Origin of the sequence: Fenollaria massiliensis, assembly GCF_023347705.1 — a bacterium.
GTDB classification, from domain to species: domain Bacteria; phylum Bacillota; class Clostridia; order Tissierellales; family Peptoniphilaceae; genus Fenollaria; species Fenollaria massiliensis.
Genome location: NZ_CP096649.1, coordinates 1,384,116 through 1,441,786 on the forward strand (window position 1 = coordinate 1,384,116; position 57,671 = coordinate 1,441,786).

A 57,671-nucleotide genomic window follows, 5' to 3' on the forward strand; every position below is an offset into this window, starting at 1 on the left:
ACAAGAGCTGCAGCTGCGTATTGAACTATCATGTAGCCAGAGTTTACTCCGCCTTCCTTAACTAAGAAAGCTGGTAGACCTTCTGATAATGCTGGATTTACTAGTCTTTCTAGTCTTCTTTCAGATACGTTAGCTAGCTCACTGATACCAATGCCTAAAAAGTCAAATGGTAGAGCCATTGGTTCGCCGTGGAAATTACCAGCACTGATAACTGCTTCATCATCTGGGAAGATGATTGGGTTGTCAGTAACAGAGTTGATTTCGATATCAACTTTGCTCTTAACATAATTTAGTGTATCCTTTGGTGCGCAGTGAATTTGCGGAACACATCTTAGTGAGTATGCGTCTTGTACCCTTAATTCACCTTGGCGAGTAATATTTTTTGATCCTTCAAGAATCGCTCTAACATTATATGAAGTGTCATACATGCCTTGGTGACGTCTAACATCAGCGATTCTTTCATCGAATGCATCGATGATGCCGCCCATGGCTTCCATTGTAAGAGATGTAGCAACGTCAGCTAATTTTGAAAGCTTAATAGCATCATATAAAGTTAATGTGCCAACAGCAGTTAAAACTTGAGTACCATTGATAAGGGCTAGACCTTCCTTGCTAGTTAATTCGATACATTCTATGCCAGCCTTGTCCATAGCTTCCTTACCAGTCATTTTCTTGCCTTCATAGAAAGCTTCGCCTAAGCCAAGCATAGGTAGAACCATGTGAGCAAGAGGAGCTAAGTCACCTGATGCACCTAGCGAACCCTTTTCAGGAATACATGGTGTAACGCCCTTGTTAAGCATAGCAACTAGTGTTTCTATAGTTTCAAGTCTTGCGCCTGAATAACCCTTTGATAATGAATTAGCTCTCAATAGGATGATGGCTCTAACGATGTCTTCGTCAAAAAGCTCGCCAACGCCACATGAGTGAGACATAATTAAATTCTTTTGTAAATTTTTAGTCATATCCTTTGAGATATGTACTTCAGAGAATTTTCCAAAACCAGTTGTGATTCCGTAAATAACCCTTTCTTCTTCAACAAACTTGTCAACAAGTTTTCTTGACGCAATGATTTTTTCCTTTGCATCCTTTGAAATTTCAACCTCTGCGTGGCATCTTGCTACCTTTGCCACATCTTCAATTGTTAGATCTTTGCCATTGATTACGATCTTTTCCATAATGTCCTCCTTTTACTAAGTTAGTACTCTGATAAAGTAAAAAGGAACGCACATGGCGTTCCTTAAATCTATTTTTTATTAAAATTGTGAGTAAATAAATAATTATGTATGAATATCATACCTTTCACCTCATCCATAGATATTATACCATAGATAAAATTTATAGTCAAGGATTAAAATTTCAAATCCGAAATATTGGGTATGAATAATTAGGTGATATTATGGAATATGTAAATTTATACACAAGACAGCATGAGAATAGTCTATATGAGTTAAAAAATAAAGGCATTATACAAAATAAAAGGCTCTATGTAAGCTTACATATGAGAGACATTTCAGACTTTTTCTTAGAAAAATATGATTATTTCGTTAAAATGGCATCAAAAAGAGTTCCTAAGCCAGATGATATCAGCTACCCAATTTGGTGCAGCGTCTCAAAGGGAAACTGCTTAAAACCAATCGAGAAAGAAGTCGTTTATGCAATCACAGTACCAAAGGATGAAGTTATTTACTTCGATGGAGCAAAGTGGGATCTAGTTTTAAACAATCAGTACGTGCCACTTGATGAAGATGATGCGAAACGCTTCGAAAAAGAACTCAATGCGCGCGGCATCGACCACAGCTTTAATATATTTGATAGAAAATATGATGAGATGTATGACGATATAAGAGATACAATTGTCGCTAGCTGGGAGCGAATCTTTGAAATTACAGATAGAAGCGAATTTGTTGTTCAGGCAAATCTTTGGCAGATTAAGGAAGAATGGATTAAGCATATAATTTATCCAGGCGATGACTTTTTTGAAATAGTTGGGGATATGGAAGAGACTTGGAAAAATTAATTTCGCGTCTATTTTGCGACTAAGGCTCGTTTCACTCACTCGTTCCTTGCGCGTACGCACTTGTACAGCTCAGTCGCTCGCTCGCTGTACTTCGCCTTATTCATCAAAATATTTCGCAAAATTCAATTTGCTAATATATTTAATTATATAGCACTAAAAAAGGGAGCTTTCGCTCCCAATTTTTTGATTATTTATTTATTTAAAAAAGCTTGTTAATAAACCATCTAATTCAGGATTATATATGATTACAAACATTTCATATTCATTTGAAAATTTTGCCATAAATGACTTATCTACTTTTTTTGCTTCATATTTATAATTTTCTATATCAAGCGCGCCTTTAAGTGCTTTAGCATTTTTAGCTCTAAGCTCAATAAGCTCCTTAACATTCTTTTCATTAGAGTCATAACCTAGCTCATATAGAGCAGCTGCTGCTTTCTTGTAATCTTTTTTCATTGCTTCATCATAAAATTCTTTAAACTTTGTCTTTATTAGTTCAGAATTGTTAAGTAAATCTTTTTTAGCATCTTTTCTAAATGGTATAATGTAAGCATTAATTATTTTAGCGTTAAATTTTTCATTTTTAAAAGAACCGTCTACATCCGCCGTAACAATTGCTTCTTGTAAAAGAGTTGATCCAGATGGATATTCAAATTCAACTACAGTGTATCTACCATCTTTTCTTTCATCTATATAAATAGAAGCTGTATACTCACGGCTTAATGGTCTACCGCCAGCTTCAAATATATTTTTTAGGTAACTATAATAATTTGCAATTGATCTTGACTCTTCTGGCACTTCATCGACATTATGAGTTTCAAGATATTCTAACCATGCATCGTAAAGACTTATAAGTTTATTTAAATATGCTGTTTCAGCGTCTGTAAAATCAAGACTCTTATTTTCATCCTTCTTTTCATCTTTTTTATCATCAGTTTTTTCTTCTTTTTTATCATCTTTCTTTTCTTCAGTCTTTTCTTCTTTTTCTTCAACATCACTCTTTAGCATGATAACTTTATTTTTTGCATCATAGTTAACGCCAAGTCCTACTAGTGTGCCAAGGTCTCTTAATTGCATGTAGTTGTTTTCGTTAATTAGAGCTGTCTTTACTTCTTTTTCTTCGCCATTAACAAGTATTTTGATTACGCGAATAATGGCTTTTGCTTTTTCGTCCTTAATTTCTGCTAGATCGCCTTCAACTTTTTCGTATCCTTTTGCTAGTTCTACTGTGATTAGCTTTGTTGGCTTATCGAAACCAACGTTGAATTGGCATTTTTTAGTATTTAAAATTGCTGCTACGTCTCTAAGTTTTAAATAGTTGTAGCCTTCTACGTCGTATGCACCAACCATCACTTCTTCTCCGTCAAGTGTCACTTTTTTAGTGTTTTTAACTGCATCTACTGTTTTTGATTCAGCAAATGCTGTTGGGATTAGTGTTACAAACATTAAGATTGCTAATAACAATGAAATTTTCTTCTTCATAATATTATTCCTCCTTAATTTGATTGAGTAATTTCATTATACTACTAAAGAAATATAAAAGCAAGACAAAAAAGGGAGCTTTCGCTCCCAATTTTTTGATTAAATTATTTATTTACGTGTTGCTGCTAAAATACCAGTAGAGTTTGTTCCTATATATGCTACTTCAAAAACAGTGTTGTCGCTATATTGGAAAAATACATGTGGGTCGCCATTTTCGTCTGTCTTAAATACTGTTGTATAATCTTTTCTAAATATTTCTACTCCATTAGCATATTCTTTCATTCTTTCTTCAAATAACTTAACGCTTTCAACAGTCGCATTTATCTTAAGTTCTTTTATTTCTTTGACAGCCTTTTCATAATCTTTATTAACTATAGCATCGTAGAACTTAACTATTTGTTCACAAACAGCATTTTTATCATTCATATACTTTTCAGGTAATTTGTCTGCAATAGTTAATATTACAGTGTTGTAGAAATTTGTTCTCCAGAATTCATTTTCTTGTCCAATGTTTTGTCCTTCATATACTACAGTTGCTCCACTTTCGTAGACTAAAGTGGCTATAGCATATCTAATTCCATCTCTAATCTCAACCCTATTACTTTGGTCTGTTATTGAGCCTTGAAAAAGCTTTCTTCCTCCAAGAACACTTAATCCTAGGTTGTCAAGGTATTTTTGTTTTATTTGTTCAATATTAGGGCTATCAGCAGTTGCAAAGCCAAATATAAGAAGAACCATATTGTTTAAATAAGTTTTTTGATTCTTAAACCATTCTTTTTCAGCTTCAGTCCACTTTGACTTAGGAACTTTGTTTTTATTAGCATTTACACTATTTTCGTCTTCTTTTGTATTTATAAGGATAGTTTTGTTCTTAGCGTCATAGCCTACCTCGAAGCCAACAAGCTTAGATAGATCTCTTAATTGAACATAGTTAAAACCATCAATCAAAGCAGTTTTAAGGTCTTTAAGCTCTCCATTAACTTTAACTTGTATCACTCCAACACTAGCCTTAGCTTTTTCTTTTTTAATTTCTTGAAGATCATCATCTTCTTTTTCATACTCCTCACCAAGAGCTAAAACAATTGTTTTAAGTTCCTTCGTAGCAAATCCAATATCAAATTGATTTGGTGTTTCATTCAATAGAGCGGCAACGTCACGTAATTTGATGTAAGTATAATCCTCAACTAAGTAAGTGCCTACCTTTACTTCTTCTCCATCTAGGGCTATTCTTTGATTGTTCTTTTTCGCGTCAACAATTTTTCTCTCAGCGAATGATGTTGGGATAAGTGTTACAAGCATTAAAATAGCAAGTAACAAAGAAATTTTCTTCTTCATAATGCTTTCCTCCTTAATAGATTGATCAACTTTATTATACTACTAAAGAAATCTAAAATCAATATACTCATGAAATTGTTTTATATTAATTATATTTATAAAAATAATAAGAGCAGAATCCTAATGACTCTGCTCTTAAGCAATTTATTCTATTTATCAACTACTAGACTAGCTAAGCCTGGATATTGTTTATTCAAATATATCATAAATTTTGCGCCATTCTTGTAAGTAAATGTATAAGCGTAATCGTCTTCGTCTTTTTCGTTTTTAAAAGTATAATCTGTAGAGAATATTTCTACTCCCAATTTTTCTGCATTTTCACATCTAAGTGCAAACATTTTCTTAACATTTTCTTCTGTAGCTTTAAAATTAAGTGCTTTTAATGCATCGCTAGCATTTTTAAAATTCTTTGCAGCTAATGCGTCGTGGAATTTTTTAATATTTTCTATTATATAATCTTGATCCTTATCAAGTATAGAAGACTTATCACCATCTACTGTTATCATAGGTAATATTAACACATTCTTTAAGAATTTAATGTCACCATCAACTGGTTCAACGCTAAGTCTTTCTATTAAGCTTGAGCCGTTTGGATAAATAAATTCTACAGCGTAATATGGTATTCCGTCAACTTCTTCTATTCTTTTCTTACTTGTATGCTCTTCTATATATAAATCGCTACCAAGTAATCTAGCAAAATTCTTAAGAGATATCATAGTGTCGGCTCCTGGTATTACTTGTGTAAATAAATTGTCCTTTACAATGTAGCTGTCTTTTGTATATTTAGAAAACATATTGTGAAGTTTTTCCATAGCATCTAATTTTGCTGTTTCTAATGCATCAAAATTATCAGTTTTAATAACTTTTACATTATCTTCAGTTTTTACTTCTTCTTTCTTTTCTTCTTTCTTTTCGTCAGTTTTTTCATCTTTTTTATCTTCATTTTTTTCGTCTTTCTTTTCTTCTTCTTTCACTTCTTTAAAGATTAAGCATTTGTCATCAATATCTACAGTTATGCTTCCATCAGTTCCAATTTGGTACTCATATCCAGTTCCAAAGTTCGATTCATTGTCCTTCTTAGGCATTTCTTTTGCATCAACGCTTGTTGATATCTTGCCATCCATAGTTCCACATTTCATGTTCTTATTAATTTCGCCTGTATCTTTATAAAGCTTAGACTTAATCATTACATAACGAGGAGCTTCTTCTTTTGCTTGAGCATCACTATTTAGCATAATAACTTTATTCTTTGCATCGTATTTAACGTCTAGTCCTACTAATGAACCAAGGTCTCTTAATTGCATGTAGTTATACTCGTTAATAAGAGCTGTCTTTATTTCTTTTTCTTCGCCATTAACAAGGATCTTCTTAACTGATACGATTGCTTTTGCTTTTTCTTCTTTAATTTCAGCTAGGTCGCCTTCTTGTTTTTCATAGGCCTTTGCTAGTTCAACTGTGATTAACTTTCTTGGCTCATCGTATCCAATGTTGAATTGGCATTTTTTAGCATTTAAAATTGCTGCTACGTCTCTAAGTTTTAAGTAGTTGTAGCCTTCTACGTCGTATGCGCCTACCTTTACTTCTTCTCCGTCAAGTGTCACTTTTTTAGTGTTTTTAACTGCATCTACTGTTTTTGACTCAGCAAATGCTGTTGGGATTAATGTTACAAGCATTAATATTGCAAGTAACAATGAAATTTTCTTCTTCATAATATAATTCCTCCTTAATAGATTTATTAACTTTATTATACTACTAAAGAGATATAAAAGCAATGGAAATCGCCTTATTCCTTATAAATATTTTTAATACTAAGCTTACAATTATTTAAAAAATTTAATAATTAACTTACTCACATTTTTATCCACATTAAAAATCGCTATTTTACACTTATTAACAAGCTTATCCACTTTATCCACAAGCATTTTTCGCAAAAATAGTACTTGACAAAGCTATTTTCTTGTGATTTTATATTTATCCACAGACTTATCCACAGTTTTGTACACAGTGGCCCAGCCATTCGCATAAAAAAAAGCCTTGTTCGTGCATAAACAAAGCTTTCTAATGTAAAATCTGTATTAAATTCTCTTAAGCGTCGTCCCCATCAACAAGGTCACTTGAGACGTCTGGCAGACTCCACCTGTACTTCATTGATAAAAGCCTGATGACTACTGTCGCTGAGGCTCCCATCAAAAAGGCAAAATTTGCTCCAAATGGTCTCAAAACTATAAATACGACTGCACCCAAAAGTGAGGCAACTGCGTAAATGGTGTTTTTTGTGAATATAATCGGTATTGTGTCTGAAAGCAAATCTCTCATAACACCTCCGCCGCAGCCTGTGATAACCCCTACGAAGATCAGTAAAAACGGATTGTTCATGTAGCCGCGCGCGATGCCGACTGTTACTGCGCTTGCTGTGAATATGCCAAGTCCGATGGCGTCGAGTACTGAGGCGATTTGTGTGTATTTAATCATAAATTCTCTGTCAACACCTTTTAGGCTAAGTATCTTTATCTTTTTTGACAAAAATACGATTAAAATCAAGGCTGTCACTATCGAAACGCTTGTATATGTCGTGTCTCTAAATGCCATGGGAGGCGTAATTCCAAGTGTTATGTCCCTTATGATACCTCCGCCAACCGCTGTGATTATGGCGAGGACCACTATGCCAAAGATGTCCATGCCTTTTCTGATGGCAACTAAGGTGCCTGATGATGCAAATGCAACGGTGCCGACGATTTCTGCTATATAATAAAATTTTTCGTAATCCATTGTATCTCCTCTCTAGGATAATTATACTACAAAATTCGTTTTTTATCTATGGAAATATTATAAATGTTTTAAACTTATAAATATGATATAATATAAATATAGATATGAATTTATTTTTAAAGATACTATTGAGGTGTAAAATGGATAACGAAATTAAATTATTTGAGGGAAGACAAATACGTTCAGCATGGGATAATGAAAAAGAAGAGTGGTACTTTTCTATTATTGACATAGTTGGAGTTTTAACTGATAGTAAAGATCCTGGCGCTTATTGGCGTAAGCTAAAACAAAGACTGCAAGAAGAAGGAAATGAAGTCGTGACAATTTGTCACACTTTGAAAATGCAAGCTGCTGACGGTAAGATGAGAAAAACAGACGTAGCTGATATGCATGGCATTTTCCGTATAATACAATCTGTTCCATCGCCAAAGGCAGAGCCATTCAAAATGTGGTTAGCTGAAGTAGGCAAAGAAAGAATTGACGAAATCATTGATCCTGAATTAACAATTGATAGAGCTTTAGATACATATTTAAAAAAAGGCTACTCAAGAGAGTGGATTAACCAAAGACTTCAAGCAATACAAGTAAGAAAGGAACTTACTGACACTTGGCAAGATCACGGCGTCAAGGCTGGCAAAGAATATGCAATACTAACAAATGAAATTTCTAAGGCTTGGTCAGGAATGACGACTAGAGAATATAAAAATTTAAAAGGCCTAAAAAAGGAAAATCTTAGAGACAATATGTCTACTCTTGAAATAGTTCTTAATATGCTTGCTGAAGCAACAACTACTGAACTTACGAAAACAAAAAATCCACAAGGTTTAGAAGAAAACAAAAAAATGGCAAAAGATGGCGGATCAATAGCTGGAAACACAAGAAAAGAAATTGAGAAAGAAACTGGTCAGCCAGTTATTACATCTAAAAATGCTATAGATTTTGCAAAATTAATCGATGATGTTTCAAATGAGATTTCGAACATTGATGATAATGAAAATAGAAAATAAATATATAGTCGTGACAAATTGTCAACTTTTATAAAAACATTTTACTAATACTATACTAATAAGGAAGAAAATAAATGAGGACTTATAAAAATAAAGAAGAATTAAAATCAGAAATCAATAAAAGCTTTGAAAAATACATCGCTGAATTTGACGATATACCAGAAAATTTAAAAGACAAACGCATAGATGAAGTAGATAGGACGCCTGATGAGAACCTTGCCTATCAGGTCGGATGGACATCTCTCTTATTAAAATGGGAGCATGATGAAAGAAACGGTCTTGAAGTAAAAACTCCATCAGATAAATTCAAATGGAATGAGCTCGGCAAACTATATCAATACTTTACTGATACATATGCTAAGCTATCTCTTAGTGAATTGAAATATAAGTTAAAAAAGAATGTGGATGCTATTTGTGAAATGATTGACTCGTTAAGTGATGATGAATTATTTAAGCCTCATATGAGGAAGTGGGCTGATGAAGCAACAAAAACAGCTACATGGGAAGTTTACAAGTTTATTCACGTAAATACGGTCGCTCCATTTGGCACATTTAGAACGAAAATTCGCAAGTGGAAAAAGCTTGCTCTATAAGAAATATAAAAAACATACCCAAGCAAAAAGCCTAGTTACAAAAATAACTAGGCTTTTTATATATTATGATCTCTTTTTAAACCATGTAATTATCTCGTCAAGTCTTCTTTGTCTGTGCTTTGGCTTGCCAGAGCGGCTTAGCTCGTGATTTTCACCGTGGAATATAACTATCTTAGAGTCGACTCCAAAGTACTTAAGCGCTGTAAACATTTGTATGCCTTGCTCTAGAGGGCATCTGTAGTCCTCATCCGAGTGGATAAATAATGTTGGCGTCCTTACATCGCTAGCGTATTTTAGTGGAGAGCGCTCCCATAAAGCCTCAGGCGAATTAAACGGATCCGCTAAATTTTGATCATCCGCAAAATAGTAGCCTATGTCCGATACACCGAAAAAGCTTAGCCAGTTCGATATTGAGCGTTGAGACGCAGCTGATTTGAACCTGTTCGTATGACCGATAATCCAGTTAGTCATGAAACCGCCGTAGCTTCCGCCAGTCACATGAACATTATCCCTGTCGATGTCCTCGTATTTTTCCAAAACCACGTCAGTAAATTTCATCAAATCATCGTAATCGATAGTGCCAAACTTGCCTCTGATGTTCATAAACTCGTTGCCCCTGCCATCAGAGCCTCTTGGATTAGTGAAAAATACAAAATATCCTTGCTTTGCAAAATATAGATACTCGTGGTATAAAACCTCGCCAGTAACAGTCTTTGGACCGCCGTGAATCTCAAGTATCGCAGGATACTTCTTTCCCTTTTTGTATCCGTCCGGCTTAATCACAAAGCCTTCAAAATCGATATCGTCATTCTTAAAATTAATTTTATCATAAGGCTTAGCCTTCCAAGTCTTTTGAAGAGCTTCGTTTATGGCTGTGACTTTATTAAATTTTCCGCCATCAAATTTATATACTTCTTGTAAATTGTAGTCAAGCATGCCTATGGCGTAGATATCTCCATTATCATAAACATCAAACTCATCAACAGAACCGACAACTTTACTTAGTCTTTCTAATTTACCCTTCTTGTCAATGGCGAATAAATCGGCGCTATTTTGAAGAGTCGATATAAAATATAATTTATCATTTAAAACTCTAAACGAATATCCACCGCCATAACGAAGGTCAGAGCCAACAGATGAGCCGATGGACATATCGAAGTCCTCGTTTATGCACTTAATATTTTCTTTACTCTTGTCAATAAGGTAAACCCTTTGATTTTGGTTGATGCCGTGATCCTCTTGATCAGTCGCAAATACAAAAACATCGTCCCCAGCATAGCTAGGTCCATAATAGCTAAGGTCCATGTCATAATCAAGTTTTACAGACTTATCACTCTCAAAACTATAAACATAAATTTGGCTCTTTATAGGCGCCTTGTCAGTGTAAGACTCAGAAGTGTAGATAATTTCAGACTTGTCAGGCGCTATGTCATAGCTCGAAACATTCGTAAAATCATCAGTAATCATCTTAAGAGTGCCACTCTTCATATTGTATATGGCAAGCGACGAACGAATTTTGTTTATATAACCAGCACCATTAAGATAAAAAGGAATCTCATCATATATAGTATAGTCATCCTCTTCCTTCATTTCAGCCGATTTTTTCTCGTAAGTCTCTTGATCCATATCCTTAAAGTGCCTGATCTTCTCAGAATTACCGATACTTAAAACAAGTCTGTCCTCATCCATGATGCGAATACTATTGATAGGGTACATAAGCCTAAAAAGCTCTTCCCTTTCACCGCCCGTAAAACTTAGACGGTAAACGATAGACGCATACTTCCTTTTTTCATCAGCCATAGAGAAAATGATCCCGCCATTGTCCACAGCATAAGTAGAAGAGACGTCATTAATAGACAGTCTCTTCAAAGAATCATTCTCATCAAGCATATAAAACGAGTTTTTGTACTCATTCTTCCCCATATCAACATCAGTCACAGTAAATACCTTGTGACGACCGTCCGGTGAGATCTTAAGCGCAGATACAGGTTTGTTCAATTTAAAATCATCTATATTAATCTTCATTTTATTCCACTTCAATTAGGCCGTAATTGCCATCCTTTCTCTTGTATACAACATTTATCGCTTCATTCTTAGCATTTTGGAACACAAAGAAATTGTGTCTTAGTAGTTCCATTTGAAGGATAGCCTCGTCAGAAGACATAGGTACTACCTTGAATTTCTTGTTCTTCACAAGCTTAGCCTCATCAGCTTCTTCCATCGGTTTAATATTTTCAAACCTAATCGAATCATTCTTTTGATATCTGTTTTGAAGCTTAGTTTTGTACTTTCTAACCTGTCTTTCCAAAACATCAACCGCCCTGTCAATAGATGTGTACATATCGTCACTTTCTTCCTCAGCTCTAAGGATAGTTTTGTCTAGGAAGATGGTTACTTCAACAGCCTTAGTATTTCTAACAGCCGAGAAAACAACCTTTGCGTCCACATCCTTGCCAATAAACTTGTCAAGTTTTTGGAATTTCTTTTCAGCCACATCCTTTAAACTTTGAGTTAGTTCAATGTTTTTTCCTACAAATTCGATTCTCATAAGCTTACCTCCTTAATAGATTTTCTATCATATATATACCCTAGATATAGAAAAATTAAAACAACTTTATGAATTTATTAAGAGAAAGTAAAAAATAATTTATAAATGGATTTATGGATTAGTTTTGATTTGATTATAGCAATAGAAAAGGACCGCTTAAGCAGTCCTTGATAGTAAAATGTTTTTACCACTTTCAAAACATTAAAAATATTTGAGTTTTGAAAGTGACAATAGCTTTAAATTGTAATATTAATTTTCTTCTAATACTTTTTCTAAATCTCTTCTTTGATATATGATTCGAAGGATCTTTACAATAACTTTATCTTCATCTGGCAAATAAAAAACTATATAATTTTTTACATTCATACAACGCAGTCCAATCTTTTTCCATCTCTCGTAATCACATAAACGATATCGTATAGGGAATGTGTCAAGAGTATTTATCTCATTAATTATAGTATCAATAATTTTCTTTGCTGTATTAAACTCTTGCAATTCATAAGAAATATAACTTGCTATAGTTCTTAAATCTTCCTTTGCATTTTCTGAGTACAATATTTTATATTTCATTATTCAAACTCTTTACTTAATTCTTTTTCTACTTCATCTGCAGTATATGTCCTACCGTTATCAAAATCATCCATCGCCTTTAGCATTTCTTTATCAAAGTCTTCTTCACTTAGATCTTCATATACAAGTGGCTTTTTGCTTGGCATCTTCACTTCAAATGGCAATCCATTATGCATAACTACTTGTCTTAAAAATATTGATACCGCATTCGACATAGAAAGCCCCAACTCGTTAAGAACAGCTTCAGCGCCATCTTTTACATTAGGTTCAACTCTTATATATACATTTGATGTTTTCGACATAATATCACTTCCTTTGTATATATTATATCACTTTGTATAGCATTTAGCAATACTTAATTAAAATGAATTAAGCAAAAGAAAGGCACATGAGCCTTAGCTCACATGCCTTGTCATTATGTCAATTAATTAATTATAATTGATTCTTATTTTTCTTGCGATGTTAACGCAAAACTATTTAACTAATGTCCAGTCTTCTTCAACAAATCCTGGTCTTCTTCTCTTGAAGTCATGAGTGTTAGTAGCTTCTACCATGTCATTGAAGCCCCAGAAACTTGGAGTTAAATCAATGAATCTCTTGATAGATTCTTTGTTCTTTGCGTTCATAGCTGACATTGCATCATAATTTCTTTCAAATATCTTGTTAAGAATTACAACCGCTTCACATCTAGTAATGAATGCGTTTGGTCTGAATGTTCCGTCAGGGTAACCAGTGATTCTACCAGCTTGGTATTCACTGCCTATAGCTCTTTCAGCCCAGTGACCCTTAACATCTGCAAATGGTGCAACGCCATAAGGCTTGTTGTCTATTGTAGATATCATTTGAGTAAATTCTGCTCTAGTGATAGGTGCGTTTGGTCTGAATCTTCCGTCAGGGTAGCCCTTCATGATGCCTCTTGCAACTGCAGCGTTGATAGCCTTGTTGTACCAAGAGCTTGGAGTGTCAGTAAATGCTGGCTTCATTGAAGATGCATTTGCTTCTATGCCTAATAGTCTTGTTACTAAAGCAGCTGCTTCAGCTCTTGTGATGCTACCGTTAGGTCTTACCGAGCCGTCAGTGTAACCAAACATATATGCCTTGTGCTCGTTAACTGCTCTAGTGTCAATTGGTTCTACTTCTTCGTCATCTTTTGCCTTTTGTTTAGTCCAAATTGCATATAAAGTAGTTGGGTAGTAAATTCTGTCTCCAGGTCTTACTTCTTCAAGACGTCTGCTGTCATAGCTCCAACCCTTGAATATATAACCTCTTCTACGAGGAGTGTATAGGTAACGTTCGATTAATTCTCCTTCAATTACGTCATAGTGAGTAATTTCACCACTTCTGTAGTTTTCGTCTAGAGTAAGAGTTATATAGTTGTAAGTTGGTGTAGGAGGAGTAGTTTTATCCTTAACAGTTATCTTTATTTCAGATTCAACATCTTTACCATCAACTGGTACAGTTACCTTTACGGTAAAGTCTTTAGGTCCATCGTAACCATCAGGTACTGTAATATCAACTTTACCATTGTTCTTAGGAGTAACAGTTACTCCACCTGGTAAATCATTAGTATTAGTTACAGTTGGAGTACCAACCTTATCTTCAGGAACTGGTTTACCATCATTATCAGTAACAATTGGAGTTACAGTTTCTGTTTTACCCTTTTCGACTTCTGTATTAGGATATTTAACTTTAGTCTTATCTTCTCCAACAGTCACTTTTACATCAACAGGTTCATTAGATCCATCTGGATAAGTTACTTTAACTGGAATAGTTATAACATCTCCAACTTTTGCATCTTGTGGAATAACAACTGTGATAGCTCCTGTATTAGGATCAACAGTTACATTTGTTTGAGTCTTATCATTCTTAGTAAATGTAGTTCCCTTTGTTGGAGTAGTTGGTGCTGGTACAGTACCTTGTTCACCTTTTTTAGTAAATGTTGGTGGATCTATTTGAACTGTTTCACCAGGTTTTCCAGATTTATCTTCATAATGTGGATCGTAATTGTCTTTATCTGCAATAGTAGGTGTATTGTCTTCATACTTTGCTGTGAATTTTACATCAGCTGTTACGGCTGTTTTGTAGTCAGATAAATCTTTCTTGTATTCAGCTGTATCTACTGTCCAAGCTGTATGTTCTTTTCCTTTTGTTGTTACTGTTACTGTTGGAATTGTTAATTTTGGATCTGCTTTTTCAGCTTCTTGTATTGTCTTTCCATCTAATACAAATACGCTGTAAGTTTGTTTTCCACCAATGTTTCCATCGTTTGCTGTAGCATCAAATGTTACTTTATGGTATCCAGCTGGTGTATCTCCAGGATTTGATGGATCTTCTGGAATTATAACAACTTTTTTGTCTTCATACTTTGCTGTGAATTTTACATCAGCTGTTACGGCTGTTTTGTAGTCAGATAAATCTTTCTTGTATTCAGCTGTATCTACTGTCCAAGCTGTATGTTCTTTTCCTTTTGTTGTTACTGTTACTGTTGGAATTGTTAATTTTGGATCTGCTTTTTCAGCTTCTTGTATTGTCTTTCCATCTAATACAAATACGCTGTAAGTTTGTTTTCCACCAATGTTTCCATCGTTTGCTGTAGCATCAAATGTTACTTTATGGTATCCAGCTGGTGTATCTCCAGGATTTGATGGATCTTCTGGAATTATAACAACTTTTTTGTCTTCATACTTTGCTGTGAATTTTACATCAGCTGTTACGGCTGTTTTGTAGTCAGATAAATCTTTCTTGTATTCAGCTGTATCTACTGTCCAAGCTGTATGTTCTTTTCCTTTTGTTGTTACTGTTACTGTTGGAATTGTTAATTTTGGATCTGCTTTTTCAGCTTCTTGTATTGTCTTTCCATCTAATACAAATACGCTGTAAGTTTGTTTTCCACCAATGTTTCCATCGTTTGCTGTAGCATCAAATGTTACTTTATGGTATCCAGCTGGTGTATCTCCAGGATTTGATGGATCTTCTGGAATTATAACAACTTTTTTGTCTTCATACTTTGCTGTGAATTTTACATCAGCTGTTACGGCTGTTTTGTAGTCAGATAAATCTTTCTTGTATTCAGCTGTATCTACTGTCCAAGCTGTATGTTCTTTTCCTTTTGTTGTTACTGTTACTGTTGGAATTGTTAATTTTGGATCTGCTTTTTCAGCTTCTTGTATTGTCTTTCCATCTAATACAAATACGCTGTAAGTTTGTTTTCCACCAATGTTTCCATCGTTTGCTGTAGCATCAAATGTTACTTTATGGTATCCAGCTGGTGTATCTCCAGGATTTGATGGATCTTCTGGAATTATAACAACTTTTTTGTCTTCATACTTTGCTGTGAATTTTACATCAGCTGTTACGGCTGTTTTGTAGTCAGATAAATCTTTCTTGTATTCAGCTGTATCTACTGTCCAAGCTGTATGTTCTTTTCCTTTTGTTGTTACTGTTACTGTTGGAATTGTTAATTTTGGATCTGCTTTTTCAGCTTCTTGTATTGTCTTTCCATCTAATACAAATACGCTGTAAGTTTGTTTTCCACCAATGTTTCCATCGTTTGCTGTAGCATCAAATGTTACTTTATGGTATCCAGCTGGTGTATCTCCAGGATTTGATGGATCTTCTGGAATTATAACAACTTTTTTGTCTTCATACTTTGCTGTGAATTTTACATCAGCTGTTACGGCTGTTTTGTAGTCAGATAAATCTTTCTTGTATTCAGCTGTATCTACTGTCCAAGCTGTATGTTCTTTTCCTTTTGTTGTTACTGTTACTGTTGGAATTGTTAATTTTGGATCTGCTTTTTCAGCTTCTTGTATTGTCTTTCCATCTAATACAAATACGCTGTAAGTTTGTTTTCCACCAATGTTTCCATCGTTTGCTGTAGCATCAAATGTTACTTTATGGTATCCAGCTGGTGTATCTCCAGGATTTGATGGATCTTCTGGAATTATAACAACTTTTTTGTCTTCATACTTTGCTGTGAATTTTACATCAGCTGTTACGGCTGTTTTGTAGTCAGATAAATCTTTCTTGTATTCAGCTGTATCTACTGTCCAAGCTGTATGTTCTTTTCCTTTTGTTGTTACTGTTACTGTTGGAATTGTTAATTTTGGATCTGCTTTTTCAGCTTCTTGTATTGTCTTTCCATCTAATACAAATACGCTGTAAGTTTGTTTTCCACCAATGTTTCCATCGTTTGCTGTAGCATCAAATGTTACTTTATGGTATCCAGCTGGTGTATCTCCAGGATTTGATGGATCTTCTGGAATTATAACAACTTTTTTGTCTTCATACTTTGCTGTGAATTTTACATCAGCTGTTACGGCTGTTTTGTAGTCAGATAAATCTTTCTTGTATTCAGCTGTATCTACTGTCCAAGCTGTATGTTCTTTTCCTTTTGTTGTTACTGTTACTGTTGGAATTGTTAATTTTGGATCTGCTTTTTCAGCTTCTTGTATTGTCTTTCCATCTAATACAAATACGCTGTAAGTTTGTTTTCCACCAATGTTTCCATCGTTTGCTGTAGCATCAAATGTTACTTTATGGTATCCAGCTGGTGTATCTCCAGGATTTGATGGATCTTCTGGAATTATAACAACTTTTTTGTCTTCATACTTTGCTGTGAATTTTACATCAGCTGTTACGGCTGTTTTGTAGTCAGATAAATCTTTCTTGTATTCAGCTGTATCTACTGTCCAAGCTGTATGTTCTTTTCCTTTTGTTGTTACTGTTACTGTTGGAATTGTTAATTTTGGATCTGCTTTTTCAGCTTCTTGTATTGTCTTTCCATCTAATACAAATACGCTGTAAGTTTGTTTTCCACCAATGTTTCCATCGTTTGCTGTAGCATCAAATGTTACTTTATGGTATCCAGCTGGTGTATCTCCAGGATTTGATGGATCTTCTGGAATTATAACAACTTTTTTGTCTTCATACTTTGCTGTGAATTTTACATCAGCTGTTACGGCTGTTTTGTAGTCAGATAAATCTTTCTTGTATTCAGCTGTATCTACTGTCCAAGCTGTATGTTCTTTTCCTTTTGTTGTTACTGTTACTGTTGGAATTGTTAATTTTGGATCTGCTTTTTCAGCTTCTTGTATTGTCTTTCCATCTAATACAAATACGCTGTAAGTTTGTTTTCCACCAATGTTTCCATCGTTTGCTGTAGCATCAAATGTTACTTTATGGTATCCAGCTGGTGTATCTCCAGGATTTGATGGATCTTCTGGAATTATAACAACTTTTTTGTCTTCATACTTTGCTGTGAATTTTACATCAGCTGTTACGGCTGTTTTGTAGTCAGATAAATCTTTCTTGTATTCAGCTGTATCTACTGTCCAAGCTGTATGTTCTTTTCCTTTTGTTGTTACTGTTACTGTTGGAATTGTTAATTTTGGATCTGCTTTTTCAGCTTCTTGTATTGTCTTTCCATCTAATACAAATACGCTGTAAGTTTGTTTTCCACCAATGTTTCCATCGTTTGCTGTAGCATCAAATGTTACTTTATGGTATCCAGCTGGTGTATCTCCAGGATTTGATGGATCTTCTGGAATTATAACAACTTTTTTGTCTTCATACTTTGCTGTGAATTTTACATCAGCTGTTACGGCTGTTTTGTAGTCAGATAAATCTTTCTTGTATTCAGCTGTATCTACTGTCCAAGCTGTATGTTCTTTTCCTTTTGTTGTTACTGTTACTGTTGGAATTGTTAATTTTGGATCTGCTTTTTCAGCTTCTTGTATTGTCTTTCCATCTAATACAAATACGCTGTAAGTTTGTTTTCCACCAATGTTTCCATCGTTTGCTGTAGCATCAAATGTTACTTTATGGTATCCAGCTGGTGTATCTCCAGGATTTGATGGATCTTCTGGAATTATAACAACTTTTTTGTCTTCATACTTTGCTGTGAATTTTACATCAGCTGTTACGGCTGTTTTGTAGTCAGATAAATCTTTCTTGTATTCAGCTGTATCTACTGTCCAAGCTGTATGTTCTTTTCCTTTTGTTGTTACTGTTACTGTTGGAATTGTTAATTTTGGATCTGCTTTTTCAGCTTCTTGTATTGTCTTTCCATCTAATACAAATACGCTGTAAGTTTGTTTTCCACCAATGTTTCCATCGTTTGCTGTAGCATCAAATGTTACTTTATGGTATCCAGCTGGTGTATCTCCAGGATTTGATGGATCTTCTGGAATTATAACAACTTTTTTGTCTTCATACTTTGCTGTGAATTTTACATCAGCTGTTACGGCTGTTTTGTAGTCAGATAAATCTTTCTTGTATTCAGCTGTATCTACTGTCCAAGCTGTATGTTCTTTTCCTTTTGTTGTTACTGTTACTGTTGGAATTGTTAATTTTGGATCTGCTTTTTCAGCTTCTTGTATTGTCTTTCCATCTAATACAAATACGCTGTAAGTTTGTTTTCCACCAATGTTTCCATCGTTTGCTGTAGCATCAAATGTTACTTTATGGTATCCAGCTGGTGTATCTCCAGGATTTGATGGATCTTCTGGAATTATAACAACTTTTTTGTCTTCATACTTTGCTGTGAATTTTACATCAGCTGTTACGGCTGTTTTGTAGTCAGATAAATCTTTCTTGTATTCAGCTGTATCTACTGTCCAAGCTGTATGTTCTTTTCCTTTTGTTGTTACTGTTACTGTTGGAATTGTTAATTTTGGATCTGCTTTTTCAGCTTCTTGTATTGTCTTTCCATCTAATACAAATACGCTGTAAGTTTGTTTTCCACCAATGTTTCCATCGTTTGCTGTAGCATCAAATGTTACTTTATGGTATCCAGCTGGTGTATCTCCAGGATTTGATGGATCTTCTGGAATTATAACAACTTTTTTGTCTTCATACTTTGCTGTGAATTTTACATCAGCTGTTACGGCTGTTTTGTAGTCAGATAAATCTTTCTTGTATTCAGCTGTATCTACTGTCCAAGCTGTATGTTCTTTTCCTTTTGTTGTTACTGTTACTGTTGGAATTGTTAATTTTGGATCTGCTTTTTCAGCTTCTTGTATTGTCTTTCCATCTAATACAAATACGCTGTAAGTTTGTTTTCCACCAATGTTTCCATCGTTTGCTGTAGCATCAAATGTTACTTTATGGTATCCAGCTGGTGTATCTCCAGGATTTGATGGATCTTCTGGAATTATAACAACTTTTTTGTCTTCATACTTTGCTGTGAATTTTACATCAGCTGTTACGGCTGTTTTGTAGTCAGATAAATCTTTCTTGTATTCAGCTGTATCTACTGTCCAAGCTGTATGTTCTTTTCCTTTTGTTGTTACTGTTACTGTTGGAATTGTTAATTTTGGATCTGCTTTTTCAGCTTCTTGTATTGTCTTTCCATCTAATACAAATACGCTGTAAGTTTGTTTTCCACCAATGTTTCCATCGTTTGCTGTAGCATCAAATGTTACTTTATGGTATCCAGCTGGTGTATCTCCAGGATTTGATGGATCTTCTGGAATTATAACAACTTTTTTGTCTTCATACTTTGCTGTGAATTTTACATCAGCTGTTACGGCTGTTTTGTAGTCAGATAAATCTTTCTTGTATTCAGCTGTATCTACTGTCCAAGCTGTATGTTCTTTTCCTTTTGTTGTTACTGTTACTGTTGGAATTGTTAATTTTGGATCTGCTTTTTCAGCTTCTTGTATTGTCTTTCCATCTAATACAAATACGCTGTAAGTTTGTTTTCCACCAATGTTTCCATCGTTTGCTGTAGCATCAAATGTTACTTTATGGTATCCAGCTGGTGTATCTCCAGGATTTGATGGATCTTCTGGAATTATAACAACTTTTTTGTCTTCATACTTTGCTGTGAATTTTACATCAGCTGTTACGGCTGTTTTGTAGTCAGATAAATCTTTCTTGTATTCAGCTGTATCTACTGTCCAAGCTGTATGTTCTTTTCCTTTTGTTGTTACTGTTACTGTTGGAATTGTTAATTTTGGATCTGCTTTTTCAGCTTCTTGTATTGTCTTTCCATCTAATACAAATACGCTGTAAGTTTGTTTTCCACCAATGTTTCCATCGTTTGCTGTAGCATCAAATGTTACTTTATGGTATCCAGCTGGTGTATCTCCAGGATTTGATGGATCTTCTGGAATTATAACAACTTTTTTGTCTTCATACTTTGCTGTGAATTTTACATCAGCTGTTACGGCTGTTTTGTAGTCAGATAAATCTTTCTTGTATTCAGCTGTATCTACTGTCCAAGCTGTATGTTCTTTTCCTTTTGTTGTTACTGTTACTGTTGGAATTGTTAATTTTGGATCTGCTTTTTCAGCTTCTTGTATTGTCTTTCCATCTAATACAAATACGCTGTAAGTTTGTTTTCCACCAATGTTTCCATCGTTTGCTGTAGCATCAAATGTTACTTTATGGTATCCAGCTGGTGTATCTCCAGGATTTGATGGATCTTCTGGAATTATAACAACTTTTTTGTCTTCATACTTTGCTGTGAATTTTACATCAGCTGTTACGGCTGTTTTGTAGTCAGATAAATCTTTCTTGTATTCAGCTGTATCTACTGTCCAAGCTGTATGTTCTTTTCCTTTTGTTGTTACTGTTACTGTTGGAATTGTTAATTTTGGATCTGCTTTTTCAGCTTCTTGTATTGTCTTTCCATCTAATACAAATACGCTGTAAGTTTGTTTTCCACCAATGTTTCCATCGTTTGCTGTAGCATCAAATGTTACTTTATGGTATCCAGCTGGTGTATCTCCAGGATTTGATGGATCTTCTGGAATTATAACAACTTTTTTGTCTTCATACTTTGCTGTGAATTTTACATCAGCTGTTACGGCTGTTTTGTAGTCAGATAAATCTTTCTTGTATTCAGCTGTATCTACTGTCCAAGCTGTATGTTCTTTTCCTTTTGTTGTTACTGTTACTGTTGGAATTGTTAATTTTGGATCTGCTTTTTCAGCTTCTTGTATTGTCTTTCCATCTAATACAAATACGCTGTAAGTTTGTTTTCCACCAATGTTTCCATCGTTTGCTGTAGCATCAAATGTTACTTTATGGTATCCAGCTGGTGTATCTCCAGGATTTGATGGATCTTCTGGAATTATAACAACTTTTTTGTCTTCATACTTTGCTGTGAATTTTACATCAGCTGTTACGGCTGTTTTGTAGTCAGATAAATCTTTCTTGTATTCAGCTGTATCTACTGTCCAAGCTGTATGTTCTTTTCCTTTTGTTGTTACTGTTACTGTTGGAATTGTTAATTTTGGATCTGCTTTTTCAGCTTCTTGTATTGTCTTTCCATCTAATACAAATACGCTGTAAGTTTGTTTTCCACCAATGTTTCCATCGTTTGCTGTAGCATCAAATGTTACTTTATGGTATCCAGCTGGTGTATCTCCAGGATTTGATGGATCTTCTGGAATTATAACAACTTTTTTGTCTTCATACTTTGCTGTGAATTTTACATCAGCTGTTACGGCTGTTTTGTAGTCAGATAAATCTTTCTTGTATTCAGCTGTATCTACTGTCCAAGCTGTATGTTCTTTTCCTTTTGTTGTTACTGTTACTGTTGGAATTGTTAATTTTGGATCTGCTTTTTCAGCTTCTTGTATTGTCTTTCCATCTAATACAAATACGCTGTAAGTTTGTTTTCCACCAATGTTTCCATCGTTTGCTGTAGCATCAAATGTTACTTTATGGTATCCAGCTGGTGTATCTCCAGGATTTGATGGGTCTTGCGGAATTATTACGATTGGTCTGACAACCAACGGTACAAGGTCTTTGTGGCCTTTTGCAACTAAAACTTCTTTACCTGTGTCATTTTTTTTGTAAATGTCATAAGTTACTTCTACGTTTGGTCCTGGATCGCCATCTAGAACATCTTCTGTTGCTTTTGCTTCTTTTGTTGGTATTCCTGTAATCTTAAAACCATTTGTTGCATCGCCTTCAACTTTGAGACCTTCTATTTCTTTACCAGAAATAAAGTTTACGCTCTTCATCTTGTAGATGTAATCTTTGCCCTTCGGGTCTTTTGCAGGTTCCGGTTTTACATCTTGGCTATAGGCTACGCCTACTTCTCCGGCTTTAAGAGGAGAGTCGGTTACTGCAATGTAACGGTCTCTTGTTCCTTCGATATTTCCTGACTTATCTGGCAAAATTATTTTGAAGGCAGCTTTGTATAAGCCGGCTGTCTTTGCCTTGCCTTTGATAGTACCAGTAGTAGCCTCCATTGTTAAGGCTTCAGGTAATCCAGTTGCAGAGTAAGTTGCATCCTTCATTTCTTTGTCGCTAGCTTTTGGATTGACTATAGATACATCGTCATAACGAGAAATGAATAAATGGCTGACTTCTACTGTAAATGAGTCTGCTGCAATTGGTTGATCCTCTAATTTTCCGCCCGGTTTTACTCTGTAAAGTTTTGCCGTATATTCTGTGGTTTCATTAATAGTAAGCTTGCTTGTGTCAAGTGGTGCTGAGTCAATAGTACCTGTAGAGCTTGGTTTTTGTGGGGTTCCTCTTCCTACTTCTTTTCCATTGGGGTCGTACCATACGATGACGAAGCTGTCCGATGAAACTTTATAAGGAAGTCCTGTTGTCTTTGTTTGTGCAATATCTCCAGGCAATGCTGTATTGGCCTCAGAGTCGTAGTTTGTGATTTCGAAGTTTACTCCCGGTGAACCGAAGCCAAAGTCTGCTCTAATATTATTGTTAGTATCTACTGCAGTTGTTACACCAAAGGCAGCTTGTGCCCATCCACTGTGAATACCCCAGTTACCTGTAAGACCGCTTGTGCCTGTGAACCAGTTATTGTTAAAAGGAGTCATCAAGCGTAGATCTTCTGTATCATCTGCAGAAATAAACATCCAGTCAATATTAATGTGCTTTGTATCTTGACCTATACCGACAGCAAAGGAGCCGTCATTAGGGCTAGCTGCTACAGTACCTATGCGGTCTTTCTTCGCTTGTGGCCAAAGTGCAGGTGGTGTGTAATTATAAACGCCTTTATTTCTTGCAGGTCCCCAAGTTCCGTTAAATTGGATTATATAATTGCCTTCGGCATTGGTTCCTGTAGCAGGTGTTATTACAGTTTCAGCAATCCACTTATCCGGCTCTTGCTTTACTTGTTCTTGTATCCACTTTTGAAGTTGTGTTTCTAAAGCATAGGACCATTTGCTGCCACGAATATCGTCAGGACTGGAAAGGTTCATCCTTGCAACTGTGGCATCACTATAGATTTGCTTCAAAGCATAGTCTGATAGATAAGATGCTTTAATCTTAACACCTTTTGCCGGAGATGATGGTGTGGCTACAATACCCCATTGGACACCGCCGGAAGGCGATTCATAGTCCCATGTCACCTTGCCCCATACAGTTCCTCCACTTCCAATACCCGTTCTTACTGCAGGTGTTTCTGTAGGTTTTGCCTTGTGCATAAAGGCCTTTGGCTTTTCCATGAAGAGGATCTTCATGTCGCTGATGGTATTAGGCACAACATCTGTAGTTGCCCCACCTTGTGATACCCATTGATTATCGGAAGGGAAGACCACATTTTCTCCTGTTATATATTGAAGTTGGTAATCTTTTTTAAAGCTATCCGGAAGATTTTCATCATCAATCCAGAATCTGTACTTTTCATTACCACCTGATACGGTCGTATCGGCATCAAATTTAATAATCTTGCCATCGGCTGCTACATAAGGCTTACATCCTATATTAAGTCTACCTTGGGCATCTGAAACTGCCGTATAAACCGGTGATGCATAACCACCTTTTTCAAACCATTGGAAGTAGGCTCTTACACCTGCTATGGGTTTAAATTGTTGGTCTAATGCATTTCCTTGTAACTTCATGTTAAGGTCGCCCCCAACTTGAATACCTACATAGGCATGGATGGCATTTTTGTCTTTATTGCCTACGCTTGATTCAATGGAGTCTTCCACATTTTTCTTGATTTGTGGGTCTTGTGCGAAAACATTCACTGGCATCATAGTCACTATCATTAAAAATGCCATGACTAGTGCGAGTGTTTTTCGCAAATAATTTTTCTTTTGCATTTTATTCTCCTTTCGTATTTCTTGCTTTGCGCAAGTTCTTTTGCTTTTGATCTCTGTGCTGCTCGCTTTACTTTGTTAAAGTCATTAAAAAAGACGGGTCGTGCCACCGACTCGTCTATAATCGAAATAATTGCTTGTGTTTTAAGTAAATGATTAAAAACCTAGCAAGTTCCTCTCTAAATGTAGCTAGCAATTTAGTGAAATACTTTTGCTAAGTATGTCTTTAACGAAGTTTTTCTGGTGGCACAGAAGATCATATTTACTTTGGTTTAATTGTAGCACATATTTGTCAGAAAAGCAATCTTTTTTTATAATTTAACGAAAATGTAACAATTATCTAGAGCGGTGTACCCCCCCCCCGTCACGTTTTTTACGTTTTCTGTCTAATTGCAAAAAATGCTAGGCAATTCCCTAACACTTAAATAATTTTTTATTCTCTTCCTTATTATATAGGGGTGGATTTATTAGGTGGTTTTAAAATTTTTTAATAAAATTTTATCTAATTTAATATATTAATACTGATTTTAAATTTTTTATCGAATACTTATTTTTCGATTATTTTGCAGAATAAATTTATAAGAAGTAATCTACTCACCCAATTTTGCGATTATTTTGCAGATAAAATCAATGAATTTTCTTTACGGAGAACTTTTATGAGCGAAATAGTACAGATGAGTACATTGGAGCGATTAAAAGTTTGTAGTGAAGAAAAGGCGTGATTTTTGCGTAAAAGAATGCAAAATTACTACTAAAGCAAAATAAATATACTTATCCATACTATACGTGCCAGATTGCTCCCTCATTTCTACCCAAATTTATGCGCTCTTGAAGACATAGCGTTAAATATTCCAGTCCAAATCTAACTGCTTCTTCCATTGTATATCCTTTTGCTAGGTATGTGGCGATGGCGGTAGATACTGTTGCACCTAAGCCGAAGGCTTGTCTATCGACTCTCTTCCTATCTATAATTTTTTCTAGGCCATCTATCACGAGTACGTCTTTTAGTTCGCCTTCTAGTGCGCCTCCTGTAATCAGAACGCTTGTGTCGTATTTATCATGAAGTTTTTGTGCTGCGGCCATCATTTCCATAACTGTAGTGACTTTAAGTCCTGATAAAACTTCTGCTTCTTTCATGTTTGGCGTAAGTAGTGTGACTTTATCGAAGATGTTTTCTTTTATATAGTCAAGTGTTTCGGCGTCGGTGTAGATATGGCCAAATTTTGAGGCGATGACTGGATCTAGCACGATGGGCACTTCATTAAAGTACTTGTCGAGCGCGTCTTTAACCGCCTTTGCCTGATTGATGTTTGAGATGAGGCCGACTTTGACGCAGCCGATGCGAAAGTCCTCGCTCGCCGCCTTTATCTGATCGTAGACCATGGACGAAGAAAGCGCAAGTCTTGAGATTGACCTTTGTGTATTTTGGCTGGTCACGCATGTCGTCGCGACTGTGCAGTAGGTATTTAGTTTTAGTGCTGTCTTGACGTCTGCCTCTACGCCTCTTAGGGCGCTTGAGTCTAAGGCTGAGATTGACAGTATTACAGGCTTTTCTTTTAGCATGACTAGTCTCCTTTATTAAGATGATTTTATTACATTAGGCTCTTTTTGTCAAGCTATCCTTTATGTTTCACGATGTAGTAGTACTTTTCAAGTATCTCGTAGTCATTTGCCCTGTATGAAAGGTTTGCCAAATCTAGCTCTATTTCTACTGTATCTCCCGCATTATAATATTTATTCACCTTGTTTATGGCCTTAATGTCTTTGTACTTATCAAGATTTTTATACTTTATGTGAAGTGTGTAAACGTCCATCAGCTCTTGATTTTGTGTCTTTTTTATTTTAAACTCATCTACATCGTCCCAGCTTATGCTGATGGGTTTATATTTGGAGAATTTATCTACAAAGACGTTCTCTTTTAAAACCAAAGCCTCCTCTCTAAATATAAGGAGGATGACGTTTTTGAGTGCGTTTAAAACCATAAACACAAAGAAAAAGAAGAAAAGGACTATAACCCATTGAAATATGCCGCCTTTTTCGACTAGGCTTCCTAGGATTGCAAAGCCGATGGTAAAGGCTGGAAATATTGCAAATACAAAGAGCAGCAGCCTTTTAAAGTAATGCAGAGCAGAAAAATTTATACTAAGTTCTTCCATAATATCACCCAAGATATAATATCACCTGATTGTTAAGAAAACGTAAAAAGCTCTCTGAGATATTGTCTCAAAGAGCTGATATAATTATTTATTTTCTATGAATTTAATAATTTTATATATTGTTAGTGCAAGTTCTTCTCTTGTGTATGTGCCTTTTGCGTTGTAAGTATCTGTGCTAGCTCCACTAACAAGGCCTATCTCGTCAAGGTATTTAACTTGATTAAGTGCCCATGAAGCAATTTGGTCTTGGTCTTTGTAATTAAAGTTTTTAATTTTTGGCATATTGATATTGTGTTCTTTTATGAAATTATAGATAACTGAGGCAAATTCTTGGCGTGTAATGTTTTGTGCTGCCTTAACTGTTTTGTCTGTGTAGCCTTTGTAAATTCCGTGTGTTAGTGCCCATGTCATAGCGTCTGCGTACCACTCGTCTCCTTTTATGTCTAGGTAGTCGATGAAGCCTACTGATTTATCTTTGGAAATTGTCATAAGGACTTGAGCTAGCATGGCGCGATTGATGGCTAATTTGCCTTTAAACTCTGTATCTGAAACGCCGCTTAGTATGCCTCTTGCGATAAGTTCTCTAATGGCTTCGCCTTTTTCGCCTTGTGGCAGGTCTTTGTGCTGAACTAGTCTAAGTGCTTGTGCTGGTACTAATATGCCGTAGTCCATTTTTTCTTGTTTTTCCTCTTGTTTTTCTTCAGATTCTATATTTTTATCTTTTTTAGGATTTTTATCTGTTTTATGTTTTTTGTCATATTTATCATTTCTATCGTGTTTATCATTTTTATTATTTTTATCATTTCTGTCGTATCTATCGTATCTGTCAAATTTGTTGTTTTCTTTGTCTTTTATTTGTGGAATTTGTTCTTTTTCTTTATTATTGTCTTTATTATTATTTTCTTCTGCTTTTTTATCTTCTTTTACTATGAGTTTTTGATTATCTAGTGTAAGCTCTGTATCATCTGTAAATTTTAATTTGATTTTACCAAGTTTTTCGCCTGCTGTCTTTGTATCTCTGTTTGACTCGTCTGTAACTTTAGCATTATTAATATATTTTTGGTAGTCTTCTTTTCCTGTTACTGAGTCTTTAATTTTAACGCCGTTTTCCCAATTTACTTTGTCGTTCTTATTAACTGTGATGTCTTTTGCTTCGATTTTATCTTTTATCTCGTTTACTATTGCGTTTCTAAATGGTATTCTTAGCCAAAGGAAGGCTTCTTTGTCTTTGCAGGCTTTTTTACTAAGTCTTATGCCGCCTTCATGATTATTCATACTTTCAAGCTTTGTATCGTCATTAAGTGACATCGAACCTTTTAGGCCTTCATATATCATATCTTTGATTGCATCTTTTGTCTGTGTTTCATTTAAATTACCTATTTCTTTTTTTAAATCGTTTCCTTCTTTTTCATCAAGTTTAAATTTTAGCTTGTCAATTTTTCCTTCTCTATATAAGTCAGTAATTGCTCCTGCAAGGCTATCCATATCTATTTCTGAAAACTTTTTATCTTTTTTCACTATTGTAAATAGCAATTCATAATGTGCAACATATTTATCAGGATTTTGATTACTTCTTACGTCTACGTCTTTTAATTTATTAAGTCTAAGTACATAATCATCATTTTTCGTATTAACGCTTTCAATTTTATTTTTAAGCGCTTCTTCAAGCTCTTTTATCACATCGTCTTGTGTTTGGCAGCCAGCCACTTGTGGATCTTGTACATCTTGTGCATCTTGCTTTACTTCTTCTTTTTCCGCTTCTTCTGAAGCTACTACTGTTTCAGCATTTTTCGCATCTGTCATGTCTGCCTTAACGCTTTCTGCCTTGATTGACTCGAATTGTGATAGTGCAAAGGCAATGATGAATGCTATCGAAATAATTCTTTTTAATTTGTTCATTTTAAAACTCCTCTCTTAAGCCTAAATATTTGGCTTGTGTATAAATTATGCATAAGCTTAGTAAATTCAGGCTTTATCTGCCATATATTACTTGCGATTGCGAAATAATTATAACATTTACGAAAAGCGAAAATATTTACAAAACATTTACAAATTTAACGAATTAAAATTTTATATTGCTGGCTTCATAAAAACATGAGTAAAATGGCATAAAAAAGCTCTTCAAGGCTTTACCTCAAAGAGCTTATGATATTAATTTTCTTTATTAAGCATATCGTTTTTGATTTTCCAAAGTTTTTTGCTAAGGTCAACGTAGTACTCGTGTGGATTTTCAAGTCTTTTGACTTCGTCCCAAAGCTTATCGACTTCTTCTAAGGAATATTTTTGCACTTCATCGATTGTCTTCTTATTATATACTAATTTACCTTTATCGAAAATTTTCTTTAGAAGTGGCTTTGCTGTGTAATTTGAAAGTGTTTTCTTCTTCCATGTGTATAATGGATGGAAGATCTCGATATCTTTTGTGAAATCGATCTCTTCATCGTGTGTTGTAACTAGGTCTGCAAGTGCCTTTCCTGTTTCATTGTCGTATAATCTATATAGCTTTTTAAATCCAGGTGTAGTGATCTTTTCAACGTCGCCACTAATTTTGATCTTGTATATTTCTTTACCGTCTTTGAATGTGGATACGAGTTTATATACGCCGCCAAAAACTGGTTCGCTTCTTGATGTGATCAGTCTTTCGCCAACACCAAAGCCATCGATTTGTGCGCCTTGACCAAGAAGGTCTTTAATCACGTACTCATCGAGTGAGTTTGAGACCATGATCTTAACATTTGGGTAGCCTGCTTCATCAAGCATAATTCTTGCTTTTTTCGATAGATAAGCAAGGTCGCCTGAGTCTATCCTGATTCCAACGCCTTCATGACCACCCTCCCTAAGCTCATCAAAAACTTTGATCGCGTTTGGAATGCCTTCTTCGAGTGTATTGTAGGTGTCAACGAGTAAAACGCAGGAGTCTGGATAAACTTTTGCGTAGGCTCTAAAGGCTTCTAGCTCTGTATCAAACATTTGTACCCACGAGTGAGCCATGGTGCCTGTGGCTGGAACGCCAAAGAACTTGTCTGTGATAGTGTTTGCAGTAGCTTTAGCGCCGCCGATGTAGGCTGCTCTTGCACCAAGTATCGCCGCTTCGCTCGCTTGAGCACGTCTTGAGCCAAATTCTGAAACGGCTCTGCCCTTAGCGACTCTAACGATTCTGCTTGCCTTTGTCGCTATCAAGGATTGGTAGTTTATAGTAAGAAGTATCATCGTCTCCATGATTTGCGCTTCTTTTACAGGTCCCTTGACTATGATGATGGGTTCTTGTGGAAATACCGGTGTACCCTCTTCAACCGCCCATACATCGCATGTAAATTTAAAATTTCTTAAAAAGTCCAAAAATTCTTCTGAAAATATTTTTTTGCTTTTAAAATATTCTATATCATCATCTGTAAATTTAAGATTTTCTATATATTCAATGACTTGTTCAAGTCCTGCGCAGATGGCGAAGCCGCCGTTGTCAGGGACTTTTCTAAAGAACATATCAAAGACTGCCTCTGTATTTTCTACGCCATTAGCAATATAACCATTTGCCATAGTGAACTCGTAGTAGTCCGCTAGCATCGATAGGTTTATGCTTTTATTATCATTTTTCATTTAATCCTCCCAAAGCTCCTTTAGTCTGCCTTTTAATTTGTATCTCACATGCTTTAACTCGCCTGTGTTGCGTGAAGATGTAATGAGCATCAGCTTTCTAAGCTTTTCCGAAAAGCTATCCAAGTAATCTTTACTAGCTTCATAAGAGCCGTGATAAACGTATTTTAATAGCTCTCCGCCAAGCGCAACGACGTCAGCGCCTATAACGTAGGCTTTGAAAGCGTCCATCGCAGTCCTTATACCGCCTGAGGCGATTAAAGTAAATTTATACTTTTTCTTGAGCTCTCTTGCATATAGTATAGAGAGTGCTGTTGGCGTACCAAAGTCAAATATATCTGAGAAATCTTCGGCAGCGTTCGCCATGGACTCGATCCTAGCAAAATTTGTGCCGCCCGCACCTGATATGTCGATGTACTTGACACCGAGCTTGGCAAGATCCTCGATATTTCTTTGACTCATACCAAAACCGCATTCTTTAACTATGATTGGTAGCTTAAAATAATTAAGTGCCGCCTCGATATTTTTCATATAGCTAGTAAAATCCCTGTCACCGTTACAATTGATAAGCTCTTGAAAGGCATTTAGATGTATGGCGATGGCGTTGGCATTAATTAGCTCAACTGCCTTCTTCATCACGTCTAAATCCGCTGTAGCGCCGACATTGGCTATAAGGTAGCCGTCTTTGTTTACTTCGCGTGCAATGGTGAATGTTTCAGGAAACTTATTGTCCACAACAGCCACTTTCTCGCTTCCAAGCATCATAGGTATATTGTAGTCTTTTGCGAGCCTAGCAAGAATCTCATTGATTCGAAGCGCCTTTTCTGTGCCGCCAGTCATCGCATTTATGTAAAAAGGACGAGAAAAGTTTCTGTTGAAGAATTTCTTTTCCAGTCTAACCTCGTCTATGGAAAGCTCAGGAAGAGAGTTGTTGTCTATGAAAACATCTGAAAGAAGCGTGTCAGTACTGCCATCTTCCGCTCTTAAAAAGTTTGTCAGATGGAGTTCTTTGACTTTCTCCTTGTAATCAATCTTTTTCATGGTTCCTCCTAGATCTCTATATAGTCTTGAATATTTAATTTTTTCTTTATATCAAGCGTCCTTAGACTCTTGATATAAGTTTCTTGGCCCTTTGTCGTGTAGATATTAAAATCCCCTTTTTCAAGTCCACTCGTATCAAAGCTCTCAGCCAAGAGCTTCGCAGGCCTTATAAATTCTACTTCGGGCATTAAATCTTTAAAAATGCTGTCTATGAACTCATAGTGAGTGCAGCCCAAAATTAAGTTTTTGTAGCCGCCTTCATCAATAAGCCTCTTGTAATCAAGAAGTTCTTCTTCAATGATGTCCCTGTTATCATCAAAGTTCTCGATAAGAGCTGCAAGCGATGCGCTCGCCATCTCTAAAAGCTCATCGGTCCCTATCGCTTTGAGCCTTTTCTCGTACTCTTTTGAGGCAATGGTGAATTTTGTCGCAAGTATAGCCGCTTTACTTAGACGGAGCCTTTTTACTTCGTCTATGGCTGGAGTAACTATATTATATAGCTTAATTTTATGAGTGTAGCCAGTATTTAAGATGGCACTACTCATGGTATTACAAGCGACAAGACAGTCAGTTACGCCTTTTTTATATAAGAAGTCCAAAATATTTCCCATACAGGAAAGAATTTCTTCACGGCTCATATTGCCATAAGGCACTCTGATATTGTCCCCAAAATAATTTATTCCAATTTCATTATCAAGTTTAAGAAGCTCACGAACAACCGATAAGCCCCCTATACCTGAGTCAATAACTGCTAATTTTTTCATATTACATGTCGACACGATTGTCGATCGCCTTTCTGATAGTTTCTGCATCGTAGTAGCTTAGGTCAGCGCCCATAGGCACACCAGTACCTATCCTAGTCACTTTAACGCTCTTGTCTGGGATGTTCTCTTTGATGTAATTTGCTGTCACAGCGCCCGCAACGTCTGGGTCAGTCGCTATGATTACTTCTTTCACGCTGCCGTCAATCCTTTGGAATAGCTCAGTCATGTTAATCTCGTCTGGTCCTATGCCCTCAAGCATGTTGATGGTGCCGCCTAAAACGTGATAAAGGCCGTTGTAGCCGCCTTCTTTGTCAAGGCGCATAACATTTTCCTCTTTTTCTACTACTAAGATGGTAGAGTGATCTCTTTCATCGTCAGAGCAGATGCCGCAAACGTCTGCTTCGCTATAGTTACAGCAGATTTTGCATCTGTGAATATTTTCAAGAGTCTCCTCGATATCCTTCGCTAGACTCATAGCCTTGTCCTTATTATTCAAAAGATAATAAGCGAACTTTATCGATGACTTCGAGCCAAATTGCGGAAAAGATTCTAAATTTTTAACTAGCTTATCTAGTCTATCCATTATAGTCCTGGAATACCTAAGCCGCCAGTTAATTTGCCCATCTCAGTGTTCATAAGGTCTTCAGCCTTTGCGATAGCCTCATTCACTGCGACCATGATTAGGTCTTCAAGCATTTCAACGTCGTCTTTGTCAACTACTTCTGGATCTATAGTGATGGCTGTGATCTCTTTTTTGCCAGTGATATCAACCTTTACCATGCCCTTATCTACTGATAATGTAGTAGCCTCAATCTCTTCTTGCTTTTTTTGCATATTTTCTTGTGCTTTTTTAAGCTGCTTCATCATGTTATTCATGTTGCCGCCCATTTGTGGGAATCCTCTTTTCATAATTACCTCCTACTTAATTATAAGCTTGCCGCCCAAAAATTCTTTAAGGTCCTCTCTAAGTTTGAGAGTTTTTTTCTCTTGGTCGGAGCTTTCAATTTTAATATCGATTATATCGTTAAAATATTTGTTTATAGTTTTTAATATAGCTTCCTTGTTCATGTTGACAAGAGCTACACTTGTGTCAAGAGCTATGTCACGAGACTTTTTAAGTACTAGTACACCGGAAACTGTTTTTGAATATTCAAAATCTGTGAAAATGCTTTTAAGTACTTTCATCTCATCATCATTCAAAAATTTTTCATAAAGTGCTTTGTTTTTTTCAAAATCTTCTTCTGGTGCTTCATCTTCATCTAGGTCAATAGTTTTTTCTTCATTTTCATCTGGGATTATGTTTTTAGTAGCTTCAGTCTCATGAGTTTCCTCTTCGTCTTGTGTCTCTTCGTCAAAATATGTTTCAATTTCTGATTTCTCCGTCTCAGTGAATTGTGTTTTTTCTCTGTGCTCTGTATGATTTTCTGATTCTGTCTTGTGTTTTGTTTTTATTTCTTTTTTGGATTCTTCTTCTGTTTCTGTGAAATAAAATCCTTCATCTTCATAGTCCACCATGACCATCTCAAGGCTTGCTAAGTCATCAAAGGCATCGTCTTGTGTATCTTGAACTGTTTTTGACGAAGTGGCTTCTCCATCACCATTAACTTGATTATTATTAACAGGATGTGCTAAATCACTAACTGTGACACTCCTATCGAAGTTCATCTTCATAACGTCGCTATCAAGGCTCATGACCTTAAGACCCGCCATCTCAACAAAAATTCTCTTTTCTTTGACAAATTTCATCCTCTCAAGATAATCCATGTAGATGTCGATCGCGTTTATGATGTCCATAAGCTTTATGTCAAAGCTGAAATTATATTTGTGGGTTTTATTAACTTTGTCGTATAAAATCTCTCTAAGTGCCTTAATTATGCCATCTATAATCATCGCTTCGTCCTTGCCATCAAGGAAGAGCTTATCTAAACTCAAGTAATATTTTTCGAGATTGCGTGTGAATATCGCCTCTACTATGCCAGTTGAGTAGGATTCATCAAGTAGTCCCAAGGCTTTCAAGACGCTATCTTTAGTAAGTGTGTCTGAGTAGCTGATGGTGCTCTCAAGCATGGATAAGGCGTCTCTCATCGAGCCAGCGCCTGCTCTAGCAACGATTTGAACTGCATCGTCCTCATATTTTTTGCCAATGATGTCAAGAACGCGAGATAAATTTTTTGCGATGAGATCCTCGTCTATCCTTTTAAAATCAAAGCGCTGAACACGTGAGATGATTGTTTTAGGTATCCTCTCTGGCTCTGTCGTCGCAAGTATGAATATCAGATGCTTTGGCGGCTCCTCAAGTATTTTAAGAAGTGCATTGAAGGCGCCCTTCGATAGCATGTGAACCTCGTCTATGATGTAGACCTTGTATTTTAGCTTAGTTGGTAGATATATCGCCTTATCGCGAAGCTCACGAATATTGTCGACGGAGTTATTTGATGCAGCGTCTAGCTCTATGATGTCGACTGCCTTGCCACCAAGCGCCTCAAGACAGTTCTCGCACTCATTACAAGGCTCGGCATCATGTGGATTAAGGCAATTTATTGCTCTCGCAAAAACTTTCGCAAGAGAAGTTTTGCCTGTTCCGCGCGTGCCAGTAAATAGGTAGGCGTGAGATAGTCTACTTAGTAGTATTTGATTTTTAAGTATGGTTGTGATGTGATCTTGACCGATGATTTCGTTAAAAGTCTTGGGTCTAAATCTTCTGTATAAAGCTTCGCTCATCCCTTGCCTCCTTTAAACTATAATTATAAATATTATATCACAAAAATAAAAAAAAATAAAGACGTGAATGGTCTTTAAAAGCTATTAAAGCATAAAGGTAATTATAAAAGGGCTCTCATCTGAAAGCCCTTAATAATTATTTAATATATTTTTTCAATGCTCTTTCATATTTTTCGTAGAAACCATGAGCGCCAACGCCAATAAATGTTTCGAGAATATTGCCCTCGCTATCAAAGATAAAAACTGTTGGAAAGGCTTTGATCTTAAAATTAAAATACTTCTCAGCCGCTTGACTAGGACATAGATTGGCATATTTGGCATAAGCTTGGTTTAATAAGTCCTTTGCCGTAGTTATATTTTCTTCTCTAGTCTTCTTGTCATAATCACTTGATGTGCTAGTAAGAGGCTCAATGTTATGAATAACACCAAGGAAGCCAGCTTTGCCATTATAATCGTTTGCAAGCTTTGTTAAGTCAGGAAGTTCTTTTTTGCATTGTGCGTACTCAGTCGACCAAACGTTGACTAAAGTGTATTCGTGCTCGGCTAATATGTCAGCTATATTATATTTTTTGCCGTCAAAGTCTTCTAGCTCAAAATCAAGTAAGCAAGGCATTTTAACTTTATCTGATGTAATTGCTACAATTTTTGTAGGCGCGTCATAGCCAACGCTAAAACCAAGTAATTTAGCTAAATCTCTTAGTTCGATGTAATTTGTATCGATAATAAAAGCAGATTTAAGTTTTCTCTCTTTACCATTAAAAAGTATATCCATATCTTTCATAGTTGCCCAAAGCTTTTTTTGTGATGAATAGATCTTGGTATTTGATAAATCTTCGTACGGTTTATTAGTTTCAATCATAACAAGATTTTTTTCTTTGTCATAGTCAACTTGGAATTGTGCCTTAGTTCCTTTAAGTGCAGCGGCTGCATCACGTAGCTTTAAATAATTTTTCCCTTTTATGATATAAGCTCTAATATCACGCGCTTCGCCGTTAACCGTAAACTTTTGAGAACTTTCCATAGACCTTTCTTCGCTCACAGCCATTGACATAGGCATAAATGTCACTAGCATAAGAACTACTAATAATAACGAAATTTTCTTCTTCATTTTCTCCTCCTTAATTTATCATGCTAATAAAGTATATTGCTTATAAAGATATTATATCACTTAGGATAAATTTTGGCAAGAAAAATGGCTCTCATACGAAAGCCATTAATAATCATTTAAATTGTATTCATAATTATATGGTCCATATTTTTGCTCAAAACTAAGTTTAAATATAGCACCATCCCACTTCACTTCATATATGCCAGCGTCCATGATATAGCCTTGATCGCCTGTGTAGAAATAGTCCTTAATCTTGCGAAGGAAGAATACGTTCTCTCTTTTATACATATTAAGTGTCGTGCTAAATAAAAAGTTATATTCGCTTACTACGGCTATGTTTTTGCCATCATCCGAAATAAATTCGTAGTAAGTATCAGCGCCAAGGCCAATCATAAGTCCTGCAAATGCTGTGAATAACACAATTACCGCAATTATTAATGAGATGATTACTCTGGGAATAATTTTTTTACGTGCATCTAAAATAAGTGATAGAGTATAAATTATCCAAATTGCAGCTAGCAAGAATAGCCCGAAGCAAAGCCCTCGAAGTGTTATGTGTATAAACACTAAGTTTACTGAAAAAATTAGTCCAGTGAGCTTAGTTACGAGATAGATTAGTCCAGTAACTACTAAGTATATCAGGCTCAGAATTAATTTCCTTTTTATATCTTTAGTCTTAAATTTTTCCTTGAAAATATTTTGTATGCTGTCCATCTTAGTCTAGAACTTCTACTTCATAAGCTGAATCGATGGTAATTAGTGCACTTGATGTTAGCTCTGTATTGTGCGCAGTACCATCAAAGTAGACTGTGACTTTTTTGCCTTCAATTTCTTTTGCATCAATTGGCTCTCTGTCCTTTTGAACGACTACATTATCAAGCTTTACTAAGAATGGATTTGGATACTCGGTATTTTTGCCGAAAACATATTTAAACTCTTTAGGCACCTCTATATCTTTTATTCTAAGCATAGTAGCAGCCTTTGCACTTTCGTCATATACTACTTCCTCTACAGTTCCTGTGAAATTTGCGACATATTTCTTAGTCTCGTCCCAAATGTCACCAGTGGAGAACAAAAGATATTTTCCTTCATAATAAACAGTTAAAAAGCCATCACCAGCGTATTGGTACTCGCACTTGTCAAAGTTTGACTCGCCGTCGTTCTTTGGAAACTCACTTGTAGGAACGACTTTTTCAATCTTTCCGTCCATGGTTCCGCAAGTGACTAGATTATTTAGACAGCCAGTATCCTTGTATAATTTGCCGTCCACCATAACAGCAGGGATTAGAGCTCCTTCGTCAGTATGATCTGGCTCGTCGATTTCATTTGTTTGATTTGTTTCATTTGCATCACTTTTTTCATTTGGTGCATCATTTTGCTTTTGACAAGCAAATGCACTCATCACTATTAGCAAAGACATTAGTATAAGTAAAAACTTTTTCATAGTATCACTTCCTTATCTATAGTATATCACAATAAAGCGCATTGTAAATGGATTTTGATTAATTGTTACTATTTTGTAAGAAATAAAATATATTAACTCGAAGAATTTCGGTGGGTTTCCACCTTTTTTCTTCGTCTATCTATACCCATAAAAAAAGTATGCACCAAAAGGTACATACTTTAGTAATTATTTTTCTAAGATCAAAACGCCTGAGCAAAAACTTATTTTTTTGAAAATTGCATTTGGGAAATCTTTCTTGATGCTCTCGTAAACAATGTAATGCTCGTCATCATCCCAATAATCCTTCGACTTTTCTCTGCAAGATTCCAATGATTTTTTATCTAAAAAGCTTACGTCGCCAATGAAAATTTTGCCGTCATCGTTTAATAAACTGATTAGTCTCATTAAAAAATCTTTTTTCTCGGCATCAACTATATGATGAATTGAATATGTTGCGAGTATCGCGTCATATTTTTCATTCAAAATATTCTTGTCTAAGGCTTTTGCGAAATCGCCTTCATATAATTTTGCCTTTGGCATTTTTTGAAGTGCTATATCGAGCATATTCTTTGAAAAATCTTGACCGTGTATTTCAAGACCATCATCATAAAGTTTTTTTGAAAGTATCGCCGTACCAAAACCTATGTCAAGAACTTTTTTTGCCTTCATTTTTCTAACGGCATCATAGATGTATGCAAGAACACCTTTATATCCAGCGAAGGGATATTCGTCCTCACTCTCGGAGATTTCAACTGTTTTGTCGTAATCCTCGGCCCATAAATCAAATCCAAATTTGTCTAGCATAAGTCCTCCTTATATTTCTTTTTTATAATTATAGCATAGTTTTAATCATAAGTCGAAGAATTTCGGTGGGTTTCCACCTTTTTTCTTCGTGTGCATGTCAATTTCGGTCTATTAAATGCGTATATATGTTTTAAATGGCATAAGTATGTCTCTTATGTGTAAAATAAATAATTTATAAGTTTTCTACGAAGTGGCCCATCCATTCTAAAGGCATAAAAAAAGTATGCACCAAAGGGTACATACTTTAATAAATATCTTAGTCTTCTAATGCTGCATCGATCTTTGCTTTGTCGTAGCCAAGTATCTTTTCATCACCAATAATTACAACTGGAACGCCTGTGAAGCCCATCTTCATCATTTCCATCCTAGCTTCTTTGTCCTCTGCAATATTCTTTTCTGTGTATTTTAATCCTTTGCTGTCTAGGTAATCCTTTACCATGTGGCAGAATGAACAAGTTGTACTTGTATAAACTGTAATATCTTTCATTATTATCCCTCCTAAATTTTTGTCATTAGATATATACCCACGGCTAATAATTTCTAAACAAAAAGAGCAGAAATTAATCTGCTCTTTCATATATTTCTATTATTTAGAAATTATTGTTCCAGTTTTTCCTTCGATACCTTCGCCTGCTTTTTCAAGTGATGTGATTAAGCTAACTCTACCTGGTTTTGACTCTGCAAACATGATTGCTGCTTCAACTTTTGGAAGCATGGATCCTTTTGCGAAGTGACCTTCTTCTGAGTACTTTTTCATCTCATCTACTGTTACTTTGTCAAGCTCTTCTTGATTTTCTTTACCGAAGTTTATGGCAACTTTTTCAACTGCTGTTAATATGATTAATTGATCTGCATCAACTATCTCAGCAAGTTTTTCTGAAGCGAAGTCTTTGTCGATAACAGCTGCTACTCCTTCGTAGCCTTCGCCGTTTGTAACAACTGGGATTCCGCCGCCGCCAACTGTGATTACAACGTCTCCAGCTTCAATTAAGTGACTGATAACATCCTTTTCTATAACATCGATTGGCTTTGGTGAAGCTATAACTTTTCTGTAGCCTCTACCTGCGTCTTCAACGTATGTGTCGCCTGTTGCGGCCATAAGCTTTTCTGCTTCTTCTTTTGTATAGAATAGGCCGATTGGCTTAGTTGGATTTTGGAATGCTTTGTCATCTTTATCTACTAAAACTTGTGTAATAACTGTTGCTACGTTCTTTTTGATGCCTCTTTTCTTTAGTTCTGCCTTGATGGCATTTTGTAAGTGGTATCCGATGTAGCCTTGGCTCATCGCGCCGCATTCAGCAAATGGCATATCGCCTTTGAATGCGTTATTGATAAGTCCTACTTGAGGACCGTTGCCATGAGCTATGGTAACTTTATTACCTTGTTCGATTAAGTCGACGATTGGTTTTGCTGTCTTCTTAACTAATTCTTTTTGTTCTGCACAAGTTTTTCCTAGAGCGTTGCCTCCTAATGCAACTACTACCTTCATTCTATAGTTTTCCTATAGTAGCAACCATAACTGCTTTTATAGTGTGCATTCTGTTTTCAGCTTCGTCAAATACTCTTGAGTACTTGCTTCTGAATACTTCGTCAGTAACTTCCATTTCTTTTAAGCCGTATTTTTCACCAATTTCAGCACCGATCTTAGTGTTAAGGTCGTGGAAGCTTGGTAAGCAGTGTAAGAAGATAACGTGTTCATTGCCTGTAGCTTTGATCATCTTCATATCTACTTGATATGGTTTTAGAAGTTTAATTCTTTCTTCGAATTTGTCTTCTTCGCCCATTGATACCCAAACGTCTGTATAGATAACGTCTGCGCCTTTAACTGCTTTCTTAACGTCTTCTTCGAATTCGATAGTTGCGCCTGTTACTTTGGAAACTTCTTCCATTTCCTTAACAAGTTCTTTTGATGGCCATAATTCCTTTGGAGCAAGTGCTACAAAGTGCATACCCATCTTAGCTGCGCCTATCATTAGGGAGTTACCCATGTTATTTCTAGCGTCGCCTACGTAAACGAATTTAACTTCGTTAAATGGCTTTGGAACATATTCTTTAACTGTCATGAAGTCAGCTAAGATTTGTGTTGGATGGTAAAGGTCTGTTAAACCGTTCCAAACTGGTACTCCTGCGTGTTTAGCAAGTGTATCAACTGTTTCTTGTTTAAATCCTCTAAATTCGATACCATCGTAGAATCTACCTAATACTTTTGCAGTATCTTCGATTGATTCTTTTTTACCCATTTGTGAGTCTTGTGAGCCTAAGAATGTAACTTGGCCACCTTCGTCCATACAAGCAACTTCGAATGAACATCTTGTTCTTGTACTTGTTTTTTCAAATAAAAGTACGATGTTCTTTCTATCTAGTAAATCACCTTTAATACCTGCTCTCTTCTTAGCTTTTAAGTCGCTAGCTAGGTTTAATAGGTAGTGGATTTCATCTGGTGTAAAATCTTTTAGTGTGATGAAATTTCTGCCGTGTAAATTAACTGCCATTCTTTAATAACCTCCGTATTTTAGAATTTTTTAATTATTTAACATCTTCTCTGTAAAGTGGCATAGACATACATCTTGGGCCGCCTCTACCTCTTGAAAGTTCATATGATGGCATTCTGTGTAATTTGATTCCTTCTTTTTCAAGTAAATCGTTAGTTACTACGTTTCTGTCATATACTACAACTTCGCCTGGGGCGATAGCTAATGTGTTTGATCCGTCGTTCCATTGTTCTCTTTGAGCGTCAATTCCTAGTCCGCCGCCGCATCTGATTAGATCAACTGCATCTAAGCCTAGGTAGTGAGCTAAAATCTTATCTAGTGAGTCCTTTTCTTCAGTTATAACGATCTTGTCGCCGTCTTTAACCATTGAGTAAACTACTAGAGGTCCTTCAACTTCTGGATGGATAGTGAATTTATCCTTATCGATCATTGTAAATACTGTGTCAAGGTGCATGAATGCGTGTGATTGAGGGATGTTAATTGCAAGAACTGTCTTAAATTCGCCAGCGTTCAAAACGTTTTCAGCTAATTTTTGAAGTGCTGCTGCTTCAGTTCTTTGAGAGATACCTACTGCTAATACATCTTTAGTAAGAATAAGTTGGTCTCCACCTTCTGTATGGAAAGTATCTGTTCTGTCATACCATCTAGGTACGTCTACTCCCTTAAACATTTCGTGATGGTCATAGATATATTTACCAAATAATGTTTCTCTTCTTCTAACATTTGACCACATCTTATTGATTGCAACACCGTGACCGATGTTTGCGAATGGGTCTCTTGTGAAGTAAGCGTTTGGCATTGGTACTGTTAAGAAATATCTGTCAGCATCTGAGAAATCAGCAAGTGTTTCTTTGCTTCTCTTAGTAAGCTCAGTCATTCTTGTACCAGCTATCATCTTCATAACCATGTCTTTATCAGTCTTTTGTTGTAACAAGATATCCTTCATGATGTATCTTTCATTAGGTGTGTGTAGGTCAGCTTCGTCTAAGAATTCCTCGATTAAGCTTTCCTTTAGATTTTTGTCCTTAATTACGTCAGCAACTAAGTCTTCTAGATAGTAAACTTCGCAGCCACTTTCTTTTAAAAGGTTTGCAAAGAAATCATGTTCTCTTAGTGCTTGATCTAAATAAGGTACTTCGTCGAAAAGTAGTTCTTGCATTGTATCTGGTGATACGTTGTTAATTTCTTCACCAGGTCTGTGAAGGATTACTTTTCTAAGTTTACCAATTTCTGAATAAACTCTAACTCCTTTTTCCATAAAATCACTCCTTTTGTAATATTAGTTTACATATCTATTCTAACACAACTGTATTAATTTTACAAGAGATATTTACATAATTTATCTTTTAATTGTACTAAACCGATATAGGAGTTATATTATGATGAGTAATATCAATACACATATAATATGGAAGGATTTTTTAATAAATCTTTTGTTACTATTTTGTATATATTATTTGGTCCATTTCACTTGTAAATGATTTTTTTATATTGTATAATCTTTTTGTAAAACGAAATATTCATTTAAATTATGGAGGGAAAGAAATGAAGAATTTAAAAAAATTATTATTACTACTAATGATGACAAGTTTATTCTTATTTAGTTGTAACAAGTCATCTGGAGGAGATCACGTTGTTGATCAAAGTGAGATCAAATCAACTGAACAAGACATGGATAAAGGTACTATCGCCATCAAGACTAGTGGCGTTAAATATACTCTAAACCCAGAAGTTTGGGGAAAACCATTCGAAAATATTCACGTTTATAACGAGCTTCTTGAAAAAAGAGATCACGCTGGCGACATATACGGCGGAGTTAAATCAAGCTTTGCTAGTACTGAACAAGCTAACGCTTATGCAAAATTACTTATGGACCAATCTTTAAGCGAAGACAAGAAAAAGGAAGAGCTTGACAAGGTTATCAATGAATTTTCTAAGATTTGGGCTGTAAATGTTATAGCTGATGACAAAATGCCAAAGGATGATGAAGGCTTAAAGGCTTTAACTGGTTTTGACAATAACGAAAAATTAGCAAGTGTTGATGGATACAACTTTGTATGGTCATACATGAACAAGGCTGAAGGACTTACTGGCGAAGATCAAGACATTTATGATAAATTATACGAAGATCTTGAAAATGTTAAAAAATCTATAAAAGTAGCTAAACCACTTAGCATTGACGGTAGCCAAGAAGGTACTAGCTCAAAATTTGATTTTGATTCAGAAGATATTTATGGTAAAAAATTTGTTGCAAAAGACTTTTTAGCTGAACATGAGTATACTATAGTAAATGTTTGGGGAACTTTCTGCGGACCATGCAAGAAAGAAATGCCAGACCTTGCTAAGGTTTATGAAGAATACAAGGACAAAATTGGTTTCTTAGGAATCGTTTCTGATATAAGTCCAGCAAGTGATAATATGAATGACGCTTTAAAACAAAACCGTGAAGATATAATCGCTCTTGCAAAGAGAATCGTTGAAAGCAAAGGATGTGCTTATCCAAATCTTGTTCCAACACAAAAGATGAACGATAAATTCCTAGCAGCTGTAACAGGCTATCCAACTACATTTGTTCTTGACAAAGAAGGTAACATCGTTGGCTCACCTATCATCGGTGCTCAAAGCTACGAAGGATTTAAAGAACTTTGTGAACAATACGTTCCGAAAGAAATGAAATAAAATGAAGAAAAAGAAAGTAACACAATATGTATTTCTAGCCATGGCTATAGCTTTCTTATTCATAGGATACAAAAGACTTGATTATTTGACAGTACTTAAAAAAGCTGCCAATATCTGTTTTGAATGCATAGGACTGGGTTAAAATTATGAAGATAGTTAAAAAATCAAAAAGATGGATCTCGCAAGTATTATTTTTCTTTGCGTCAAACCCCATCTTACCAAATTATTTAAAAGGCAAAATATATCAAGGCAATTTAAAACAATTTTGTGTGCCAACACTTAACTGCTACTCTTGCCCAGCTGCACTTGGAGCCTGCCCTATAGGCTCCTTGCAAGCATGTATCGGCTCACCTGCACACGCTATAGCTTTTTATGTACTAGGATTTTTATTCTTGTTCGGCATACTTTTAGGTAGATTCATCTGCGGCTTCCTTTGCCCATTTGGACTAATTCAAGACCTTTTATACAAGATCAAGACAAAGAAGCTTGTGATAAAACCAAGTATTGCTAAATACTTAAGCTACATAAAATATGTGGTGCTAGCAGTTTTTGTAATAGGCATGCCACTACTACTTAAAGATGATTTTGGTTCAAGTAATCCATACTTTTGTAAACTTATCTGCCCACAAGGTATTTTAGAAGGAGGTCTTCCACTAATCGCTAAAAATGCAGATTTAAGACAAATGCTTGGAGCACTTTTCTTCTCAAAATTAACTATTTTGATAGTAGTTGTCTTAGTAAGTATATTCTCATACAGAGTATTCTGCCGCTTCATCTGCCCACTAGGCGCTATCTATGGTCTTTTTAATAAAATCAGTTTTTATAACTTCTCCATCGATTCATCATGTATACACTGTAAAAAATGCGAGAAAGTTTGTAAATTTGGCATAAAGACATACGAGAATCCAAATTCGCCAGAGTGCATCAGATGTAATGACTGCGTAAGACATTGCCCAGTAAATGCAATCAAGGTACATCACTTATTTGGTCAAGTTGGCTGCGCATCTTGCCCTAAAAAAGAAAATTTGACAAAGTAATTAAATTATTATATAATTTATGTACTGATATTTCAAATATCTTTAAGGAGGAGAAGATGAACGATACAATTCGTGATATAGAGCTTTTCTTAAGAAGAGCAGACTTTGCTGTAAGGGTAGAAGGAAGAAAGGTTTTGTCAAGCTTAGGCGTTACACCGCCACAGTTTACCGCACTTCAATTTATAGTGAAATATAAAGACAACCCGATCAGCATAGGTGATTTAAGTAGATCCATGGGCCTAGCATTTTCAACTGTAACAGACCTTATCGATAGGATGGAAAAACTTGGTTTTGTTGAAAGAAAAAAAGACGAAAAAGATAAAAGAGTTATACGTATCTCGCCTCTTGAAAAAGGCGTACACATTTTAGACGAAGTGGTTGACCACAGGGTTAACTTCGTTAATAGCGTTATCGAGGGTCACTACACAGACGAGGAGAAAAAACACGTTCGTGATGAGCTTAAAAAATTATCCGAATTGCTTAAAGAAAATAAAGACATATTAGAAAAGAAAAATTAATATGTATATCAAGAGTCATCCACATGGATGGCTCTTTTTTAATGGGATAAGCTTGAAAATTGATTATAAAAATTTATTTATTATGAAAAAGTTATAAAAATAGTTTTGTTAAAATATTTATTTCGAAAAAATAATTATTATGGCAAAAATATTGTCATAACGAGTCCATAATCATGACGCAAAAAAAGATCCCGATAATAATCGGGATCCTATAAACATATATTAAATTAGATTGAGCAAGGACTATAACCGCAGTCTTGGCACTCTCTGCATCCGCCTGAGTGATTCATCTTGCCGCCGCACATTGGGCAAACATCAGGGTTTTCTGCAAGTGCGTTCTTTGCAAGCGCATCGATCTCGCCTTGAAGCTCGTCTATCTTTTCTTTAGTAGACTTTTTATTATTCGAGATCAATATGCCAGCTCTTTGGCAGCCATCTCTATAGATAGTTACGCCCTTAAGGCCTTTTTCCCAAGCAAACATGTAAAGCTCTTCGACTTGTTCAACTGTAAACTCATTTGGAACGTTGCATGTTGAAGATATTGACGCGTCGATAAACTCTTGCCAAGCGGATTGAACAAGTATTCTGTCCTTGTAATCAAGGTCTTTACTTGTTATGATAAAGTCCGGCAAATCTTCTTCGTCTCTAATGCCGTGAGCATCCATGTATTCACGAACTATCTCTGTATAAACTTTGTAGTAAGTGTCTTCGTTGTTTAAACTTTCAGTTTTTCTTGTGTATGAGATTTGGAAAATTGGCTCAACGCCGTTGGAGCAGCCAAGTAGTGTTGAGATTGAGCCTGTTGGCGCCATTGTTAATAATTGTGAGTTTCTTACACCATGTTCCTTAATTAATTCAATTACGTCTGGATCGGCGTTCTTTTGAAGGAATTTTGATGCCAAAAATTCTTTTTCTCTATACATTGGGAATGGGCCGTCTTTCTTAGCAAGCATAGCTGACTCTCTAAGTGCTTCATTTATCATAACTCTACCAATCTTCTTGATTAGGTCGATGGACTCGTCTGAGCCGTATCTTATGCCTAATTTTATAAACATATCAGCGACACCCATTAGTCCCAAACCGATTTGCCTTAAATTTTTAGCTACTTCCCTTTGCTCCTTAAGTGGATGAAGCTCTGCGTTTTCGTCAAGAACTCCATTTAGGAATCTTACGCCATGTTTAACGGCTACTTTAAAATCTTCAAAATCAAAATAAGCATCTTCCTTGAATGGATATTTAACAAAATTTGAGATGTTTATTGAAGATAGGTTACAGCTACCAAAGGCTGGCAGTGGCTCTTCTGCACATGGATTTACGCCTGCAAACTCAAAATCGTCGAACTCGCTCATTAAATGCCACGAATCAATTCTATCTTTAAATAAAATACCTGGCTCTGCGTCGTTCCAGTTATTGTAGGCTAGCTTTTCAAATAATTCTTTGGCTCTAACCTTTTTGTGTATCTCTTGACCATTGGCTTCAACAGTGAAGTGTAGGTCATATTCTGTATCGTTTTTAACCGCTTTCATAAACTCGTCATCAACATTTACAGAGATGTTTGCGTAAGTCACCTTGTCAAGGTCATTCTTCACGTTGATGAACTCTTCTATATCTGGGTGAGATGAGTCCATGTTTAGCATAAGTGCTCCACGTCTGCCGCGCATGCCTATAAGACCAGTAACTAAGCTGAATAAGTCCATAAATGAAACGGATCCAGTCGTAGTAAGCGCCGCGTTATTGACTCTTGCTCCCTTTGGACGAAGCTTTGATATGTTTACACCGCAGCCACCGCCATAACTATAAGTTCTAGCAAGATATTTTGCTGTATCAAAGATAGATTCGATACTGTCTTCGACCTTTGGCATTACATAACAGTTAGATAAAGTGATCTTTCTACCAAGCTTGTCAAGACCGCGTCCTGCAAGTATCCTGCCCGCTGGCATAAACTTTTTATCCTTGATAGCTTTTTTAATGTATTCATTGCCTCCACTAACTCTAGTAAGAAAATCGTTGAAAGATTCGCCATCGTAGCGATATTTCTTGTCATAGATGTCCCTTTGTAGAGCAGTCATGTCCCAGCCCTTCTCTCTAAGCTTAGTTCTTTCTTGTCTGTAAAGAATGTATTTCTTCGCAACTTCTGGTCTATACTTCATCAGAGAGAATTCAACTAAGTCTTGTATATCCTCTATATCAACAAGTTCCTTGTTCTTTAACTCTTCAAAAACTTCACACGCGATTTTTTGAGAAACCTCTTCGTCAATCCCCTTATCAGTTTCTTTCATCGCCTTTTCAATGGCAATTTTAATCTTGTCTTGCTCAAAATCGACCACATTGCCATTACGCTTTTCTACCTTTAACATAAGTCCTCCTATCTATATATTGTGTTTAAAAATTTCCTACATACACATTATAGTATAAGCGAGACGATTTTTCAAGATAATAATTGTTAAATTATCGACATAAATATATAAATAGTTTAGGTTTATGTAATGGCCGCGCCTTTAAAAATTGTGTTTAGAAAAATTAATACTAAAGTCTTATTTTTATTATTTTAGCGTAATAATGGATTTCTACTTCCCAAAGTAGAAAATTTTTAGAGTTTGGGAAATATGATTGCGAAAAGCTGCTTAAATGCTTGATTGTAGAATAAAAAAGAACCTAGTATTAACTAAGTTCTACAACTATAATCACTCTAACGAGTTCAAGGGCTTAAACTCAAAACGCTAATGTTCTCAGAAGCCCTTCTGAGCCTTGCTTTGTACTTGCACAATACAAATTTCGCAGATAAAGCGAGATGATTGGACGAAGTGGACTGACGAATCAAGCGGAGCGTACACGAAGTACGTGAGCATTGATGAGGAAGGAATGAGTTCAAGGGCTCGCTTTAGCGCGAAATTAAACTTCGTCACCAGCTAGCCATCTAGCTAAATCATATATTTTAACCCCTTCCATAAGCGTCATCGGATGCTTTGTGTTTGATATAATTAGTTTAGGGTAGGCATCTCTAATCGAAAGAAGTGGCTCTAACTCTCTCTTCATAGTTTTTTCAGTACTTATATCATCTGATACTTGTATATATATCTTCTCACTCGCCTTCATCGCAACAAAATCTACTTCTTTTTCATAAAGTTTTCCGACGTAAACTTCGTAGCCTCTTCTATATAACTCAAGTGCAACCATGTTCTCATATATCCTGCCATAATCCATATTTTTTGTGCCAAGTATAGCGGATCTAAAACCATGGTCAACTAAATAATATTTTTCTATAGTCGCTAGATACGACTTACCCTGTATATCGTACCTATTCATCTTGTAAAACAAGAAAGATTCACACATATATGATACATAATCGGCTATGGTCTTGTGATTAACAGGCTCTTTGTCGCTTTTCAAAGTGTCAGCAATTTTCCTTAAGGAAGTAAGATTTGCAATATTTGAAAGCATAAAATCCCCAAGCTTTTTTAGTAGCACCTTGTCTCTGATATCGTGCCTTTGAACTAGGTCTCTCATAATGCTTGTCTCATAAACACTCTTTAAATAAGCCTTTCTGTCCTCGTCATTAGTATAGACGTATGAGCCTGCCATGCCGCCCATGTCAATGTATGCCCCAAAAGCCTTGTCAATATCATCGTATTCAAAATATTCCATAAACTCTTTAAATGAGAATGGAAATACCTCTACTCCAATGAATCTACCCGTGAATAATGTAGCTAGATCACTACTTAGCAAAAATGCGTTTGATCCCGTTAGGTAGATGTCAAAAAGTTTTTGCGAGTGAAGACTGTTAATAGTTTTCTCAAAATGTTTACATAATTGCACTTCATCTATGAAAAGATAATTATTTTTAGCCTCTTGATAATGACCTACGATGTAGCGATTAAGCTCTTTGTAGTCAAGTAAATCTTCATTTTCTAATAACTGAAGGTCAATATAGATAATGTTCGCATTTTTATCATTTTCTTCAAGATACTTTATATAGTTTTTAAGAAGCTCAGACTTGCCAGAACGTCTCATACCTGTAATAATTTTTATGTCTGGCGTATTTTTAAGTCCTATGAGTCTGTCTAAGTACTTTTCTCTTTTAATAATTTTCATAATCTCACCTGCTAAGTTAATCATAGCACATCTACTTTCCAAAGTCAAATATTTTTAGAGTTTGGGAAATAGGATTGAGGAAAGCTGCTTAAATACTTAGTTGTTTATATAGCAAAAAAATATATTTCGTGTAAGTATTAATATCTTTACAAAATAAAAATAGTTATAAGATCTATTCATTAAAATTTTCAGAGCAAATGTGATGATTGCACGATGTGGACTGACGAGCTTAAACAGTTATTATTGCAATGTAAATAAACACCGCAAGAATTTTGCAAAGAAATCAAGATGATTGAAGAACCTCGCCCATAAATGGCCGAGAACCTTTACGCTATGCGTTGTGCAGAATTTTTTGGAGTGGCCGTAAGTTTAATCAAATCGACGTTCACTTCGTTCCGTCTCTTTGTAAACTCTGGCATAAGGCATGCATAGCCAATCGAACATCGCTAGCACTCGTTCTCTTGGTGCATGGACTTAACTGTACAAATGTACTCGAGCATTGCTTTGTACTTGCACAATACAAATTTCGCAGATAAAGCGAGATGATTGGACGAAGTGGACTGACGAATCAAGCGGAGCGTACACGAAGTACGTGAGCATTGATGAGGAAAGAACGAGTTCAAGGGCTCGCTTTAGCGCGAAATAAAGAAATAGCTTGTAACAAACTGTTACAAGCTATTATGCATATAATTAATTATTAATCAATATCGGTAACACTATCGACAAGATCATCACAATACTAAGTACTAGTGCGAATGTTCTTGCGAGTGATTTACTCTTTCTCCATTTGCGTTTTAATTTACTCATATTCTCCTCTTTCCTCTATATCATGTATTATTTCTATTTATCACAGAGAATATTATACTATGTTTATAAAATTTGTCAAGGCTTTTTACAAAATATTTTCGTAAAACTAATATTTTTTACAAATAAACAAGTTTTATGAGTTTCATGTAATTATAGTCAACGATAACATTATAGTAGCCTGCTAGGTACTCGTTTGTCGAATCGTCGCCTGTATCTGCAAGCAAATTGCCGCCTGCTATGCTGTTTAATTTTGATTGTGTTGCTATGACTATGATATTTTCCTTGCCTACTTCTCTAATTACTCTAGAAGAAAACTGTTGATTGCCACGACCGAAGATGTAGCCTTGGCCGCCAATGATGGTAACGATAATTTTTCTCTTAGGATATTTTTTTAGTGCCTCATAAATTTCACTCTCGCTCGCATCTTTTTTGATAAGTTTCTTATTATATACAAGATCGACGCCAAGTAGCGAATTTTCAAGGCCTAGAAGATTCATAACCGGGCGAATGGTTGAGCCACTTCCGACTATATATAGCGTATCGTCCTTCATTTCATCAACAACGAATTGAGCGATGGATTCAAGATCTGCGTTTTCTGATGCACTTTGAGGGCTCTTACCCACTTGCATCATCTTTCCCTTGTTAACTACATTTAGTGCGCCATATAGTTTTACGTTTAAAATCTCTTTTCTGAATGCATCCTCATCTATATCCATGACCTCTGACTCGATTATTTCGTAGGATTCGTCTAATATAAAGGCTCTGATGACTTCTGAAGCTGATTTTGGCGAAACGCCAAAAACTGAGCTATGCATCTTAGTTCCAGCAGGTATGCCTATCACGGGCTTTGTTAGGCCCACTGCGTCGTAAACATCACGAGCTGTGCCGTCTCCCCCTGCAAATACAATCATATCAACGTCTTTCTTAAGTATCTCTTTTAAAGCATTTTTCGTATCTTCAGCCGTTGTATCAGCATCTGTCTCGTAAACGACTTCATAATTTAGTCCAAGCTTTTTCATCTCGTCCTCACCAAGCCTATGATTTCCTGTAAAAACCTTGAACTCGTCCTTTATATCAAGTAGGTGACTAAAAGCTTCTTCGCATCTTAGATGTGCTTTTTCACTCGCGCCACGCTTTATCGCTTCTTCATATATAGCCTCGCCGTCCGAGCCCTTTAGTGCAACGGAGCCGCCGACGCCAGCCTTTGGATTAACAATTAAACCTATCGTCTTCACTGTAAACCACCTCTCCATTTTTTATCGTATAAATAACTTTTCCTTTTAATTTTTCACCTAAGAATGGTGAATTTTGCGACTTAGATGAAGATTTTTCATATATAAATTCTTTATTTATATCAAAAATTACTAAATCAGCCTTAGATCCGACCTTTATACTGCCCTCTTCAAGCCCATAAAGCCTTGCTGGATTAATAGTAAGCATCTTAATAATTTTTATTAAATCAATGCCATGCTTGTGGTGAAGCTCACTTATTGCAAGTGGTAGAGCTGTTTCAAGACCTATGATGCCGCTCGGAGCACTAAAGAAATCCTTAGCCTTTTCCTCAGCTGCATGAGGCGCATGATCAGTCGCAATTATGTCTATGGTGCCGTCTTTGATAGCTTCTATGATAGCTTCTCTATCGGCAGCCGTCCTTAAAGGAGGATTCATTTTTGCTAAAGTGCCGTGTTTCTCAACAGCCTCCTCTGTTAATGTAAAATGATGAGGAGTGACCTCGGCAAATATTTTATCCGTATATTTTTTATAATTTCTAATAATTTCTAGTGAATCGGCTGATGATATATGTTGGAAGTTTAATTTTGAGACCGCTTTTACTGCTAGATACGCATCACGCGCCACCATAACAGCCTCGGCAATGGCTGGAGCAGTTTCATTTTTGCCCGCTTTTTTTATGAAGAACGGATCTTCTTCGTGTAAACTGATTGGTGCATCGTATTTTTTGGCTTCGATTAGAGCGTCATACAAAAGTTTCGCCTTCATTATAGGCTTGCCATCATCAGTAAAACCGATTGCGCCTGCCTTATGAAGTGCATCCATATCAACAAGTTCTTCGCCAAGCATACCCTTAGTAACTGTAGCGTTTTGATAAATGGATATGCCTAAATTTTTTGATCTATTTAAAATATCTTCAAGTATCTCAGCACTATCAACAACAGGTTTTGTGTTTGCCATAAGAAGCACAGCTGTGTAGCCGCCTCGCTTTGCAGCCGCTGCTCCAGTAGCTAAATCTTCTTTATAAGTTTGACCTGGGTCTCTGAAGTGAACGTGTGTATCAATAAGGCCATGTGAAATGTATAAACCATTGCCATCGATCACGCAAGCATCATCACTATCTATATGCTCTTCAATCGCAGTAACTACGCCATTTGCAACAAGCATATCGACCTTAGTAATACTATCATTAATTGTATCAATAAAATTAATATTTTTAATTAACATATAAACCTCCATAACGATTTTTATATTTATACCCAAAATTGATGAATTTTTTGCCCATATATGCTATAATATAAAAAAAGGAGGAATTACAATGGCAGAAAAAATTTCATGGCTAAATCTTTCAAACGATGTGCTTGAAAACATCACAAGCTACAACGAAGAGTACAAAGACTTTTTAAGTAAAGCAAAAACTGAAAGACTAGCTGTTAAAAAAATCATTCGCATGGCTGAAGCTAACGGCTTTAAAGATGCAGAAAAGCTTATTGAAAAAGGCACTAAAATTAAAAAGGGCGATAAACTTTATTTTAACAACAAAGAAAAATCAGTTTTATTATTCGTTATAGGCGAAAAGAAATTGGAAGATGGTATGAGAGTTGTTGGCGCTCACATTGACAGCCCAAGACTTGACCTTAAACAAAATCCATTATACGAAGCAAGTGAACTTGCCTTTTTAAAGACTCACTACTACGGCGGAGTTAAGAAGTACCAATGGACTACTATCCCTCTAGCACTTCATGGCGTTGTTTATACAAAAGATTTAAAGAAGGTTGAAATTTCAATCGGTGAAGACGATGACGATCCAGTATTCACTATAACTGACCTACTTATTCACCTATCACGTGAACAAATGCAAAAGAAACTTGCTGAAGGCATACTTGGTGAACAATTAAACGTACTTATAGGCACTATACCACTAGAAAGTGAAGACGATGATAAGTCTAATCGTGTTAAAGCTAATGTTATGAGAATCATAAAAGAAAAATACGGCATCGAAGAAGAAGACTTTAAAGTTGCCGAAATCGAAGTAGTTCCAGCAGGAAAGGCTCGTGACCTAGGTATTGATAGATCCATGATATTCAGCTACGGTCAAGATGACAGAGTTTGCGCATTCGCAGGACTTAAGGGCATACTCGACATGAAAGACAATAAATACACAGCTCTAGCTATGTTTATGGATAAGGAAGAAGTTGGCTCACAAGGTAACACTGGTATGGCAAGCTATGTTCTTGAAAACGCTTTACACGAACTAGCTGCACTTGAAGGTGATTACTCAGCTCTAACAGTTAGAAGATGCTTAAAGAACTCCTGGGTACTTTCAGCTGACGTAACAGCTGGCTACGATCCAAACTTTGATTCAGTTTATGAAAAGACTAACTCAGCAGTTTTAGGCGGCGGTATCGCAATCGCTAAATACACAGGCTCAGGCGGAAAAGGCGGATGTAACGATGCAAACGCAGAATTCTTAAGAGATGTAAGAGATATATTTGACAAAGCAGGCGTTGCTTGGCAAACAGGCGAACTTGGTAGAGTTGATGCAGGCGGCGGCGGAACTATAGCTTACCTTTTAAGCAAGTACGGCGCAGAAGTAGTTGACTGCGGTACAGCAGTTTTAAACATGCACGCACCAAACGAAATCACATCAAAGTTTGACACATACATGTCATACAAAGCATACAAAGCATTTTTTGAATAAAATACATGAAGCACCTTGATTGGTGCTTCTTTTACATATTTTGAACGCGAGGAAAATTATGAAAGATTATGAAATAATACACGAAAAATATTTAATAAGCAATTATTTAAGCGATTTAGGCATTAAAAACGTGATGAGCCTTAAGCCCATAAACATAAAAGGAAATGAAAACTACTTTGCTTATGAGCTTCCAAAAATTTTGCATCACATTGGCCTTGATTATAAAAGCATAAATGTGACACGCCAAGTGCACTCCAATAACATCGCCATAGCTCATGATAATGGCATAAATTTTTATGACGATACCGATGGACTTATTGGAGCAAAAGGCGACGTACTCGTGATTAAGAGCGCAGATTGCCTACCAGTAATAGTCTACGATTGTGTAAATAAACGCATCGCAGCCGTTCACTCCGGCTGGAAAGGCACAGCGAACTCCATAGTAAAAGAAGCAATTCAAAAAATGATGGGACTTGGTTCAAGAACAGAAGATTTAAAAATTTATGTCGGACCACATATACAAAAAAATTCATTTGAAGTGAAAAGCGATGTAAAAAATGTTTTCGAAAAGAATTTTTATTATGAGGATATTATTTTTAAAAAAGATGAAACGCATTATTTGATAGATTTAGGACAAGTAGTGAAATGTGATGCAATGAGCCTCGGTGTTAAAGAAGAAAATATATACATTTCAAGCGTAGACACAGTCACAGACCAGCACTTCCACTCATATAGACGCGACAAAAAAGATTATGGACTTATGTATACATTGGTTTGTATATAAAAATATTTGATATAATGCCCGCGATTATGATACAATATTCGCGGGCAAAATTATGCAAAAATCAATGCTAGCTAATTAAATTTAGCTAGCATTTTATTTTTTCTACAAATTAAAAACGTCTATATCAAGCCATTCTATAAATTCATTCAAGTAAATGGCGCAATTTCATTCAAGTGTTCGGCATAAAAAAGAGCAGCCTAAACTGCTCTATAATATTTTCCAATTAATCTGTTAAGTTTTTTATCCACTTCTTTGATATTACTCTTGGTAGTCCTATGCAAGCCTTGGCTACTTCTTCGCAGCATGCCATCAAATACACAAAGTGTAGCGGTAATTTAAATGCTACTGAGCCTAAAAATGACATTGGCACTCCAATTAGCCAAACGCAGCTCATCTCTAAAAGCATTGAGTATCTTGTGTCTCCACCGCCTCTAAATATGCCGACTACAAGGGTCGAGTTATGTGTTTTAACGAAAAGTATTAATCCCATGGCTATAAATAAATTTGATGCGATTGCTTTTGACTCGGCTGTGATATTTGGAAACATCACAAAGAAAGTATCTCTAAATATTATCATCAATGCGCCAAGTATAACGCCTGTTAGTGCTGATAACTGCAAAAGCCATGTGCCGTATTTGTATGCTTTTTCTTCATCTCCTGCGCCAATGTAGTTACCGACTATAACCGTGCATGCGCCTGCTAAGCCTCTAGCTAGAACGAAGAATATATTTTGTACTGTCATACCTATCTGCAAGGCTGTAACGCTTCTTGTGCCAAGCTTTGCGTATGCAATTTGGTAGACGATTTGGCCTAGTGACCAGAATGTTTCGTTTATAATAACTGGTCCGGCTGTCATTATATACATTTTTTTAAAATGGCTGTCGAATGTCACGAAGTCTTTTATTTTGCCTGTTAGTGGTCCTCTATGTTTTTTAAGTGCTATATATAAAACTGCAAATTCTAATATACGTGCAAATATTGTACCTAAAGCGCCACCCGCTACGCCCATGGCTGGAAAACCAAGTTTACCAAATATAAATACATAGTTAAAGAAGGCGTTTCCAAAAAAGGCGATGGTTGAGGCAACTAGAGGCGTCTTTGCATTGCCAATGCTTCTCATCGATACTGAGTAAATGAAGTTTACCGCTGTTAGTATGTATGAGAATGAAACTACTCTAAGATAAGTAACTCCATAAGGTATAACGTTTGGGTCTTGTGTAAAGATTTTCATAAGTTGTTCTGGTATCAGTAGCGCAAGTACTGTAAATACGCTTGAAACTATAACTGCTAGTATTAGCGCCATACCATGTGATCTTCTCACACCTTGGTAGTCTTCTTTGCCGTAGAACTGAGCTATCATCGCTGAGGTTCCTGTCGCTATACCAAAGCAAATTAGTGTCATGAAGAAGAAAATTTGGTTTGCAAGTCCAACAGCTGATATCGCATAGTCGCCAAGTGATGATATCATCGTTGTATCTAGTGTATTAAGTACACTTGCGAGCAAATTTTGAAGTGCAACTGGCACTGCAAGGCTATATACTAATTTTAAAAATCTTTTGTCATTAAACATAGCTCGTAAATTTTTCATTTAACTCATCCTTTCAATTTTTTCATTTTATCACTAAGAGAGAAACTTGTCAAGATGTTTCGCCTTGCGAATGGAGATATTATTTTTAAATATTTATATATTCTTAAAAAATATATTTGCAAAGAAAAAAGAGCCTGGCTAAGGCTCCTATTTCACACTAATTACAAAATAACTATTTTTCTTCCATCACTAGTATTTCTTCATCAGCTTCGTTTTTTGCGTCTTCAACAGCTGCTTCGTAAGCTTTGTAAACTTTTTCTTCGATGTCAGCTCTTGTTTCAGTGTTGATTGGGTGAGCTATGTCTCTGTAAGTACCGTTAGGTACTTTTCTTGAAGGCATTGCGATGAATAAACCTTCTCTTCCTTCAATAACTTTGATGTCATGAACAACAAAAGCGTTATCAAAAGTAACAGAAGCTGTTGCCTTTAAGTTTAAACCGTCCTTTTCAACAAGTCTTACTCTTACGTCTGTAATTGTCATTTTCCCATCCTCCTAGTTTAGCTAAAAATTGCTTGATTTTTCTCATAATATATATTATGATAAGTATATAAGCAAAATTATAAATTAGCTTATATATATATTATACTAAAGAGTTGAAATAATTTCAAGTACTTTTTTCATATTTAGGAGGAAATATGGGCTTTTTTTTGAAAAAACACAATATTGACAATATATTTTTTATAGGAATAGGTGGTATCGGTATGAGTGGTCTTGCCGAATTACTTATTTCTGAGGGATGTAAAGTTAAAGGAACTGATACTGGCGAGTCACAAATCATAGAAAGACTTAAAAAAATGGGCGCCGTTGTATACAATAAACACGAGGCAAAAAATGTTGAATCATCAAAGGTAGTTGTTTACACAGACGCGATACGTCCAGACAATCCAGAGCTTTTAAGAGCAAAGGAGCTTGGTTTAGAAATTTATGACAGGGCAAGCTTTTTAGGTGAAGTGATGAAGCTCTTCCCTAACTCAGTTTGCGTTTCAGGCACTCACGGTAAAACTACTACAACATCGATGATTGCCTCGATCACAACGCATACTCAGATGGATCCAACCATACTTTTAGGTGGTGAACTTGATGAGATTGGCGGCAATATAAGGATTGGTAAAGGTAATATCATCATCAGCGAGGCATGTGAATACAAGGCAAATATTTTAAAATACAATCCTACCATGGCCATGATTTTAAATATTGACGAGGACCACTTGGACTTTTATAAAAATATTGATGACATAATCGCTACTTTCAAAAAATATGCCGACGACGTTCCATCAACTGGCTATGTAGTATATAATAAGGATGACGAACATGTTCTTGAAGCGATAAAAGATGTTACAGCTAAGACTATCAGCTTCGGTGTTGACTCTGATGCTGACTACAAGGCTGAAAACATCACTTATGATGAGAACGGCTGCGCTAATTTTGATCTTATTCATAACAATAAAATAACTGAGATTAAATTAAGTGTTTTAGGTAAGCATAACGTTTATAATGCGCTTGCTGCCATCGCTATGGCGAATACTTATGGCGCATCACTTGAAGATATTAAAAAATATATACTTCTTTACGCTGGTGTTCACAGAAGGATCGAGACTAAGGGCTACATCGGAAGCGTTCGTATCATAGATGACTACGCTCATCACCCAACTGAGATCATGGCGACTCTTGAAGCCGTTAAAAAGATGGCTAAAGGCAGAATCATCACCATATTCCAGCCACATACCTTCACTAGAACGCAAAAACTTCTACAAGGCTTT

At 35.9% G+C, this 57,671-nt stretch carries 43 protein-coding genes (2 of these 43 cut by a window edge); 10 read left to right on the forward strand and 33 right to left on the reverse strand.

Annotated features, from left to right (window positions below; genetic code table 11):
• A protein-coding gene (gene hutH, locus M1R53_RS06715) for a histidine ammonia-lyase (protein ID WP_249242467.1) crosses the window boundary here: on the reverse strand, positions 1 to 1,175 show its 5' portion. The gene continues 355 nt to the left of window position 1, outside the view; the window shows 1,175 of its 1,530 coding nt (coding positions 1–1,175); the start codon lies at positions 1,173 to 1,175; its stop codon lies off the left edge, out of view.
• Positions 1,176 to 1,396: 221 nt separating this feature from the next.
• Here hutH and M1R53_RS06720 point away from each other — a divergent pair, with 221 nt between their 5' ends.
• The gene (locus M1R53_RS06720) at positions 1,397 to 2,017 is read left to right on the forward strand and encodes a DUF3841 domain-containing protein (protein WP_249242468.1); all 621 of its coding nucleotides are present in this window, start codon (positions 1,397 to 1,399) and stop codon (positions 2,015 to 2,017) included.
• Positions 2,018 to 2,212: 195 nt separating this feature from the next.
• Here the strand turns inward: M1R53_RS06720 and M1R53_RS06725 are convergent, their stop codons facing one another.
• The 4 genes from M1R53_RS06725 to M1R53_RS06740 form a co-directional block, all read right to left on the reverse strand.
• Complete coding sequence (locus tag M1R53_RS06725) at positions 2,213 to 3,499, reverse strand: hypothetical protein (RefSeq protein ID WP_249242469.1); 1,287 nt, start codon at positions 3,497 to 3,499, stop codon at positions 2,213 to 2,215.
• Positions 3,500 to 3,607: 108 nt separating this feature from the next.
• The gene (locus tag M1R53_RS06730; RefSeq protein ID WP_249242470.1) at positions 3,608 to 4,834 is read right to left on the reverse strand and encodes a copper amine oxidase N-terminal domain-containing protein; all 1,227 of its coding nucleotides are present in this window, start codon (positions 4,832 to 4,834) and stop codon (positions 3,608 to 3,610) included.
• 149 nt (positions 4,835 to 4,983) lie between these two features.
• Entirely contained in the window at positions 4,984 to 6,543 is a 1,560-nt protein-coding gene (locus M1R53_RS06735) for a hypothetical protein (RefSeq protein ID WP_249242471.1), read from the reverse strand.
• Between the two features lie 376 nt (positions 6,544 to 6,919).
• The gene (locus M1R53_RS06740) at positions 6,920 to 7,603 is read right to left on the reverse strand and encodes a trimeric intracellular cation channel family protein (RefSeq protein WP_249242472.1); all 684 of its coding nucleotides are present in this window, start codon (positions 7,601 to 7,603) and stop codon (positions 6,920 to 6,922) included.
• 140 nt (positions 7,604 to 7,743) lie between these two features.
• Between M1R53_RS06740 and M1R53_RS06745 the strand changes: the two genes are divergently transcribed.
• Both M1R53_RS06745 and M1R53_RS06750 read left to right on the forward strand, forming a co-directional pair.
• Positions 7,744 to 8,610, forward strand: a complete 867-nt coding sequence (locus tag M1R53_RS06745; protein WP_249242473.1) for a BRO family protein — start codon at positions 7,744 to 7,746, stop codon at positions 8,608 to 8,610.
• Between the two features lie 74 nt (positions 8,611 to 8,684).
• Complete coding sequence (locus M1R53_RS06750) at positions 8,685 to 9,203, forward strand: ClbS/DfsB family four-helix bundle protein (RefSeq protein ID WP_249242474.1); 519 nt, start codon at positions 8,685 to 8,687, stop codon at positions 9,201 to 9,203.
• A gap of 63 nt (positions 9,204 to 9,266) precedes the next feature.
• Here the strand turns inward: M1R53_RS06750 and M1R53_RS06755 are convergent, their stop codons facing one another.
• From M1R53_RS06755 to arcA, 22 genes are all read right to left on the reverse strand, one after another.
• Positions 9,267 to 11,228, reverse strand: a complete 1,962-nt coding sequence (locus M1R53_RS06755) for a S9 family peptidase (protein ID WP_249242475.1) — start codon at positions 11,226 to 11,228, stop codon at positions 9,267 to 9,269.
• A gap of 1 nt (position 11,229) precedes the next feature.
• Positions 11,230 to 11,751 carry a ribosome hibernation-promoting factor, HPF/YfiA family gene (gene hpf, locus M1R53_RS06760; RefSeq protein WP_019214881.1) on the reverse strand — a complete coding sequence of 174 codons (522 nt, stop codon included), beginning with the start codon at positions 11,749 to 11,751 and terminating at the stop codon, positions 11,230 to 11,232.
• Positions 11,752 to 12,000: 249 nt separating this feature from the next.
• The gene (locus tag M1R53_RS06765) at positions 12,001 to 12,321 is read right to left on the reverse strand and encodes a type II toxin-antitoxin system RelE/ParE family toxin (RefSeq protein WP_249242476.1); all 321 of its coding nucleotides are present in this window, start codon (positions 12,319 to 12,321) and stop codon (positions 12,001 to 12,003) included.
• The gene (locus M1R53_RS06770; RefSeq protein ID WP_249242477.1) at positions 12,321 to 12,623 is read right to left on the reverse strand and encodes a type II toxin-antitoxin system RelB/DinJ family antitoxin; all 303 of its coding nucleotides are present in this window, start codon (positions 12,621 to 12,623) and stop codon (positions 12,321 to 12,323) included. Before M1R53_RS06770 ends, M1R53_RS06765 begins: the two co-directional genes overlap by 1 nt.
• 171 nt (positions 12,624 to 12,794) lie before the next feature.
• The gene (locus tag M1R53_RS06775) at positions 12,795 to 24,353 is read right to left on the reverse strand and encodes an S-layer homology domain-containing protein (RefSeq protein WP_249242478.1); all 11,559 of its coding nucleotides are present in this window, start codon (positions 24,351 to 24,353) and stop codon (positions 12,795 to 12,797) included.
• 777 nt (positions 24,354 to 25,130) lie between these two features.
• A complete protein-coding gene (gene thiD / locus M1R53_RS06780; RefSeq protein WP_249242479.1) occupies positions 25,131 to 25,913 on the reverse strand; it encodes a bifunctional hydroxymethylpyrimidine kinase/phosphomethylpyrimidine kinase in 783 nt (260 codons plus the stop codon).
• A gap of 53 nt (positions 25,914 to 25,966) precedes the next feature.
• Positions 25,967 to 26,506, reverse strand: a complete 540-nt coding sequence (locus M1R53_RS06785) for a hypothetical protein (RefSeq protein ID WP_249242480.1) — start codon at positions 26,504 to 26,506, stop codon at positions 25,967 to 25,969.
• Between the two features lie 84 nt (positions 26,507 to 26,590).
• Positions 26,591 to 28,405: an S-layer homology domain-containing protein gene (locus tag M1R53_RS06790; RefSeq protein WP_249242481.1), complete on the reverse strand. Its 1,815-nt coding sequence runs from the start codon at positions 28,403 to 28,405 to the stop codon at positions 26,591 to 26,593.
• Positions 28,406 to 28,657: 252 nt separating this feature from the next.
• Positions 28,658 to 30,103, reverse strand: coding sequence for a nicotinate phosphoribosyltransferase (locus M1R53_RS06795; RefSeq protein WP_249242482.1), 1,446 nt, complete (start codon positions 30,101 to 30,103; stop codon positions 28,658 to 28,660).
• The gene (fni, locus tag M1R53_RS06800; RefSeq protein ID WP_249242483.1) at positions 30,104 to 31,141 is read right to left on the reverse strand and encodes a type 2 isopentenyl-diphosphate Delta-isomerase; all 1,038 of its coding nucleotides are present in this window, start codon (positions 31,139 to 31,141) and stop codon (positions 30,104 to 30,106) included. It abuts the gene before it with no gap.
• Positions 31,142 to 31,149: 8 nt separating this feature from the next.
• Positions 31,150 to 31,905 (reverse strand): glutamate racemase, encoded by a 756-nt coding sequence (locus M1R53_RS06805; RefSeq protein WP_249242484.1) that lies wholly within the window; start codon positions 31,903 to 31,905, stop codon positions 31,150 to 31,152.
• Position 31,906: 1 nt separating this feature from the next.
• A complete protein-coding gene (recR, locus tag M1R53_RS06810) occupies positions 31,907 to 32,488 on the reverse strand; it encodes a recombination mediator RecR (protein WP_249242485.1) in 582 nt (193 codons plus the stop codon).
• A complete protein-coding gene (locus M1R53_RS06815) occupies positions 32,488 to 32,817 on the reverse strand; it encodes a YbaB/EbfC family nucleoid-associated protein (RefSeq protein ID WP_026880709.1) in 330 nt (109 codons plus the stop codon). Before M1R53_RS06815 ends, recR begins: the two co-directional genes overlap by 1 nt.
• A 6-nt stretch (positions 32,818 to 32,823) precedes the next feature.
• Positions 32,824 to 34,626: a DNA polymerase III subunit gamma/tau gene (gene dnaX, locus M1R53_RS06820; protein ID WP_249242486.1), complete on the reverse strand. Its 1,803-nt coding sequence runs from the start codon at positions 34,624 to 34,626 to the stop codon at positions 32,824 to 32,826.
• A gap of 136 nt (positions 34,627 to 34,762) precedes the next feature.
• On the reverse strand, positions 34,763 to 35,734 hold the full coding sequence (locus tag M1R53_RS06825) for a redoxin domain-containing protein (RefSeq protein ID WP_249242487.1): 972 nt from the start codon (positions 35,732 to 35,734) through the stop codon (positions 34,763 to 34,765).
• Between the two features lie 105 nt (positions 35,735 to 35,839).
• Entirely contained in the window at positions 35,840 to 36,448 is a 609-nt protein-coding gene (locus tag M1R53_RS06830; protein ID WP_249242488.1) for a hypothetical protein, read from the reverse strand.
• 1 nt (position 36,449) lies between these two features.
• Positions 36,450 to 37,178, reverse strand: a complete 729-nt coding sequence (locus tag M1R53_RS06835; protein ID WP_249242489.1) for a hypothetical protein — start codon at positions 37,176 to 37,178, stop codon at positions 36,450 to 36,452.
• A 186-nt stretch (positions 37,179 to 37,364) separates the two neighbouring features.
• On the reverse strand, positions 37,365 to 37,982 hold the full coding sequence (locus M1R53_RS06840; protein ID WP_249242490.1) for a class I SAM-dependent DNA methyltransferase: 618 nt from the start codon (positions 37,980 to 37,982) through the stop codon (positions 37,365 to 37,367).
• Positions 37,983 to 38,238: 256 nt separating this feature from the next.
• Entirely contained in the window at positions 38,239 to 38,469 is a 231-nt protein-coding gene (locus M1R53_RS06845) for a glutaredoxin family protein (protein ID WP_019214860.1), read from the reverse strand.
• 99 nt (positions 38,470 to 38,568) lie between these two features.
• Complete coding sequence (arcC, locus tag M1R53_RS06850; protein ID WP_249242491.1) at positions 38,569 to 39,471, reverse strand: carbamate kinase; 903 nt, start codon at positions 39,469 to 39,471, stop codon at positions 38,569 to 38,571.
• 1 nt (position 39,472) lies between these two features.
• Positions 39,473 to 40,474, reverse strand: coding sequence for an ornithine carbamoyltransferase (gene argF / locus M1R53_RS06855; RefSeq protein WP_215491850.1), 1,002 nt, complete (start codon positions 40,472 to 40,474; stop codon positions 39,473 to 39,475).
• Between the two features lie 34 nt (positions 40,475 to 40,508).
• A complete protein-coding gene (arcA, locus tag M1R53_RS06860; RefSeq protein ID WP_070600065.1) occupies positions 40,509 to 41,732 on the reverse strand; it encodes an arginine deiminase in 1,224 nt (407 codons plus the stop codon).
• A gap of 287 nt (positions 41,733 to 42,019) precedes the next feature.
• Here arcA and M1R53_RS06865 point away from each other — a divergent pair, with 287 nt between their 5' ends.
• Genes M1R53_RS06865 through M1R53_RS06880 form a run of 4 tightly spaced genes read left to right on the forward strand, consistent with a single transcriptional unit; the run spans position 42,020 to position 44,708 of the window.
• On the forward strand, positions 42,020 to 43,153 hold the full coding sequence (locus M1R53_RS06865; protein ID WP_249242492.1) for a TlpA family protein disulfide reductase: 1,134 nt from the start codon (positions 42,020 to 42,022) through the stop codon (positions 43,151 to 43,153).
• Between the two features lies 1 nt (position 43,154).
• Positions 43,155 to 43,295 (forward strand): CD1871A family CXXC motif-containing protein, encoded by a 141-nt coding sequence (locus M1R53_RS06870; protein ID WP_249242493.1) that lies wholly within the window; start codon positions 43,155 to 43,157, stop codon positions 43,293 to 43,295.
• 4 nt (positions 43,296 to 43,299) lie between these two features.
• Complete coding sequence (locus tag M1R53_RS06875) at positions 43,300 to 44,190, forward strand: 4Fe-4S binding protein (RefSeq protein WP_249242494.1); 891 nt, start codon at positions 43,300 to 43,302, stop codon at positions 44,188 to 44,190.
• Between the two features lie 56 nt (positions 44,191 to 44,246).
• The gene (locus tag M1R53_RS06880) at positions 44,247 to 44,708 is read left to right on the forward strand and encodes a MarR family winged helix-turn-helix transcriptional regulator (protein WP_249242495.1); all 462 of its coding nucleotides are present in this window, start codon (positions 44,247 to 44,249) and stop codon (positions 44,706 to 44,708) included.
• Between the two features lie 227 nt (positions 44,709 to 44,935).
• Here M1R53_RS06880 and M1R53_RS06885 read toward each other — a convergent pair whose 3' ends face one another.
• The 4 genes from M1R53_RS06885 to M1R53_RS06900 all read right to left on the reverse strand — a co-directional run bounded on the left by M1R53_RS06885 (position 44,936) and on the right by M1R53_RS06900 (position 52,064).
• Complete coding sequence (locus M1R53_RS06885; RefSeq protein ID WP_249242496.1) at positions 44,936 to 47,065, reverse strand: adenosylcobalamin-dependent ribonucleoside-diphosphate reductase; 2,130 nt, start codon at positions 47,063 to 47,065, stop codon at positions 44,936 to 44,938.
• A gap of 535 nt (positions 47,066 to 47,600) precedes the next feature.
• On the reverse strand, positions 47,601 to 48,800 hold the full coding sequence (locus M1R53_RS06890) for an ATP-binding protein (protein ID WP_249242497.1): 1,200 nt from the start codon (positions 48,798 to 48,800) through the stop codon (positions 47,601 to 47,603).
• A gap of 923 nt (positions 48,801 to 49,723) precedes the next feature.
• Positions 49,724 to 50,842: an ATP-NAD kinase family protein gene (locus M1R53_RS06895; protein ID WP_249242498.1), complete on the reverse strand. Its 1,119-nt coding sequence runs from the start codon at positions 50,840 to 50,842 to the stop codon at positions 49,724 to 49,726.
• Complete coding sequence (locus M1R53_RS06900; RefSeq protein ID WP_249242499.1) at positions 50,817 to 52,064, reverse strand: dihydroorotase; 1,248 nt, start codon at positions 52,062 to 52,064, stop codon at positions 50,817 to 50,819. The genes M1R53_RS06895 and M1R53_RS06900 overlap by 26 nt, the downstream gene beginning before the upstream one ends.
• A 91-nt stretch (positions 52,065 to 52,155) precedes the next feature.
• Between M1R53_RS06900 and M1R53_RS06905 the strand changes: the two genes are divergently transcribed.
• Both M1R53_RS06905 and pgeF read left to right on the forward strand, forming a co-directional pair.
• A complete protein-coding gene (locus M1R53_RS06905; protein ID WP_249242500.1) occupies positions 52,156 to 53,538 on the forward strand; it encodes an aminopeptidase in 1,383 nt (460 codons plus the stop codon).
• A 58-nt stretch (positions 53,539 to 53,596) separates the two neighbouring features.
• Positions 53,597 to 54,322 carry a peptidoglycan editing factor PgeF gene (gene pgeF, locus M1R53_RS06910; protein ID WP_249242501.1) on the forward strand — a complete coding sequence of 242 codons (726 nt, stop codon included), beginning with the start codon at positions 53,597 to 53,599 and terminating at the stop codon, positions 54,320 to 54,322.
• 223 nt (positions 54,323 to 54,545) lie between these two features.
• On the opposite strand, the gene M1R53_RS06915 is transcribed toward pgeF, so the two are convergent.
• The gene (locus tag M1R53_RS06915; protein ID WP_249242502.1) at positions 54,546 to 55,910 is read right to left on the reverse strand and encodes an MATE family efflux transporter; all 1,365 of its coding nucleotides are present in this window, start codon (positions 55,908 to 55,910) and stop codon (positions 54,546 to 54,548) included.
• Between the two features lie 172 nt (positions 55,911 to 56,082).
• Positions 56,083 to 56,391 carry a septation regulator SpoVG gene (gene spoVG, locus M1R53_RS06920; RefSeq protein ID WP_019214841.1) on the reverse strand — a complete coding sequence of 103 codons (309 nt, stop codon included), beginning with the start codon at positions 56,389 to 56,391 and terminating at the stop codon, positions 56,083 to 56,085.
• 155 nt (positions 56,392 to 56,546) lie between these two features.
• Between spoVG and murC the strand changes: the two genes are divergently transcribed.
• Positions 56,547 to 57,671: the 5' portion of a UDP-N-acetylmuramate--L-alanine ligase gene (gene murC, locus M1R53_RS06925; RefSeq protein ID WP_085839917.1), read on the forward strand. The gene runs 264 nt beyond the window's last position; the window shows 1,125 of its 1,389 coding nt (coding positions 1–1,125); its start codon is at positions 56,547 to 56,549; its stop codon lies off the right edge, out of view.

What these genes read in the sequence shown, in the direction of transcription:
- M1R53_RS06770 (WP_249242477.1), bottom strand. Translation starts at nt 12,623, where the DNA reads ATGTCGAAAACATCAAATGTATATATAAGAGTTGAACCTAATGTAAAA.
- spoVG (WP_019214841.1), bottom strand. Translation starts at nt 56,391, where the DNA reads ATGACAATTACAGACGTAAGAGTAAGACTTGTTGAAAAGGACGGTTTA.
- M1R53_RS06790 (WP_249242481.1), bottom strand. Translation starts at nt 28,405, where the DNA reads ATGAACAAATTAAAAAGAATTATTTCGATAGCATTCATCATTGCCTTT.
- fni (WP_249242483.1), bottom strand. Translation starts at nt 31,141, where the DNA reads ATGAAAAAGATTGATTACAAGGAGAAAGTCAAAGAACTCCATCTGACA.
- M1R53_RS06900 (WP_249242499.1), bottom strand. Translation starts at nt 52,064, where the DNA reads ATGTTAATTAAAAATATTAATTTTATTGATACAATTAATGATAGTATT.
- M1R53_RS06730 (WP_249242470.1), bottom strand. Translation starts at nt 4,834, where the DNA reads ATGAAGAAGAAAATTTCTTTGTTACTTGCTATTTTAATGCTTGTAACA.
- M1R53_RS06740 (WP_249242472.1), bottom strand. Translation starts at nt 7,603, where the DNA reads ATGGATTACGAAAAATTTTATTATATAGCAGAAATCGTCGGCACCGTT.
- M1R53_RS06775 (WP_249242478.1), bottom strand. Translation starts at nt 24,353, where the DNA reads ATGCAAAAGAAAAATTATTTGCGAAAAACACTCGCACTAGTCATGGCA.
- M1R53_RS06805 (WP_249242484.1), bottom strand. Translation starts at nt 31,905, where the DNA reads ATGAAAAAATTAGCAGTTATTGACTCAGGTATAGGGGGCTTATCGGTT.
- M1R53_RS06905 (WP_249242500.1), top strand. Translation starts at nt 52,156, where the DNA reads ATGGCAGAAAAAATTTCATGGCTAAATCTTTCAAACGATGTGCTTGAA.
- M1R53_RS06835 (WP_249242489.1), bottom strand. Translation starts at nt 37,178, where the DNA reads ATGAAAAAGTTTTTACTTATACTAATGTCTTTGCTAATAGTGATGAGT.
- M1R53_RS06915 (WP_249242502.1), bottom strand. Translation starts at nt 55,910, where the DNA reads ATGAAAAATTTACGAGCTATGTTTAATGACAAAAGATTTTTAAAATTA.
- dnaX (WP_249242486.1), bottom strand. Translation starts at nt 34,626, where the DNA reads ATGAGCGAAGCTTTATACAGAAGATTTAGACCCAAGACTTTTAACGAA.
- M1R53_RS06875 (WP_249242494.1), top strand. Translation starts at nt 43,300, where the DNA reads ATGAAGATAGTTAAAAAATCAAAAAGATGGATCTCGCAAGTATTATTT.
- M1R53_RS06830 (WP_249242488.1), bottom strand. Translation starts at nt 36,448, where the DNA reads ATGGACAGCATACAAAATATTTTCAAGGAAAAATTTAAGACTAAAGAT.
- M1R53_RS06880 (WP_249242495.1), top strand. Translation starts at nt 44,247, where the DNA reads ATGAACGATACAATTCGTGATATAGAGCTTTTCTTAAGAAGAGCAGAC.
- M1R53_RS06765 (WP_249242476.1), bottom strand. Translation starts at nt 12,321, where the DNA reads ATGAAATATAAAATATTGTACTCAGAAAATGCAAAGGAAGATTTAAGA.
- M1R53_RS06825 (WP_249242487.1), bottom strand. Translation starts at nt 35,734, where the DNA reads ATGAAGAAGAAAATTTCGTTATTATTAGTAGTTCTTATGCTAGTGACA.
- M1R53_RS06845 (WP_019214860.1), bottom strand. Translation starts at nt 38,469, where the DNA reads ATGAAAGATATTACAGTTTATACAAGTACAACTTGTTCATTCTGCCAC.
- M1R53_RS06885 (WP_249242496.1), bottom strand. Translation starts at nt 47,065, where the DNA reads ATGTTAAAGGTAGAAAAGCGTAATGGCAATGTGGTCGATTTTGAGCAA.
- pgeF (WP_249242501.1), top strand. Translation starts at nt 53,597, where the DNA reads ATGAAAGATTATGAAATAATACACGAAAAATATTTAATAAGCAATTAT.
- M1R53_RS06785 (WP_249242480.1), bottom strand. Translation starts at nt 26,506, where the DNA reads ATGGAAGAACTTAGTATAAATTTTTCTGCTCTGCATTACTTTAAAAGG.
- M1R53_RS06735 (WP_249242471.1), bottom strand. Translation starts at nt 6,543, where the DNA reads ATGAAGAAGAAAATTTCATTGTTACTTGCAATATTAATGCTTGTAACA.
- M1R53_RS06870 (WP_249242493.1), top strand. Translation starts at nt 43,155, where the DNA reads ATGAAGAAAAAGAAAGTAACACAATATGTATTTCTAGCCATGGCTATA.
- M1R53_RS06720 (WP_249242468.1), top strand. Translation starts at nt 1,397, where the DNA reads ATGGAATATGTAAATTTATACACAAGACAGCATGAGAATAGTCTATAT.
- argF (WP_215491850.1), bottom strand. Translation starts at nt 40,474, where the DNA reads ATGGCAGTTAATTTACACGGCAGAAATTTCATCACACTAAAAGATTTT.
- M1R53_RS06865 (WP_249242492.1), top strand. Translation starts at nt 42,020, where the DNA reads ATGAAGAATTTAAAAAAATTATTATTACTACTAATGATGACAAGTTTA.
- M1R53_RS06750 (WP_249242474.1), top strand. Translation starts at nt 8,685, where the DNA reads ATGAGGACTTATAAAAATAAAGAAGAATTAAAATCAGAAATCAATAAA.
- thiD (WP_249242479.1), bottom strand. Translation starts at nt 25,913, where the DNA reads ATGCTAAAAGAAAAGCCTGTAATACTGTCAATCTCAGCCTTAGACTCA.
- recR (WP_249242485.1), bottom strand. Translation starts at nt 32,488, where the DNA reads ATGGATAGACTAGATAAGCTAGTTAAAAATTTAGAATCTTTTCCGCAA.
- M1R53_RS06725 (WP_249242469.1), bottom strand. Translation starts at nt 3,499, where the DNA reads ATGAAGAAGAAAATTTCATTGTTATTAGCAATCTTAATGTTTGTAACA.
- hpf (WP_019214881.1), bottom strand. Translation starts at nt 11,751, where the DNA reads ATGAGAATCGAATTTGTAGGAAAAAACATTGAACTAACTCAAAGTTTA.
- arcA (WP_070600065.1), bottom strand. Translation starts at nt 41,732, where the DNA reads ATGGAAAAAGGAGTTAGAGTTTATTCAGAAATTGGTAAACTTAGAAAA.
- M1R53_RS06795 (WP_249242482.1), bottom strand. Translation starts at nt 30,103, where the DNA reads ATGAAAAATGATAATAAAAGCATAAACCTATCGATGCTAGCGGACTAC.
- M1R53_RS06840 (WP_249242490.1), bottom strand. Translation starts at nt 37,982, where the DNA reads ATGCTAGACAAATTTGGATTTGATTTATGGGCCGAGGATTACGACAAA.
- M1R53_RS06890 (WP_249242497.1), bottom strand. Translation starts at nt 48,800, where the DNA reads ATGAAAATTATTAAAAGAGAAAAGTACTTAGACAGACTCATAGGACTT.
- arcC (WP_249242491.1), bottom strand. Translation starts at nt 39,471, where the DNA reads ATGAAGGTAGTAGTTGCATTAGGAGGCAACGCTCTAGGAAAAACTTGT.
- M1R53_RS06755 (WP_249242475.1), bottom strand. Translation starts at nt 11,228, where the DNA reads ATGAAGATTAATATAGATGATTTTAAATTGAACAAACCTGTATCTGCG.
- M1R53_RS06745 (WP_249242473.1), top strand. Translation starts at nt 7,744, where the DNA reads ATGGATAACGAAATTAAATTATTTGAGGGAAGACAAATACGTTCAGCA.